The sequence below is a fragment of the Rhizobium sp. BK098 genome, assembly GCF_014193155.1.
In the GTDB taxonomy this organism is placed as follows: Bacteria; Pseudomonadota; Alphaproteobacteria; order Rhizobiales; family Rhizobiaceae; genus Rhizobium.
The window spans coordinates 171218-228315 of the sequence record NZ_JACHYY010000003.1 but is presented as its reverse complement, the minus strand read 5'-3'; the positions used below and the strand labels follow the sequence as shown (position 1 = coordinate 228315).

The following is a 57098-nucleotide window of genomic DNA, read 5'->3' as shown; positions in this document are numbered from 1 at the left end:
TCACCGCAGGAATTCGTGCGGCGGGGGGCGGTATTTCTCCTCCTTCTTGCCCTCGTCATCATCTTCAGTTTTGCCCAGCCGGCCTTCATCAACATCAACAATCTGATGAGCATCCTGCAGGCGGTTTCGGTTGTTGCCATCATCGGTGCCGGGGTCACGGTGACGCTCGCCATCGGCGGCTTCGATCTTTCCGTTGGCGCGGTGGCTGCCTCCAGTGTCATGGCCGCGAGCTATGCGATGATCGTATGGGGTCTCAATGCTTATGAAACCGTGCCGCTGGTGCTTGCCTTCGGCGCGATCGTCGGGCTTGCCAATGCTCTGCTGATCGTCAGGCTGAAGGTACCGGATCTGCTGGCCACGTTGGCCACCATGTTTCTCCTGACGGGGCTACAGCTGATTCCGACGGCGGGGCGCTCGATCTCGGTCGGCTTGATCCTTCCCGACGGGACGACGGCGTCAGGCAGGGTCGACTCCGCCTTTTTAACGATCGGACGTTCAAGCCTGTTCGGCATCATTCCCTTTCCCGTCATCCTCATGCTGATCGTCGCGCTCGCGCTCTATGTGCTGACCGAGCGTACGCGTCTTGGTCGCCTTCTCTACGCCACCGGCGGCAATGAAGCGGCGACACGGTTGGCCGGCGCCAATGTCGCCCGCCTGAAGACCTTTGCCTATGTGCTTTCGGGTACTCTCGCCTCGCTTGGCGGCATCATCGTCGCTGCCCGTGTCGGTCGAGGAGACGTTTCCTCCGGTGCCTCGCTGCTGATGGATTCCGTCGCAGCCTCGCTCATCGGCTTTGCCGTGCTGGGACTGCGCCGTCCGAACGTTCTCGGCACGACAATCGGCGCCGTCTTCGTCGGCGTGCTTCTGAACGGCTTGACGATGCTGAACGCGCCCTATTACACGCAGGATTTCATCAAAGGCGCCGTTCTCGTCGGTGCGCTCGCACTTACCTATGGGATCAGCCGCGGCAGAGCGTGACCCCGCCATCCTATCCGCAGACTTTTCCGCCCGTCGGAAATGAGCCACGGCTGTCGGGGCAGCACATATCGATATCGCTGCCATATTCCCGGCGTCCTAACGCAGCTTAGGCCAAAATGCATTCGGACAATCCCAAAGGCACTCCTGATAGACGTTAGAGCAGCTTTTCCAATGTGATCGGCAAGTCGCGAACGCGCTTGCCGGTGGCATGGAATACGGCGTTGGCAATCGCCGGCGCCACGCCGACGATACCGACCTCGCCGACCCCCTTGCCGCCAAGTGCCGAGGCATTGAAATCCGGCACGCCGACGGAGATTACCTGGATATCCGGAATGTCGGAATTCGTCGGCACGAGGTAGTCGCCGACATTGTTGTTGACGGTTCGCCCGTTACGTTGATCGATCAGGCCCTCCTCCAGAAGCGCTTGGCCGATACCCATGATGATGCCGCCACGCCACTGGCTTTCGACCAATCTCGGATTGTAGAGACGGCCGCAATCGAAGGCGGAGACCATGCGGGAGACGCGTACCGTACCGAAATCCTCGTCGACCCGCACTTCAGCGAAATGGGCGCACCAGCTGTGCATGGAATAATCGCCCATGGTCGGCCCCTGAACCTTAGCCATAGTGGTCCAGGCCTGAAGCTGTTCCTGTGCGTTCGCACCGTCGGGCAGAGTATTGCGCCGAACTTCGATCTCCTCGCGCTTGAGCGCCGACATCAATTCGGCGAGCGTCAGGGACGGCGTCTCGCCGCGCGGCGCCGCGATGCGCCCCTCGGCGAAATTCAGCGTGTTTGCGCCTGTCTCGCGGAAGGGCGAATTGGCATCGCTGAGCGCAAGGCCGATGAGTTCGTCGCGGGCTGCAACTGCAGCCTTATGCACGGCACCCATGATCGAGCCCGCCAGCATCGAGCCCCCAGCGATCGCCGAGCCCGGCAGGCGTGAATCGCCGAGATGGACTTCGACCTGATCGACCGGAATACCGAAGACTTCCGCGGCACTCTGGGCAAGGATGGTATAGGTCCCCTGCCCCATGTCGATGGCGCCGCTGACGACCTCGACGCGGCCGTTCCCGAGGATGCGGATCATCGCCTCGCTCGGCGCCCGGATGACCGGGAAAGTGCCGCAACCGATGCCCCAGCCGATCAGCGTCTTGCCATCGCGCATCGAGCGCGGCGCGTGGCTGCGCCGCGACCAGCCGAAGGCTTCCGCGCCTTCCGTCAGCGCCTCGCGGAGCCGGCGTGTCGACCACGGTTTGCCGGACTGATAGTCGTGATCAGCATAGTTCTTCAGCCGAAGCTCGAGCGGGTCCATGCCGAGCTTGTAGGCCAGTTCCTCAATCGCGCATTCGATGCCATAGGCGCTGGGATTCTTACCCGGCCCTCGCAAGGCGCCAGGCGTGACGCTATTGACCGGCACGACGCGGTGCTGCGAGGAGAAGTTCTCGACCTTGTAGAGGATTGACGTTGCCGCCCCCGTCTGTTCGGGCCAGTCCGCATCAAGCGAGGTTTCGCTGGCGCCGCGGTGGACGACCGCCTGCAGGATGCCATCCTCCGTCGCGCCAAGCGCGATCTTCTGTCCGGTCGCGGCGCGTCCGCCGTAGCTCGTGAAATTCTGTGGGCGGGTGACCGCGAGTTTCACTGGTCGGCCGAGCTTTCTGGCGGCCGCGATGGCGACTGCGCCATAGGCGAGCGGCTGCCCCTTGGAGCCGAAACCACCGCCGATAAAGGGCGAGACGATCCGGACATTCTCATAGGGCATGTCGAACCATTCGGAATACATGCGCGCCATGCCATGCGACCATTGGCTGGGTTCCCAGATGGTCAACTGGTCGCCATCCCATTTCGCCGTCAGCCCGTGCGGCTCCATCGCTACGTGATATTCGCGCGGAGTGGAATATTCGGCTTCGATCCGCACCGGGGAAGCGGCAAGTGCAGCCTCGGCATTACCCCAGGCAACCGAGAGCGGCTCCATGAGCTTGCCCTCGCCGGCATTCGGATCGTTGAGATCGGCGACGTGCTTGCTCTCTTCATAGCTGATGCGCACCAGCCTGGCGGCTTCCGTCGCCAATTCCCGGCTTTCGGCGATCACGGCGGCAATCGACTGGCCGTTAAACTGCACCTCCCGCGGCAGCGGATAATACGGGCCGTCGGCAGGTTTGTTGCCGCCCCAATCAGCCGAAAGCTTGAGACCGAGATCGTCTTCCGGCGTCAGCACCAGCAGCACGCCCGGCATCGCAAGTGCTGCCGAAGCATCGACCTTGACAACGCGGCCAGCCGGAATCGTGCTCTGGATGAGGACGGCATAAGCGAGGTTTTCGACCGGATATTCCAGGGCATAGGTCGCCGTACCCGTCACCTTCATCCTGCCTTCGAAGCGCGACTGACGACCGCCGACCGTGCCGTCGGAAGCATCGCCATGTTTACGGGGTTCCATCATGGTCATGCGAGACCTCCCACTTTGAAAATGGCGCGGGCAATGACGCGCGGCGCAAGTTCGATCTTGTAACGATTGCCGCCATGATCGACGGCCCCCTCCATGGCCAACCGGCTGGCTTTTTCGACGGCTTCCGAGGTGAGAGCCTTACCAATCAGCGCTTGCTCCACATTGCGCGCCCGCCAGGGCTTGGTGGCGACCCCGCCGATGGCCACGCGAATATCGCGGACCGTCCTGCCGTCGGCTTCAAGCTCCAGGCCGACTGCCGCACTCGCGGCAGCAAATTCATAGGACTGCCGATCGCGAACCTTGAGGTAGGTGGAGTTCCGGGCGGCGGCGGAGGCAGGAATAGTAATGGCGGTGATGATCTCGCCACGCTGCAGGACGGTTTCCTTGTTCGGCGTCTCATCGGGAACGAGGAAGAAATCGTCGATGCCAACTTTGCGGCTATCCGTCTCGATTACGGCGTCAAATGCAACAAGGGCTACCGCCAGGTCGCCCGGATAGGAGGCGATACAGGCCTCGCTCGTTCCAAGTACGGCGTGATTGCGCGTGATACCGCCGATCGCCGAACAGCCGGAACCGGGATTGCGTTTGTTGCAGGCGGGAAAGGCGCCGGGATCGCGGAAATAGGAACAGCGCGTGCGTTGCAGGAGATTGCCGCCGATCGTCGCCATGTTGCGGAGCTGGGCGGAGGCGGCCAGGGACAGCGATTCGGAAACTGCCGGGAAGGCAGCGCGGATATCCTTGTGGTCGGCGACTTCGCTCATCCTGGCAAGCGCGCCGATCGTTGCACCATCGGCGTTAACAGTGATGCCGCTCATGCCGGAGAGATGAGTAATGTCTATGACGGTATCGGGCTCGCCGACACCGCACTTGGCGAGATCGAGCAGCGTCGTTCCGCCGGCAAGCAGCAGGGCGCCGGCCTGTTGCGCCGCCTGGGCAGCCTCCGCTGTCGATGTGGCGCGCAGATAGGAGAAGTTTCGCATCATGCCATCTCCGCGGCCTGGCGCACCGCCGCAACGATGCTGTTATAGGCCCCGCACCGACAGAGGTTGCCGGACATATATTCGCGGATTTCCGCATCCGATCCGGCATGCCCTTCGCGAATGCAGGCGACCGCTGACATGATCTGGCCCGGGGTGCAATAACCGCACTGGAAGGCATCCTGCTCGATGAAAGCCGCCTGCACCGGATGCAGATCGCCGGCTTCGTCGGTGAGCCCCTCGATCGTCGTGATCTCGCGACCTTCGGCCTGCGCGGCGAGCGTCAGACAGGATAGCACGCGCTTACCGTCGACATGGCAGGTGCAGGCGCCGCACTGTCCCTGATCGCAGCCCTTCTTGGTGCCGGTGAGGGAAAGATGCTCACGCAGCGCATCGAGCAGCGTCACACGTGGCTCGATATCGAGCTCGTGGCGCTGCCCGTTAATGTCGAGCGCGATATGGATGATTCGTGTCATGATAAGCTCCTGCCATCGTCACGAAGATGAGACCTACGAAATCTAGTAGAAACTCTTCGTCGGTCTACCGGTTGCTATGGGTTTCTTTCAGGAAGACGGAGCCGATGGAATTGTGGTGTCACGGTCGGTTCTCATCTGAATAAGGAAGCAAAGGGCGCCATCAATAAACGGAGGCGCCTCCGTTTAAATTAATGCCTGGCTTGTTTTCGTCAAGCCCCCGGCAGGCGGGCAAATCTTGAACCGAGATGAGAAAGAGCCCCTGCTGTTTGTCCTACGTCGCCCACCACTGCATGCCGGCGGAATCAGGGAACTGATCAATGCCCATTCTCGGTCCGTAAAATCACTTGAAAAATGAAGCCCACGTCGGTTATGCTCAAATCGAGCAATAGTAGAGCACATCATCGAAAACGCCGTTTTGTTTCAGCACTACAAGGAATCACAACCCACTGTTATCGCTCAACTATTTTTAAATCTGGCTCGCGGGAACATGCTCGGCCTGTTCTGAATTCACCCAAGGAGGATTTTTCATGATCCATGAAATGCGCATCTATACTTGCTTGCCCGGCAAGCTGCCAGCGCTGCAGGAGCGCTTCGAAACGGCGACACTGGCGATCTGGAGCCGGCTCGGCATCCGCCCCCTCGGTTTCTGGACGACGATGGTCGGGCCCTCCAGCAACGACCTCATCTATTTCCTTGAATGGCAATCGCTGGAGGAGCGCCAGCGGAAATGGGCGGAATTCGTGGCGGATCCGGCCTGGAGGGAGGCTCTGGCTAGGAGCGAGACGGCAGGCCCGATCATTGCCAATATCGCCAGTTCGATCCTGCAGCCGACTGGATTCTTTCGCCCCTTTATCTCCGTCGAGGCCGATGGCTGAAAACCGATGGAAGATTGATAAGCCTGAGGTAAAAGCCGGGACATGCCCGGCTTTCAAAATCTTTTCGACGCGCTCGCCTGCTGCTTTCCAGTCAACCGTTCTGATCGCTGCTATTGTCGGCAGCCGGCTCCTGCTCTTTTTCCTTCAGCACGTCCGTCAGCTTGTTGACGCCTTCAAAGCCGGCGACGGCGGCGGCGGCCTTCGTCAGGAAACCGGCATTCGGGTCGACAGCCTCAACGGCCTCGTCGGCGGCCACGGCACCTGCAACTTCTTCAATCAGCTTTCCGATACCCATTTCAAGCTCCTGATCGTTTTTTGTCTGCCGCAAATTGCGGCGATCGAGCGTTGCGAACGCCTCGCAGTGGATGTTTGGAAGGTCACTGCAGGTGACCTTTTCCTCCCTGGGGCGAGGCATGGTTTTCCCCGGCTCCTGCCATTTAGGCAACCAAACTGAAAGCGGCCTTAGCCCATGATGAATCGAAGCTGATATCACGCAATCTCTACGGCACGCACCTGCCCGCATTTGACACTTGCCGCCGTCAAGCCGTCACATCAGCCTAATAGGTCTGTGCTAAGCCCTCCGGAATTTCGGGCAATGCCAAACCGTTTGAACCTGGGAAATTTCCTGCCATGACATTCTCGTGTCGCATTACGGCTCTTGCCGCATCTTTCCTCCCCCTCCTTTTCGCGCCGGCCTTCGCCGACTCTGACGTGCTCTGGAAGATCGTTCATGACAAGTGCGTCGTACAAACTGCACCCTGCCTTTCGGTAAATACGAACGAGCACTATGCGATGCTGAAGGATCTTCGCGGCGTTGCGCAGGTTCTGCTGATTCCGACCGATAAGATCACAGGCATGGAGAGCGCGGCACTCCTCGATCCTGCAACACATAACTATTTTGCCGATGCATGGGCGGAGCGGGGTGACGTCGAGGCCCGCTTGCCGCATGCGCTCCCGCGCGACGGCCTCAGCTTGGCCGTCAACGCACAGCAGGCACGCTCGCAGAACCAGCTGCATATCCACGTCGATTGCTTGAGCGCCGATGCTCGAGCTGCCCTCAAGGCCGATGCCGACAAGATCGGTACCGACTGGGCACCTCTTCCCGATACCATCGCCGGGCATAAGTTCACGGCGCTCCGTGTCAAGGGCGAGACACTGGGCGACTTCAATCCGTTCCTGGCGCTTGCCAGGATATTGAAGAACCCGACGAAGGAAATGGGCGATCACAATCTCGTGGTTGTCGGCGCCAATTTCGCCGACGGCCCCGGTTTCATTGTCCTCACCGATGTCGCAGTGCCCGGCATGGGCGGCGAGGACGTGCAGGATCATAGTTGCTCAATAACGCATTGAGATCAGTAAGTTACGGCGTAGATCGAAGACCGTATCGTCTCCCCATCGGCTAGGGAGGACCTTGCTTCGGCGGTCAAAATGGGCTTGGAAGCCAATTTATGAATCTGGCTTCTAACGTCTATCGAGATTCACCCACTAATCTTTTTGATGCAGGCGGTTCAGTGTTATAGTCCGGGTTGTGAGCCTGAGCTATGCGTCCGTTCGTTGAGCATCCAGATCATCGAACTGCGTTGGCATTGAAGGTTCGCGATCGAAAGCCTCAGGAGGCGCCTCATGAATCTTCAAATCAATAACCAATCCTGCCAAGTCGATTCGGAGGGAGATACCCCGCTCCTCTGGATCATCCGTGACGAGCTTGGCATGACCGGCACGAAATATGGCTGCGGGTTGGCACAATGCGGTGCCTGTTCCGTTCTTGTCGATGGCGAAGTGGTGCGCTCCTGCGTAACTCCGCTCGACAGCGTCGCCGGCCGCCAGATTACGACGATCGAAGCGATCGAGGCGGACCCGGTTGGAAAGCGTGTTGTCGCCGCCTGGGTCAAGCATCAGGTCCCGCAATGCGGTTACTGTCAATCGGGGCAGGTCGTTGCAGCGACTGCGCTCCTCAAGCAAACGCCCAATCCCTCCGATGACGAGATCGCCGCGGCGATGATCAACCTCTGTCGATGCGGGACTTACAATGCGATCAAGGAAGCGGTCAAAGACCTCTCCTCCAAGCAAGGAGAGACGCTATGACCGAAACCAGCCGCAATCTCGTTCCGGAGGATGAATTCCCCACCGGATCGCCGGTCAATATCTCGCGCCGGCACTTTCTCCTGACGTCTGCCGGCGCTGCAGCAGGCGCCTTCGTCCTCGGCTTCGGCGTCCCGGTCGGCCGCGCGCGCGCTCAGCAGGCGGCAAGCCCAATGCCTCCAGGCACCCGCGTTCCGGCATTCCTCGAAATCCGCCCGGACAGCAGCATCCGTTTCATGAGCCCCTTCGTCGAAGGCGGACAAGGCGTCTTCACTGCGATGGCCCAGATCGTCGGCGAGGAACTCGATGCCGACCCGAAAACCTTCGTCGTCGAAAACGCGCCCACGGGCAGCGACTATCTGGTCGTACATGGCCAGATGCGCATCACCGGCGGCAGCATGTCGGTGCGCACCAGCTATGAGACCATGCGCCGGCTCGGCGCGCTCGCCCGCAACATGATCCTGCAAGCCGCCGCCAAGCGCCTGGATGCGCCGATTACCGAACTGACGACGGAACCCGGCCGGGTCATTCATGCCGCATCGGGCCGCAGCCTCGCCTATGGCGACGTTGCGAGCGAAGCACTGGATCTGCCGGTTCCCGCTCCTGAGAGCGTGACGCTTCGGGACCCAAGCAAATTCCGCTGGATCGGCAAACCGGTTGAGCGGCTCGATATCCACGACAAGTCGACAGGCAAGGCAGTCTACGCCATTGATTGCAAGGTTGACGGCATGTTGCATGCCGCCGTGCAGCACGCGCCGCGCCTCGGCCTGACCATCGGCAAGATCCGCAACGAAGAGCAGCTCAAGGCAATGCCGGGTGTTCATTCCGTCCACAGCCTGCCCGGCGCTGTTGCAGTCGTCGCCGAGCGCTGGTGGAACGCCAAGCGGGCAGCCGAGGCCGCCCAGGTCGATTGGCGCGAGCCCGGCCCGGACGCCGATCCCGCCTTCCGTTACATGCCCGCCGATTTCTCGACCGCAGCCTTTAACGACAGGCTCGCCAACGAGCCGGGCAATGGCAAGGAAGCGGAGAATGTCGGCGATATCGCCAAGGCGTTCGACGGCGCCAAGACAGTCGTTTCCGCCACCTACAGGAGCCAGTATCTGCATCATGCGCAGCTGGAGCCTCCGTCCACGCTGGCCCGCTTCAACCCGGACGGCAGTCTCGAACTCTGGATGCCCAACCAGGCGCCCGAGCAATTCCAGGCCGACATAGCCAAGCTGACCGGCCTCGATCCATCGAAGGTGATAATCCACAGCCCCATCCTGGGCGGCTTCTTCGGACGGCATTTCCTGTATCCGTCGGCCAATCCTTATCCGCAGGCCATCCAGCTCGCAAAAGAGGTCGGGCGGCCGGTCAAGCTCATCTGGAGCCGCGAGGAGGAGTTTCTGCGCGACCCGATGCGTCCGATGGCGGCAGTGCGCTTCCGCGGCGCACTCGACGCCAGCGGCATGCCGGTGGCACTCGAGGCCATCAGCGCCTGCGAGGGCCCGACGGAAGGCGTCTACGGTCATAAGGAGGATTCACTCGATCCGACGGCCCTGGAGGGCCTTGCCGGCAAATCTTATGGAATCCCGAACTACCGCATCGCGCAGATCTACGTCAAAAACCCGACGACGCTCGCCTATTGGCGCTCTGTCGGCAATTCCATGAACGACTTCTTCTATGAGACCTTCCTCGACGAGCTCGCCGACAAGGGCGGGCAGGACCCCTATGAGCTGCGGCTCAAGCTGCTGCAAAAGAATGAGCGGCTGAGTAATCTCCTGAAAGCGGCTGGCGATCTCTCAGGCGGCTGGAAGCGGGGTCCCTTCACGACAGACGACGGTTCGCGGCGCGCGCGCGGCGTGGCGATGGCCTCCCCCTTCGGCAGCCATACGGCTGCGATCGCCGAAGTGTCGATCCGCAACGGCCAAGTCGTCGTCCATGACGTCTGGGAAGCGATCGACCCCGGCAGCATCGTCAATCCGGCAATCATCGAAGCTCAGGTCAATTCGGCGACCGCGCTCGGCATGTCGCAGGTGCTGATGGAGGAGGCCGTCTACAAGAACGGCGAGCCGGTGGCGCGCAATTACGACCTCTATCCGATCCTGCCGCCGGATCGCATGGCGCGCGTTCACGTCCGCATCGTCGAAAGCGGGGCGGAAATGGGCGGCATCGGCGAGCCGGGCCTGCCAGCCATCCCGCCGGCGGTCGCCAATGCGGTTTCCACACTGACTGGCAAGCGGATACGCAGCATGCCTCTCTCCAACTACGCCTTTGAAAGCTGAGGCGCAGCACTCGCTGCGCCAAGCACACATCCGGCTCTCGGCTCATTTCTGGTCCGAGAGCCGGCTCGGTTGGCTCTAGCCGCGTAAAAAATCCCGAAGCAAAGACATGAGGGCACACCTTTGAAGAAACTTCTTCTGGTTCTTCTCCTGATTATCGTGCTTGTGGCCGGCAGCGTCGCATGGTTCGTAACCCGCACGCCGGCATCTCCCTTCGACAATGTCGCCGCGATACAGGCGCCCTCGGAGGACCTGCTGCAGCACGGCGAATATGTCGCGCGCCTCGGCGACTGCGTCGCCTGTCACAGCACGCCAAAGAGCGCCCCCTTTGCCGGCGGGCTGGAGATGGGGACGCCGCTCGGCTCCATCTTCGCGACCAACATCACTCCGGACAAGGAAGCCGGGATCGGCAACTATACGCTCGCCGATTTCGATCGCGCTGTGCGCCAGGGTGTTGCCCGCGATGGGCATCGCCTCTATCCGGCCATGCCTTATCCTTCCTATGTGAAGATGAGCGACGACGACATTCGTGCGCTCTATGCCTATTTCATGAATAGGGTCGAGCCTGTGAAGCAGGCGGACAAACCTTCCGACATCAAATGGCCGATGAACATGCGCTGGCCGCTGGCGCTCTGGAACGCGGTCTTCACCGAAGGCGGCACCTATCAGCCGAAAACGGCCGGCGATGACCAGTGGAACCGTGGCGCCTATCTCGTTCAAGGGCCAGGCCATTGCGGCAGCTGCCATACGCCCCGCGCCATCACCATGGCTGAAAAGGCGCTGGATGAGAGCAGCCCGCTCTATCTTTCCGGCGCTCTTCTCGACGGCTGGTATGCGCCGAGCCTGCGTGGCGACCCCAATACCGGCCTTGGCCGCTGGAGCGAGGACGACATTTTCGCCTTCCTCAAGAGCGGCAGGAACGGTCATGCCGTCGTCTTCGGCTCGATGGCGGATGCCTTCAACAATTCGACACAGTTCATGAATGATGACGATCTGAAGGCAATAAGCCATTACCTGAAATCCCTGCCCGGCGATCCCGCCCGCGACGGCACCCCCTGGCAATATGACGAAGGTACCGCCCAGACCGTATCGCTTTCCAACCGCGAGAAGATCCCGGGTGCCCAGACATTCGTCGCCAAATGTAGCTTCTGCCACGGCGTCGACGGACGCGGAAAGCAGCAATGGATTCCGCCGCTCGCCGGCTCTGCCGCTTCACTTGCGAAGGAAAACGCTTCCCAGATCAATGTAACGCTGAACGGCTCCAGCCGGGTCGTGGCGAGCGGCATTCCGGATGCCTATCGCATGCCGCCGTTCCGCCAGCAGCTTTCGGACCAACAGATCGCCGATGTCCTGACATTCGTGCGCTCATCTTGGGGAAATCATGGCGGAGCGGTTGCGGCAAACGATGTGAAGGCGTTGCGGGAGCATACGGATCCGGCCAGCAGCAGCCCGATCATATTGCAGATGCGGTAGCCTTCTACCGCATCTGGCTATTGCCGGCGCAAAGCAGTTGTCGCGAAGTGCTTTATGCGGCCCCCGCCGGGCAGCAGGGACCGTGTATCGTTCAATTGAATGCGACGGTTCGTATTCTACGGAGCGAGAACGCAATCAACAGGCCAGCCATCGCAGCGATAGCGCCCGCCAGGAAGACGCTGCCATAGCCGGCCCGGTCGGCCAAAAGGCCGGCGAATGGCCCGGTCAGCCCGTAGGCGAGGTCCTGAAAGGCCGAGAAGCCGCCAAGCGCCGTGCCGCGCAGATGCGGCTCCACCCGCCGGACGACCTCGCGGCCCATGGAAGGATAGATCAGCGAGCATCCGAGACCGGTCAAAAAGGCACCGGCGAGCGCGAGCACGGGATCGGTGGCACTCCAGATCAACAATTGGCCTACCGCTTCGACGGCCAGTGACCCGAGGGCGACCGGCAAGCCACCGATACGATCAGGCAGATGGCCGAAGAACACGCGCACCAGAACGAAGCCGACGCCGAAGGCGGTCAAGCCCAGCCCAGCGTAGTTCCAGCCCTGGTCGAGGAAATAGAGCGTGAAGAAGGCGCCAATGACGGCAAAGCCTATGCCCTGAAGGCACACGATCGCCCCATACAGCCAGATCCTGCTGACGACATTCCAAAATGGCGGGCGCTGCTCACCGGGATGCGGCGCAACGCCGGGAACTCTCCAGATCGCCACCAGCCCGAGGAACGGCAGGACGGCGCTGATCGCCATCGTCCCGGCAAAGCCGAACCGGCTGAACAACATCAACCCGATCGGCCCGCCCACCGCAAGCGCTCCATAGATGGCAGCGCCGACCAGTGCCAGGACCCGACCCGAACGCGCCGGGCCGACGAAACCAATGCCCCAGGCGATGACGCCAACGGCGACCAGACTTTCACCCAGCCCCAGAGCCAAGCGTCCCAGAAGGAGGAGCAGGAAGGATGACAATGGCATGTGCGCCAGCAGGCCGGCGACCAGCGCCGTCAAAGCGCCGGCGACATAGAATGCAAGTCCTTGTGCCACCGCGACCTTGGCGCCGCGATGGTCCGAGAGCCCACCGGCATAGCCGCGCGTGAGGATCGTCGCCAGAAAGGCGATGCCGACGCCGAGCCCCGCCCAGACATTGCCGAGCTGCAGTTGTCCGCTCACGTAAAGCGGTACGATCGGAAACGAAATGCCGACGCAAAGATAGGAAATGAAGAGAATGGCGCTGAGCAGCATCAGCCGGCTCCGCGCCGGATCAGGTGTCGATTGAAAAGCCATGATAATCTCCAGGCTTTTCCTCGGTCGGCGAAGGCATAAAAAAACGCACTCCGACCGACGAGGATCGTTGAGTGCGTTGCTTGACGTCAAACGCTTACGGCCAGCAAGGCTGGCTGCATCTGCAATATGCGCTTGCTGAATCAGAGTCAATCCGAGCTCGCCAAGCTGAGCGGTCGGCCAACGAAGCTTCAGGCTTGCGAGATCGGTTCAGACTTATTCGGCGACCGGGCCGCACCAGCCGGGCAGGTAATCGGCATCCTTGTGCTTGGCAAGATCATGCGCCTTTTCCAGCGCGGCCTTGAAATTCTTCTCTAGATCTTTGCGCTTGATGCGGCGGCGCAAGAAATCAGCCCAGAGAAATTCGCTGAACGGGGTCGTGTCCTTGGCATAGCCGCCGACATGCCGCAGCTCGCCAGCCAAAGAGCGATAGGGATCGTCGATCAGATCCTTGATGCTCTTCGGGATGTCTTCATAGCCACGGCGTTTCCCCTCTTCGTCAAAGGGATGCATCCAGTCATGACAGTCCATGACGAACCAGAAGGATTCCCGGTCAAGTCGCGAAAGATCGGCAACCGTCGTGACGAGAACATTCTTCACCCCTTCCTCATAAAGCGCGAGCGAAAGATGGTGATGATCGATGACATAGTATTGGCCGCGCGGTCCCCGAATGGTCGGCACCATGTGATTTCCGAGGAACTCACCGGCCTTGTCTCCCGCGGCTTCCGCCTTGAGGCGCCAGGCCTTGCGCTTGGCCTTGACCTCCCGCATGCCGACGGTGATCTGGGTGGGTCTCAATTCTTCGATGGGAACTGGATGCAGGATCGGTTCGCGCAGCGTAACCATTTGAAAGCTCTCCGCAAAGGCAGGACCATCTGAGCCTAGCATAACCGGCCGATCCGGCAAGATCGGCACTATATGCTCGTCGGCAAGCTGTATCGACTGAAGGCGAACCTGCCGTGAGAAGCACAGCTCATGTTCGGAGATCAACTGCCTGTCATGCGGCTTTCTTGATCACCGTAAACTGCGAACGCCTGTAGAAGGCCAGCATTTCCCGCTCGAAACTCTCGACGGCAAGTAGGACCCACGGCTCGTAATGGTCTTTGCGGGACCGCATCCTGCGTCGGCCATCCATCTCGAGCATTCCCCGCAACGCCCAATCTACCAACCCCATCCCATCACTCTCACCCTGACCAGGTCCTTTCGCCGTCCGCCTTACCGGCCTTGATCGCGTCCGGCGGCATGGCGAACGCTAAATAGGTAAACGCTGATCGAAGGAAAGGTGAAGAAACGTTGTGTTAAGGTTTGTAACATCCGTTTGCTTGGAACTGTCGCATTGCGGAGACACCCTAGGATAGGGTCATCTGAACATAAGGCGCGTGACGTAGCGATCGATCGCCCGCGAATTCGCGCCGATCCAGCGCCAGATCATGGCCATGGCGAACATGGTCAAAAGCCACCCAAGCATGACATCCGACAGGAAATGAGCACCGAAGATCACGCGGTTGAATGCCACGAACAGCGAGCATGGCACCATGATCGCGGCGGCAATCCATCTGCGCCGTGCAGGCACGAGAATCAACAGGGACAACGCCGCCGCAGCCGCGGCGGCTTCGCCGGAGGGAAAGGAACAATTGCGGCTGCACGCCCCAGAAAACTGCCATACCGGCGTAAAGTCCGCCGTGCCCCCGAATTCGATCAGGTCACGGGGCCGTACACGTCCGATTGCGACCTTCAGCGTCTGCACGATCAATAGCGGCCCGGCGGCAAAGCTCAGAAGCACGAACAATGGCTTGTGGGGAGGGCAGAACCGCAGTCGCCGCGGCAGGAAGACATGGAGAACCACGGTGACAGCCATGGCGCCGACAATATAGGGCTGGCTTTGGCGAGCGATGTCCCTCACCGCTTTCAGCCAGGGATTCTCCACCAGCCAGAAAGCATGCCCATGGGCAAACAGGCGCGCGACCGCCAGATCGAGCTTCGGAAAAACCACAAAGACGAAGCTGGTCCAGACGATCAGCATGCCGATAACAGCCAATTCGCTATCCGCAGTTGCCTGCAGCTGACGCGGCCGCATTTGACCGGAGCCGGCGCTCCAAGAATTTGATGCAAATTTCCACATGCCATGTCTCCAGAGGCGGAACGGCGTCAAGCTGAAGCCCGATTGTCAAGAAATGGCGAAGATCGCATGAAGGCTCTGTTCAGAATCGGCCATCGGACGATCGGAAAACTGTTTGGAAATTGCGGAAGCGGGCTTAGTCCGCAATAGTAAGGTTCGGGCGACAAAGTCGAACGGGAAAACGGAAGAAGCACAGGGCGCTAGGGGTGGATAACAGTCTCGTTCTTATTGTCGAGGATGAACCGGCGATCGCGCAGATACTCGAGGGCTATCTGACGCGGGACGGCTTTCGCACGGTTCGCGCCGGCGACGGCGAAACCGCGCTGCAGCACCATGCGCTTTTGAAGCCGGATCTCGTGCTGCTGGATGTTCGCCTGCCGAAACTGGACGGCTTCGGCGTGCTCGGTCGCCTGCGCCAGGCCGGCTCAACGCCGGTCATCATGGTTACGGCCGTTGCTGATGACATCGACCGCCTGAGCGGGTTGCGCCTCGGTGCCGACGACTACATCGTCAAGCCGTTCAACCCGCAGGAAGTTGTCGCCCGCGTCAGAGCGGTCTTGCGCCGGACGCAGGGCGAGCGAGCAGAAGCCATCAAGCGCTTCGGCGCGCTGGAGGTCGACTTCGGCAGCTATACCGTCTTCATCAACAAGGACGAGCGCCGTATTGCATTGCCGCTGACGCTCAGCGAATTCCGCATCCTCGCCTATATGATCCGCCATCCGACTCAGGCTTTCGCGCGTGCCGATATTCTCGATGCCTGCCTGCCGGAAAGCGATGCTCTGGTGCGTACCGTCGACACGCACATTTCCAATCTCAGGCGCAAACTGGAGGAAATGGGGCAGATCGGCTTCTTTCCTGCCGTGCGCGGCATCGGCTATCGCTTTTCGGACCCGAGATGAAGAAACCGAGATTTCCTAGCGCGCCGCTTGCCACGCTCACGGCCGTCGTCATCACGATCATGCTGCTGCTCAGCGTCGGCCTGACCTATCTGGGGGTCAACTGGTACGCGACCTATCTGGAGCAGGGTATCAGCGATGCCCTGCCGCCGCGAGCCGCAACAGCCTACAGGATGTTGAGTGAAAACAAGATCCCTGATGGGGATTCGTTGAAGCTGCTTGTCGAACATCTTAATTCGCTGACGGAGCCGACAGATCTCAAGGTGCAGCTTTCCGTGCTCGTCTTCGGCCTCATGTCAGCGCTCCTCTGCGCCGTGATCGGCGTCTTCCTGGCGCGTCGGCTCACACATCCGCTCGAAGAGCTCACCTCTGCCGCCGAGGGCCTTAAATCAGGCGACTTCTCCGTCCGCGTCCCCGCCTCCTATCGAAGCGCCCGCGAAGTCGCGAGCCTTGTCGAAACCTTCAACGCTCTTGCGACCAGCCTGGAGACGATGGAGGAACGATTGCGTTTCAACAACATGGCGGTTGCACACGAACTGCGCACGCCGTTGACCATCCTGCAAGGATCACTGCAAAGTATGCTCGACGGCGTATTTCCGATGGACCGGAAAATCATTTCCGATCTCCTGCTACAGGTCGAAGGCCTGGGGCGGGTTGTCGAAGACCTGCGCACCCTGTCGCTCGCCATCGGCCAGAAGCTGGTGATGGAGCGGCAACGCATCGACGCATCGCGATTGGTCGAGACTGTCATCGCCGTGGCAAAGCCCATGCTGGAAGCCAGCAGGCTGCAGGTGGAAACGGAGCTGAAACCCGCCTGGATTTCAGCCGACTCTCCCCGTATCCGCCAGGCTGTATTGGCGCTTTTCGAAAATGCATGCCGCTACGCTGCAGAGGGCGGCTCGCTGCGATGCGAAACCGAGCAGGTGGCGGACGATAGCGTCATCATCCGCGTTCTCGATCGCGGCCCCGGATTTCCGCTTGATATGGATGCCGTCGCCGTTAACCCGTTCTGGCGTGGCGACCCCTCGCGTTCGCGCGCGACCGGCGGCACCGGACTGGGGCTATCCGTGGTGCAGGCAATCGCGCTTGCCCACGGCGGGCACCTGGAATTCGCAAACCGGCCGGAAGGCGGCGCGATGGTGTCAATCCATTTGACGGACAGCACGCCAGGAGAAACACATGGTTTCGATGAGCAGGAAACAGCCTCCCGCCAATGCGGGCTTTGTTGAGCAAAACCGCTTCGCACTTTTGCTGGAACTGCTCTCGCGCAAAATCGGTCTCACGCCGGGTCTTCCCGGTGAAGATCGTGGATGGCGACCGCATCATCCGTGAAGGGCGGCAACAGCCAGTCGGTGTGGCGCAGCGTCCGCTTCGTATCCTCGAGGCCCATATCCCAGTGCTCTCGCATCGAGGTGCCAGAGAACTCGTAATCCTTGGCGTGACCTTCATAGTTCTTGTGCTGATAGATCAGGTGCACAATGTTGACGACACCGGCATCGGAATAATCGGCGATCAGTTCTTCCTCTTCCGCGGTTAGCTGATCCCTAGGGACACGCTTCAGCGCACCCAGAAGCTTCATCTTCAGTCCATGGATGCGCTTGAAATTATCGGTGTTCTGCCGCGTGCGGCTCGAATACATGATGTCCTTATGGCGCGAAAGGACATCCGGCATGCTGCGCGGCAGGACGCCGCGGGCGCTGAACAGATCGACCTGGAAGACGAGCGAACTGCGGTCTTCTTCCTGATCGAGCAGATATTGCAGCGGCGTGTTGGAGACGATGCCGCCGTCCCAGTAATATTCACCCTCGATGCGGATGGACGGGAGCGCCGGCGGCAGGGCGCCGCTCGCCATGATGTGCTCGGGGCCGATACGGATGTTGTCGGTGTCGAAGTAGACGAAGTTGCCGGTGCGCACATTCACCGCGCCGACGCTGAAGCGCTTCTTGCCATCGTTCAGCACGTCGAAATCGATCAGCATTTCCAGCGTCTTCTTGAGGTCTGCCGAGTCATAGAAGCTGGTGGCACCTTCTGCGCCCGGCAGCTCCAGCCAGGGATTGGGAAAGCGCGGCTTGAAGAAGCCGGGCTGGCCCATGGTCATCGTCATCCACGAGCTGGTGCGGTTGCGGATATCGCGAAAGAAATCGCCTGCGGGCGTATAGGCCCAGATCTTGCGGCCGGAGATGATCTGCCAGAATTGCTCCAGACGTTGCAGCCGCCGACCAGGCTCGTTGCCGGCGATGATCGCGGCATTGACCGCGCCGATCGAGACGCCGGAAAGCCAGGTCGGCTCGCATCCCGCTTCGGCAAGCGCCTCGTAGACGCCGGCCTGATAGGCGCCGAGCGCGCCGCCCCCCTGGAAAACCAGGGCGACGCGATCATATTGAGCGGCAATTTCGGGGATAGTCGGGGCTGCGGCCTTGGTGTTTCGTTCAAGCACGGTCCGTCTCCAGCATGGAATAGCAATGAGGTTTGGTTATCTGCGCTCTGCGAGATAGTCGTGAACGACTTCGCCGAGGCCGAGCGTCAGATCGGCGGTGAAATGAACCGCGGAAACCACTTCCAGCACAGGCAGCCGCGCAACGTCCGCCATGACATGCGGCCTGAGATCGAGGGCGGCTGGCGAGGTCCAGGCTTCCTTGATGGTGATATCGGTTAAGTAGTAGCGCACAAGCTCGCAGATGCGCGGGGTGGCATCGACATGCGGCACGATCTTGATCAGGAAGTTGGGTTCCGAGAGAGCGGACAGAAGCGGTCCCTGGTCGATCGGCTTGTGCTTGTAACCCATCGTTCCCGTGGCGCAAAGGACACTGCCATAATGCAGCGTGCCGACGATGACCTCGCCCTCGTTGACGATCTTCGGACTGGCTAGTTTTTTCGGGAAGCCCCAGATCTCGCGGCCGCCGGTGATCGGCGCATCGTCATCCAGATACATGGAGTGGACATAGCCGCCCTTTTGCCCGCGATAGGTCACCGGGATGACCTGTCCGGTCTCGGTATAATCGCCGAAGCCGGTGGAATCGGGCATGCGGATGAATTCGTATTTCACCAGCGGCTCGTCGATTTCGAGCGGGGCCGGCACGACGGCCTCAAGCGCCTCGCGCGAGGTCCGGTAGGTGATGATGATGTATTCGCGGTCGAAGAACCGATAGGGCCCTGGAGGATAGGAGGGATTGGTCAGCGGCATCGCATAGGCATGCTTGAGAATGTCTTCGACCTTCATTGTATTTTCCGTCGTTGGAGGAAACAGCCGGGCGCCGGCGGCAAATTTGCACGGTTGCATGACAGTGAAGTGTCAGGTGCCGAAGGGTTGCGGCGAGAGGCGACACCGCACTGTTATCAAAGCGACATATCCGGCTGGCAGTGTGCACCCATCTTGAGCATTTCCCTTTACCCAACCACGTCATTACGATTGCAGGAGTTGCATTATGGGTTCGTTGACTTCGAAGAATGCGCTGGTCACCGGTTCGACGAGCGGTATCGGGCTTGCGATTGCGCGCGCCTTTGCCGCTGAAGGCGCGAATGTCACGATCAACGGCCTTGGCGATGCCGATGCGATCGAAAAGGAACGCGCTGCCATCGAGGCCGATTTCGGCGTGAAGTGCCGCTACTCCGGCGCCAACATGATGAATGGCGAGGAAGTGACATCCATGGTGCGCGAAGCCGAGGAAGCCTTCGGCAGCCTCGATATTCTCGTCAACAATGCCGGCATCCAGTTCGTTGCCCCGATCGAGGAATTTCCTGACGACAAGTGGGAAGCGATCATCCGCATCAACCTACTTGCTGCCTTCTACGCCATCAAGGCTGCCATCCCCGGCATGAAGGCGCGCAAATGGGGCCGCATCATCAACACCTCCTCGGCGCATGCGCTGGTCGCCTCACCTTTCAAGTCTGCCTATGTTTCGGCCAAGCACGGGATTACCGGTCTCACCAAGACGATCGCACTGGAAGCCGCTCAGAACGGCGTGACCGTCAACTCCATCGCGCCCGGCTATGTCTGGACGCCGCTCGTCGAGAAGCAGATCCCCGAGACGATGAAGGCGCGCAATATGACGGAAGAGCAGGTCAAGCATGATGTGCTGCTCGCCGCCCAGCCGACGAAGGAATTCGTGACTGTGGATGAAGTCGCAGCCATCGCCGTCTTCCTCTGCGGCGATGCCGCCAAGCAGATTACCGGCACGACGCTTTCCGTCGACGGCGGCTGGACCGCCGAATAATACCGAAACCCATAGCCGGTATTTGTTCGAGGACCATACCGGCTTTCCGCGGCCGCAGGCCGCGGCACCAACATGAAAACAGAGCAGGAAGCGCACAATGACACAAGAAAACCAGGACCCGCTCAGCCGTATCAAGGATGAGATCGTCGACAGTTTCGACGAAGAGCTGGAGATGCAGCTCGAAGAGGACCGTATCGACGAGCTGGTTGCCGAAGGCCTTGTCAGCGAAGGCGAGGCAACCCTCGACCGCAGGGTCTATTTCCGCGAACTGTTCCGTCTTCAGCATGAGCTCGTGCGCCTGCAGGATTGGGTGCAGTACAAGAAGCTCAAGGTCGTTGTGCTGTTCGAAGGCCGCGATTCCGCCGGCAAGGGCGGCGCCATCAAGCGCGTTACGCAGCGCCTCAATCCGCGCGTTTGCCGCGTGGTCGCACTGCCGGCTCCGACCGAGCGCGAGCGGCACCAGTGGTATTTCCAGCGCTATGCCACTCATCTGCCGACGGCGGGCGAAATGGTCCTGTTCGACCGTAGCTGGTATAATCGTGCGGGCGTGGAACGCGTCATGGGGTTCTGCACACCGGAGGAGCTGGAGGAATTCTTCCGTTCCGTGCCGGATTTCGAACGCATGCTGGTACGCTCCGGCATCATTCTTCTCAAATACTGGTTCTCGATCACCGACGAAGAGCAGGAATTCCGCTTCAGCATGCGTATTCAGGACCCGCTGAAGCAGTGGAAGCTCTCGCCGATGGATCTGCAGAGCCGCGTGCATTGGGAAGAGTACACCAAGGCCAAGGAAGAGATGCTGGAGCGCACCCATATTCCGGAAGCGCCGTGGTGGGTCGTCCACGCCGTCGACAAGAAGAAGGCGCGCCTCAACTGCATCGCCCATCTGCTGAGCCAGATTCCCTACGAGAGCGTGCCCAAGCCGGAAATTGTGCTGCCGGAACGCATGCGCAATGCAGACTATCACCGTACGCCGGTACCGCCGGAAATGTACGTGCCCGAAATCTACTGATCACGCCGACGAGGGGCCTGCCCGAGGCGGGCCCCTCTGAGGATTGCTTGAAAAACGAAATCACTAACTCCGCCACCGGCAAGCAAGGCCGGTTCAAGATCAGGCCGAGCGATAGGCCCATTCGGATATGGCGCCCAAGCCCAGCCGCCGCAAGAGCTCATAGGCGACCCTCCGGTTGATGGGATCATGCAGCCTGAGGACTTTCGAGCCAAGAAAATCCATCTCCGCATGCTCGAACGGCAGAAGATGTCGTGCCCTGCCAAGTGCGGCCCGATAGAACTCATGAAAATCCCGGCGGCAGACGTAGGTCTTATACTTCGTCATGCAGAAGGCGGCAAATGTATCGCTGTTCCTGCGCAGAAAATCCGAGACGCCGACCGTCACCTCCGGCCAAGCCGGATTGAACGTGTCGTCGAAGGCGATGATGCCGTGATCGGCCAGTACGCACTTCGCCAACCGGCTGTCGGCAACGATGTGGCGAAGCAAATGTCCTCCATCGATGCTGAAAAAACGAACCTGCCCAACCCTGTCGATGATGGCCTGCGGATCGAGCCTGGTGCTATCACCTGTTATGACGAGGTCCTCATCAACGGGAATGCCCAGTGATCTTCCGTTGTCGAGAAAGCGTTGATATTGCGCACCGTCCGCTTCTATGTCGAAAAGATCGATCGCAAGCACATTGTCGTCGGGGGCACTGATCTTGCGCAGCAAAAAATAGGACCGCCCGTAATAAACGCCGATTTCGGCGAGACCGCCGTAAAGTTTCTCCTGTCTTTGCTTTTCGATCAACGACAGGAAGACAAGTGCATCCGGCGGGTCGATGTAACCATCGATTTTCTGAAGATCGCGAAATACAAATTTTCGAACGCCCGATTTCAAATGTAAACCTCATTGGTTCTCTTCATGCATTTCACCTCCGAGCCTGCTCATCGGTTAGGACCGGTCGATCAAGAAACGCCCCATTTCTACAGGACCGCGACAGCGAAGCCGGAAGCTCTCGAAAATTGGGGTGGTACGGCGTCAAGGCGAGCGCCACTCATGGATATAGCGACCTTTCTGTCGTATTCCGGATAGTCATGCGCTGATTGGATAGTTCCGCCTCATATCGGGTTCAGAGCCAACGCAGCATCGTAGATGATGACGAATAGCGAGCCGGCGTCCTAAGTGATGTATAATGTGAGTCTAAAATTCACATCATCGGCCGAGGAGACCGTCATGACTGCGCCGCATCCGTCCAAAACGCATATCGGCAACCACCCCCTCCACCCCGAAACACAGATGCTGAATTACGGCTATGATCCTGAGCTCTCCGAGGGCGCGGTCAAGCCACCGGTTTTCCTGACCTCCACCTTCGTCTTCAAATCGGCCGAGGACGGGCGTGATTTCTTCAACTATATCTCCGGCCGCACCGAGCCGCCGGCGGGCACGGGCGTCGGCCTCGTCTATTCGCGCTTCAATCACCCGAACAGCGAAATCGTCGAGGATCGTCTTGCCGTCTATGAAAAGGCGGAAAGCGGCGCTCTGTTTTCCTCCGGCATGTCGGCGATCGCGACGGCCCTTCTCACCTTTACACGCCCGGGCGATGCGATCCTGCATTCGCAGCCGCTCTATGGTGGCACGGAAACGCTGGTCGCCAAGACATTCCTCAATCTCGGTGTCGCGGCCGTCGGCTTTGCCGACGGTGTCAACGAAAGCTCGGTGATGGCAGCTGCCGAGGAGGCCATGGCCAAAGGCCGTGTCTCGGTCATTCTCGTGGAAACGCCTGCTAACCCCACAAACAGCCTCGTCGATATCGCGATGATCCGCCGCATTGCCGATGCGATCGGCAGAAAGCAAGGACACACGCCGATCATCGCCTGCGACAATACCCTGCTCGGCCCTGTCTTCCAGCGGCCGATCGAACATGGCGCGGATATTTCCCTCTACTCGCTGACCAAATATGTCGGCGGCCATTCCGATCTGATCGCCGGCGCCGCACTCGGCTCCAGAGCCATCATCAAACAGGTGAAGGCATTGCGTGGAGCGATCGGCACCCAGCTCGATCCGCATTCCTGCTGGATGCTCGGCCGATCGCTGGAAACGCTACAGCTCCGCATGGAGCGGGCAAACAGCAACGCACGGGCGGTTGCCGATTTCCTGCGCGACCATCCGAAGGTCGAGCAAATCCACTATCTGCCCTACATCGATCCCTCTTCGGCGACCGGCCGCACATTCGCCGCCCAGTGCACCGGCGCGGGCTCCACCTTCTCCTTCGACATCAAGGGCGGCCAGCCGGCATCGTTCAAATTCCTGAACGCACTGCAGATCTTCAAGCTCGCCGTCAGCCTCGGTGGCACGGAATCGCTGGCCTCCCATCCTGCCACAACGACACATTCGGGCGTACCTGTGGATGTGCGCCACCGCATCGGCGTGCTGGAATCGACGATCCGCCTGTCGATCGGGATTGAGCATCCCGACGATCTGATTGCCGATCTTGCGGCTGCTCTCGACGCCGCTTGACGAGACACGCAGATCAATCGGGGCGATCAGAAGATCGCCCCGCAAGCGAGGCGACGAAACTCTTGCGCCGGAGCGCCTGGAACGCGCTATCGCGATTTGAGCTGGGCAATCGAGAGCATGAGGTCCGCGCTCATGCCGATCCCGGCACCCCGAGTGAGAATGGCGGAGGCTGCCGAGGCGGTGCTCCCACCATTTGCCGCATCGAAAACGGCCGAGAAGCGCTTGAGCAGCTTGTCGACCTTCCCAGCATCGTGCAGATCCTTGACGGGGAATAGTTTTTCCAGCATCGCCGCCTGGCGGGTCACATCCATGTTCGACATGGATGCGGGCAGCGAATAGGTCGTCTTGATCACATTGTAGAGCGCAGGATCCGACATGATATCGTAGACGGAATTGACCTGCGGCGCCTTGCGCTGGAAATAGAGGGCGAGGCGGACGCCCTCGTTGGAGTCTCCCTGCTGCGATTCCAAGGTCTGATGAAGATAGAGATCGTTGGTTGCCAGACGCGCGCCCTTGTTCTGTCCCGCCTCGATCTTGGCCGTCGTCAGATTTCCCTTGGCGTCGAAGTTGAAGACGTTCACCATCGCCTTGAAGCGCTGGCCTGCCTGCGTATTCAAAAAGCCTTTGGCATCCTCGGGATCCGCCGTGAAGGCCTTCTTCAAGGTAGCCTTGTCGACTGACTTGGGATCGATATTGTTCGCAACGAGGATAAACTCCGTCAGCTTCTTGTCGGCCAGGAGATCATCGACGGTCTTGATCTTGACGATCGACTTGTTGAATTCAGTCGCCGCGTCCTTGGCATCCTTGACCGCCTTGTCCCGCACCTCGCCGGCCAGTCCGAAGGTCTTCGACTTGGAATAGGCTGAGATCAAGCTGTTGATCGAAGTCTGCGACAGCGCCGTGACAGGCGCCCGCAGATTGCCTTTGCTGTCAAAATTGTATGCCTTGGCAAGCTCGACGAACCTGCTGTCTTTCAGCGAGTTGACATAGCTCTTGCTGTCATAGGGATCGCTTTCCAGGATCTTGCGCAGCTGATCTCTGGAGACCTCATTCTTGCCGATGCCAAAGGCGCGAAGCGCCATATCTTCCACGGTGGGAAGACCCTTGCTCTTTATGTCGTTGGCGGCAAAGAAGTCCGCGATCGTCTTTATCTCACCAACCGCGGTCTTGTAGTGTTTCTCGGCATCGGTGAACAGAGCCTGTTTCGCGCCCTTGGCCTGCTTCAAATATTTGATCGAGATATCGTCGATGGCCTGCGGCGTCTGTGCCGGCTGACCGGCCGGCAACGTTCCGTCGGATGCAAACTGGAAATGCGCGACCATATCCGTCATTCCGGTCAATGCGGCATAGTCGGAATTCGTGAAGACTAGGTTGAACTGGACCGGGGTGAGCTTGGGATCGAGGTTGAATGCCGTCTTGATATAGGAAAACAGCCTGTTATCGCCAGTGATCTCGCTGAGCGACTGAACTTTCGTGATTGCCTGGCGATAATAGTCGTCATTGCTGGTGGCCGCAGCCGGTGTCAGAAGGTTCGGGACCATGCTGTCATAGCGCGAGATCATGGCGTCCTTTTGCTGCGCTGTCTGGGCAGTCGCGCCGGAAAGCGTTCCATCCGCATTGAAGCCGAACTGCGACGCAATCAGCTTATATGTCGCCTGAACCGATGCGGAGGACTGGGCTGATGCGGAGGAGAAGTTGCTCGCCGTGTTAACGAAGCTGTTGGGGTCGTTGACATCGCTGGTCAGAACCGACTTCAGGAACGTTTTCGATATATTGTCGGGGCTCAAGCCGTGCGCGCGCAGAATATAGTCCGTCATCCTGCTGCTGTTGACGATGTCGTCGACATTCGACACCTTGTCGATCCAGGTATCGTAGAACTTACTTTCCTTCTTGGCCAAGGTGGTTTCATTGGCGAAGGATTGCTCGTAGAGCCCGATCGTATCGGTTTTCTGAGAATCGCTTTGGGCGGATTGATTTTTCGACGCGCCGCCAAAATTGAAAGCGGCAGCAAATTGCCGATAGCGGCTGTCCGTCAGCTTGTTGGCAAAGCTGCTCGCGTTGCTGAGATCGCTCGTCAGAACCTTTTTCATGAAGGCTTTGGCGTAGGCCATATCCTCCAGGCCATAGGCTTTCATCGCATAGCTGCACAGCTTGTAGTCGTTCAGAAATTCGTCGACATTCTTAACCTTGCCGATATGCGCATCATAATACTGCTGATCGCTTTTGACCGTCGCCTGTTTGGCGATGCCCGCCAGCGTCGATGCCATGTCCTTTGTCGCGGACACATAGCCGAGATACGTCGAAATCATAGATCGCCCCCACAGCGCAGTTCACCAGTAGTCAACCCCGCATCGATTATCGCAACCAGACCTTGCGCGAAGCTATATGGGCAATCAAAACGCCACATAAGCCTACGGGAAAAGAGCGGCCAGCGGACGCCCTTTTGACCGCTGCCGTCAGGCGCGCAGCGCCGTAGCGGGACTGGAGCGCAAGGCACTGACCGCCGGGACGACGGAGATGATCGCCGCAACGGCCGCGAAACCTCCGACAAGCCATAGATCGTCGAAGACGAAGCCAACCGGCAAATGCACCGCCGTCGCAGCCGCGAGTCTCGCGGAGATCGTCAGCGCTGCGAGATAACCAAACGCGATGCCGAGCGCGATGCCGGCGGCAAACAGAATGAAGAGCTCGCCCCAGACAAGCATGACGATCGAGCGGAGCGGCGTTCCGAGCGCCCGCAAGGCACCGATCTGCCGCCGCCTGGATCCGACATGCATGATGGTGACAAGCACGATGGCGGCAATGACGATCGCTTGCGTCCCAAGCGCGATCGCCAGAAGCAGACTGCGGGCATCGCCGAGCGTCGCATAGAGCCGGGTCAACACCTCCGCTGGAAAGACGCCAAGGGTCGTGCCGGTGCGGTATTCCTGCCTGAGGCGATAGGCATCGGCAATCGTCTTCGGCTTGACGAGAACGGCGGGCACGCCCGGTGTCTGCGCGTCGAAATGCTCATCCAGCGGCGCATCAGCGTCGATATGCCCGTGTTCGTGGCCTTCATGACGATCTTGTTCAGGATTGGCCGCGCCGTGCGCATCTGCTTCATCGCCATCATGGTCGTGATATTCCCCGCCATGCATGCCGTGCAACTGCCAGACCGCCCGGATCGGCACGAGGATCGCGCGGTCCCAAGCGGTTCCCGTCGGCGCCATGCGGCCCGTGATCTTGTAGGCGATGGCCGTATGGGTTTCGCCACCGGCCTCGGGCGTGCCGTGCATTGGCTTGACTTCCGCACCGGTCGACAGGGCGACATCGGAGCCGACAACCGCTTCGCCGAGGTGTGCAAACATCGCACCTTGCGAGAGCGTTGGCGAAAGGGACGAGATCAGGCCTGTGGTTGTGCCGACGATCGGATGCCCGTAGGCAGAATCGCCGAAGCCGACGGGTGCGGCCAATTCGACACGCGGATCGTTGGCAAGGCGGGAAAGGACGGCGCCGTCCATCAGCGGCAGCGGCGCGGGCTGCAGAAAGACGGCGGAAAGCGCCAGCTGCGTCTCGCTACCCGCGGCTCCGACAAGCAGATCGAATTTCTCGGCGGCGCGAGCGCTACCGAGACGGACGGCCCGCTCCTGCAGCGTCACCGTCACGCTCAGCGCGACCGACAGGGCAATCAGCACGACAACAGCCAGCGCCCCACTCCAGAAACGCCTGAGGTCGGCAAGGATGAAGGTGATCATTGCGCGGCCACCTCTTGGCTGTCTTCCTCGATGCGCCCGCTTGCCAGATTGATGCGGCGACCAAGACGCGCGGCGAGCGCTGTGTCATGCGTGACCACGATGAGCGTCGTCCCTTCTTCTGCCGACAATTGCAGCAGCAGCTCTGCAACCTCGTTGCCTGCCTGGCGATCCAGGCTGGCGGTCGGCTCGTCGGCGACGATGACGCCCGGACGCGACAGCAGTGCGCGGGCAACGGCAACGCGCTGCATCTCGCCGCGCGACAGGGTTTCGATCTTTTGCTGCGGTCGGGCGATACCGGTCACCGTCAGCAGATAAAGCGCTCGTTCCCGTTCGCTGGCCGCAAGGCGCCGTGTCAGCTTGATCGGTAACACGACGTTCTCGAAGGCGGACAGGCCGGGAAACAGATGAAAATCCTGCATGACAAGGCCGATATTGCGGGCGCGAAAGGCGTCGCGCCGGCCTGCAGAGAGGCGCGTGATTTCCGTTCCGCTCCAGGACACGCTGCCATCCCTGACGTCTTCCAGCCCGGTAATCGCATTGACGAAGGTACTCTTGCCTGAGCCGGACGCACCCGTGATCGCAAGCCGACCGCCCGGTGGCAGATGGAAGCGGTCGATGGAGAGAACCGGTGCGGCAAGGCCGGGGAACTGCATCCTCAGGCCGGAAACATCGAGAGCGAGCATGAGGATCAAACAGTCCTGAACGAGGCGTCCCTGAGACGCAGCTGGCTGATAAAGCCGGTTTCGGGATCGGTCCACGAGCCGAACTCCAGCACGCCGCGCGCCATGATCGGCGCGTTGTACTGCACGAATGTCTGCTTGGACGAGAGATAGACGACCACGATATTATCTGGCCAGTCGGCATCGGAAGAGCAGAAGGGGCAAAGCGACATCGGGATTTCCGTGAGCACGAAGAAGGCCGCCTCCGCCTTCAAGGGCGGCGCCATGAAGCCGTTGATGGCGACGTCCTTGCCGCTCGACTGCTTGACCTTGTCGGAAAATTCGAGCCCGAGCGGACCGAAACTCTTGTAGAGCTCGCCGAAGCCTAGTTTCTCGGAGGCATTGGCACGTACCGCAATGCCCATGACAGGCAAGGCTGCGGCGGCGGCCAGAAAGTCTCGACGATTGATGGTGGCGATCTGATGCTTCGACATCGCGTACCCTCATAAAAATGGAGAAAACAGGCGGTTTCGACACCGCCTGCCCTATTCACATGGCCTGTCAGGACTTACATCTTTTCGGTGCCGAGCGCGAAAGTATCGGCCAGCACCCGGTAGACATCGCTCTGTTCCATGTAACCACGGAAGCCTTCGGCACCTGGACCTGCCGCCTGGAGCACGACATCATCGACGGCGTGGACACCGCTGTCCTCGTCCTTCGGAAGGTTGCCTTGCACGAAGACGGCGCCGGGCACATCCTTGTAGGCTTCATTTGCGACATATTCCTTCTTCTCGTTCTGGATCGCCGGAACGAAAGGACCATCGAGCTTCGGACGGAAGGTCTCGTAGTGATCAGGGCCGTTGTTGGCGGCGATAAACAGGCGGCGCGAAACGTCGACGCGGTCCGGATAGCCGTCGCCATCCTTGTCCTCATAGTTCGGGAAGCCGGCAGCCGCATAGGTGCCGACCTTCTCACGCATTTCTGTGCCCGGCTTGTTATCGTCGACAGTGCCGATGATCGAGACGCCATGCGTGTGGTCGCCGGTGACGACAACAAGCGTATCCGGGTTCTTGGCTTGGAACTCGCGGGCGACGGCAACGGCCTTGTCGAACTCGATCGTATCGACCAGAGCGCGCTCCCAATCGAGCGGATGGCTCATCTTGTCGATGGACGCACCCTCGACCATCAGGAAGAAGCCATCCGGATTCTTGGAAAGCTTGTCGAGCGCGATCTTGGTCATATCTACGAGGCCAGGCTGGTTCGGGAACTTGTCGACAGTGCCCTTCTTGAGGAATTCGCGGTCGAGCGTGACGTCGAGATTGCCGGTATGGAAAAGGCCGAGCAGCCTGTCCTGGTTCGAGCCGGCGGCAGCCGCCAGTTCGTTCTTGTCGGTCGCAACGGCATAGCCGGCATCCTTGAAGAGCGCGATATAATCCTTATCGTCCTTGCGCTTGGAACCGGGCACGCTTTTCGCCAGGAAATAGGCCGAGCCGCCGCCGAGCAGGACATCCGGCTTGACGTCATACATCATGCCGACGATATCGGCCTTGTCGCCACGCTTGCGGGTATGGGAAACGAGCGCTGCCGGCGTCGCATCCTCGACTTCGGCCGTGGTGACGATGCCAAGCGACTTCTTGCCGGTGCGGCGCAGGGCCTCGCCGATGGTTTCGACCTTGGGATCATCGAGGCTTGCTGGCGTGCGGTCGGCATAGACGCCGAGGGCGTTCACGGCCGACTTGTGGCCGGTCATGTAAGCCGACATGGTATTGGCACTGTCGGTGGCAATCGCCGAGGTCGAGGACGTGCCGATGAAGGCAACCGGCGGGATGTCGTCCATGGCGAGGCGGCCATTGGCCTTGCCTTCGGTCATGCCCTTGGACATGAGGCGGGCGCCGGTGCGATGCGCAACCGAGAGACCATCGCCGAGCAGGAAGATGATGTTCTTGGCTTTCGGCGTCGCCGAAGTGCCATAAACATCCCAGTTGACGGATTTCTTCTCGTCGCCGGCCGAAACCTCGACCTTGTACTGGCCGGGCTTTGCGAGCTTGACGCCACGCAGGATCAGGGCAGATCCGAGAACTTTGTCCTCAGCACCCTTTTCTTCGCCGACGAAATCAGCCGCCTTGCCGAAAACCGCGTCGTAGCTTTCGCCGTTAACCGTGACCTTCACGTCTTCCGGCTTCACGACCTGGCTGAATTCCACCTTGAAATCGAACGGAGAGCCGGCGAGTACCGTTGCCCGGTCCAACGGATAGACTGTCGCTGCATGGGCTGCGCCGGACATTATGGTCGCAGACATCATGGCGAGAAGAAGTTTACGCATTTACACCCCCTGCGTTTGGTTGCTTCCCGCTCCCCACATATAAAAGCCAGATGACAATCATGTAAAAATGGGTCAACTTTCCACAACCACTAATTCCAAAACAGAAACCGATAAGCAATCCTGATTGTATGTGCCGCATCTAAAATGCTGCGTACACATGCAAACGGTCCCGTCAATTCGTCGTCATCCGCAATCCATTATCATGCAAGCTATACCGATCACCGTGAGTGAAAACTTGCTATCTTAACCGAAGGGGAAAATATTACGCACGTTTCGTGAGGACTTTGAGGATTTTTCGCAATGGAAGAACAGCTCGATAAACTGGATCTACGCCTGCTGGAGGAGCTTCAGAAAGACGGCAGACTGACGAACAACGAGCTGGGTGAACGCATCGCGCTATCGCCTTCGCAATGCTCGCGCCGCCGCACGCGACTGGAGGCGGAGGGCTATATTCGCAGCTACCAGGCCAATCTCGACCGGCAGAGGCTGGGGCTGGACATGCTCGTGGTCATTTCTGTGACGCTTGCCACTCACAACAGGGACAACGCCCGCCGGTTTTCGCAGCTCATCAACGGTCTGCCCGAGGTGCTGGAAGCCTATGCGTTGACGGGCGAAATGGACTATCACCTGAAGGTCGCCACCCGCGGGCTCACCGATCTCTCCCGCTTCGTCAACGACGTGCTGCTTCCGCATGAATCGGTCCAGCATGTGAAGACGGCGATCGTCCTCGATACCCTCAAGACCTTCGAGGGATTTCCGGTTCATTTGCCGCACGGCTGATATGGCGAAGGCGCTTGGCGGTCACCGCCACGCGGCCGTGCCCTGTTGAGCGTCAAGGGCAAGTTTTGAGGGGTTGCTTTCTGCGCATACAGCCCTTCCAATCATACCAAAGACAATCTCCTTGGCGAGGATCGGCTTGCATGACCACGGATGTACAGACGCGGCATTTCGAAGAATTTGCCGAAGTCCTGCTCAGATGCAATCATCTGTATCATCCCAGCAACGATTCCATCGCCTTGCGCAATGCCGTCGAAAGCAGGCGTCAGATAGAGATATTCGACTATAGCCGCGCCGCCGATGCCTTTATGCGTGCATTCGGGATGCGGAACTCACTAAAATGCCTGCAGGCGCTCACCAGCCTTCGTGCAACTGTTCACAAGTATAGAAGAGTATGTGACCTCGGCTGCGGCTCCGGCGCTTTCAGCCTTGCCTTTGCCTATCTCGCCGGCAATCCCGAGCTTCAGCTTCACGGTCTAGACATATCCGAACATCAGCTTTCTCTCGCCCGGGAACTGATATCGGCTGCCGGACTGCCTGGGCGTTTCCAGTTCGAGCAACGAAACCTGCCGGCACCGATCGGCTATCTTCCCGACCTGACGATCTCCTCCTACTGGTTTTGCGAAAATGAGCACGTTATCGCCGACGCGGAGCTTTTCAGCCTCATGGCGGGACGGGAGATGCTTGTTGTCGATTATGAAAAGATAATCGACCGCATCGCGACCTGTCTTCCAAAAGGATTCCACATCCTCGGGCGGCACAGCGGTCACGTCGAAATTCCCCCTGCCCTGGCGGATTTCGTCGCACAGGAGAGGGCAAGCGTTTACGGCGTTCACATCGGTCGGGCGACGGGTGAGACGGGCAAATGATGTTGCTGCTCTGCTGCAAAATGCGCGCAAGCCTCTTGAAAGGCTAACAGTCGCTTCCCAGCTATTGGCCAACCCGCTGGTCCGGGCCCCTCTGGTGAGAGCCGTCGGCGCTCTTGCGATGTCGGACCGTTTCCGACATTGCGCCGACAGGGGTTTTCTCTCATGGAAACGTCTTTTCTCTTCGTCGAGTGGCTGGGAAAGCCGCTCTGGATGTGGATGAGCTTCCTGGCGCTCGTCATCGCCATCCTCTCTTTCGATCTTGGCGTCCTGCATAAGGAAAACAAGGAGATCGGCGTCGGCGAGAGCATCAAGCTCTCTGTCCTCTATATCACCCTTGGCCTCGCCTTCGGCGGCTGGGTATGGTGGTATCTCGGCGCCGATTCCGGCCTTGCCTATATGACGGGCTTCGTCGTCGAAAAAACGCTGGCTCTCGACAACGTCTTCGTCATTGCCCTCATCTTCGCCTTCTTCGCCGTGCCCCGTCTCTATCAGCACCGCGTGCTCTTCTGGGGCATTCTCGGCGTCATCGTGCTGCGCGCCATCATGATCGGCGTCGGCGCGACATTGGTGGCCGAGTTCTCATCGCTGCTCTATGTTTTCGCCGCCTTCCTCATCATCACCGGCATCAAGATGCTGGTCGTGAAGGATACCGAGCCGGATGTGTCGAAGAACCCGCTCGTGCGCTTCATGCGCAGCCGCTTCAACGTCACCGACCATCATCATGGCGAGCGCTTCTTCATCAAGCAGCCGAATCCGCAGACCGGTAAGATGGTCTGGTTCATCACGCCGCTTTTCATGGCGCTCGTGCTGATCGAAGTGGCAGACGTGATCTTCGCCGTGGATTCGGTTCCCGCAATCTTCGCGATCACCACCGATCCGTTCATCGTCTATACGTCGAATATCTTCGCGATCCTCGGCCTGCGTGCCCTCTATTTTGCGCTCGCCGCCATGATCCACCGCTTCCAATATCTGAAGCCGGCGCTGGCCATCGTGCTCGTCTTCATCGGTTCGAAGATCTTCGTCGCCGACATGCTGGATCTGGAAAAATTCCCCGCCGCCCTCTCGCTCGGCATCACCTTCGCCATCATTGCAAGCGGCGTCGGCTGGAGCCTGCTGAAGACACGCAACAAAACCGAAACCGAAAGCGCCTGATGCCGTGAGGTGCCCCCTTCCGGGGCACGTCCCTCCCCGCTTCAAACAGACCTCCGACAAGGTACAGACATGATCTCCAATCTCCTCGCAGCCCTTTTTGCAACTTTCGCCCTCGGTCCTCTGCAAGCCGAGATCGAGCGGCATGCCGTTGCCGCCGGTCAGCCGGCCGAGACCGTCAGGCAATCGCAAGCATGTCTTTCGTCCGAGGTCCCGGCGCTGGCGCGGCGCGCCTCCGAAGACACCTTCTGGACGATTTCCACCGTCATCGGCCTCTCGACCGGCTGGAGCAGCCCTGCCAATCTGCTCGACAAAAGCAATCCGGACTGTGCGCCCATCATCAAGCTTATACAAGGAAGCGGCGAAGGTGCCGATGAAGCTTGATGCTTTGTGTAAGCAAGAAATTCCGGTGACCTCATCTGGTGATGTCCGATGACAGAACAGGCTGCCGGCACGACTGAGCATGATGACCGGGCATCCACTCGCCTGCACCAGCTCGCCAGGTTCGCCCATGAACAGGGCGGCATCTCTATCGGCGAGGCGCTCTGTGGCCTCGGGCACCCGAGCTTGGCCTTTATCATTCTCTTTCTCTCGCTGCCGGCACTGATCCCGATACCGGGACCGTTCGGCGTCGTATTCGGCAGTGCGCTTGCCCTGGTGGCGGCGCAGATTGCAATCGGTCGCCGGACCATATGGCTGCCGGCCTTCCTCAGCCGACGCAGGCTTTCGCCATCAATCGTGGAACTCACCGTGCGTTACAGCGCGCCGATCCTCGCCAGGATCGAGGCGGTCGTTCGTCCCGGACGGCTGGCCCTTTTTACGGGCGCAACCATGCAATGGCTGCTCTCATTTCCGATATTCCTGCTGGCGATCGCCATTGCCCTTCCGATCCCGCTCGGCAACTATCTGCCGGTCGCTGCCCTCGTGGCGATCGCGGTCGCCCTGATGGCACGGGATGGCGTGCTGATCCTGGCGGCACTGTTCGTCTCCGCTCTGGCTTTCGTCGCCACGGCAGGTCTTATTCGGATGACCGTCACAGGTCTGAACGCAATCGGATCATAGACGCGCATCCCCAATATTTCGGGTCTTGCCAATGGCGGCGGGCCTGCCATTTATGCCAGCGACATTTTAGTCAGCCATAAGGCCTCGGCCGTAAAATCAAATCCGCCGGAGGATTTCAGCGCATGCCATCAAAGCCCCCGTCATTCGTCCGTATGATCACTCTCGGCAGTTCCCTCGCTGTTGCCCTTGGCGCGCAGACGGCGATCGCGCAGGAGATGGCAGCTATTTCTCCGTGGCCCGACACGCCGACCTCGCGTCTGGAAGCGCTGGCAATCCTGCAGACACTGAATGCCGATCTCCTCAGCAATGCCAGCGCCACGCTGACGCTCGATCGCTGGTGCGCTGCGCATAAGCTTGCCCCGGAAGGCTCGAAAATCGTTGCGCAGCGCGTGCGCGGTCAGGACAAGACTGCCGACACTGAAATCCGGAAACTGCTGGCGGTCGGAGCTGACGAGCCTATCGCCTATCGCCGCGTGCGCCTCGCATGCGGCGATCGCGTGCTGTCGGAGGCGGATAACTGGTATGTGCCGGCAAAGCTTACGGCAGATATGAACAAGGCCCTTGAAACGAGCGACGTCGCCTTCGGTCGGGCCGTTCAGGCCCTTAATTTCTCCCGCACGAATCTGTCGGCAAAGTTGCTTTGGTCGCCTCTCCCGCAAGGATGGGATAGCGGTGCCGATCTGCCACCCTCCGCTGGCGCAGCTCTCGCCCTACCTCCGTTTCTTCTCGAACATCACGCCGTATTGAAGCTGCCCGACGGCACGCCGTTCAGTGCGCTGATCGAAAGCTATACCAGCCGCGTGCTGGACTTTCCTGCCCCGCATCTGCCCGCGCAATAGGCACGCCCTGCACCCTAACAGCCCCGAAATTCAAAGCTCCGCCGCAAGCCGATTATCGAAGCGGAAAACTTTTCTCGACTTTGCAACACAGGAAAAAGCCAGTTTCACACAAGTCACCCTCGCTATCGTGGCGGCATCAGCAACGTGCGAGGAACCAATGAGCATCTTTGGTAGCATGAAAACGTCCGTTTCAGGCATGAACGCGCAAGCAAATAAGCTTAGCACCGTGTCGGACAACATCGCGAACGTCAACACAACGGCCTACAAGTCGGCAACAGCCAGCTTTTCGTCGTTGATTCTGCCATCGGGCGGCGGCAACTACAATTCCGGTAGCGTCGAGACGAACGTCAGCTATTCGGTCTCGCAGCAAGGCGATGCCATATCCACCTCGTCGGGCACCGACCTGTCGATCCGCGGCGCCGGCTTCTTTGTCGTGCAGGGCGCCGACGGCAAGACGGTTCTGACGCGCGCGGGTGACTTCACCCCCGATGCCAATGGCAACCTCGTCAATTCCGCCGGCTACACCCTGATGGGTTATTCCTACGCCTCCGGCGCGCCCGCCGTCGTCGTCAACGGCTTCGATGGCCTCGTCCCGATCAACGTCAACCAAAGCGGCCTTGCCAACTCTCCCTCGACCTCCGGCAGCTTTACAGGCAACCTGAATTCGGGTGCCACAGTTGCGACCGGCGCATTGCCAAGCACCGCCTACACGGGAACGGGTGGTACGGGTGCGGCGGCTACGACTGATACCCAGAAAAGCTCGGTGGTCGGCTATGACAAGCTCGGCAACACCGTCATGTATGACATCTATTATACCAAGACGGCGGATGCCAAGCCTGCCGATCCCACCACTACTCCGCCGACCCCAGCGACATCAGGCACATGGGAAGTCGCCGTCTACCGCAATGCCGATGCGAACACGTCGGGCAGCGGATCATCCTTCCCCTACTCATCTGCCCCTGTTGCGACAAGCACGCTGACTTTCGATACAAGCGGCAACATGCTAAGTGGTGGCAGCTTTACGATCAACGATCCGAAGACTGCCGGCTCGATCGCGATGGACCTGAGCAAGATGACCCAGAAAGCCTCGGCTTTCGCTTCCACCGGGTCCACCAACGGGCAAGCAGCGGCGCCCGTCACCGGCGTGACGATCGACAAAAACGGCGTCGTCTACGCCAACTATGCGAAAGGCGATCCGAAGGCGATCTATCAGATCCCGCTGGCAACCGTTGCAAGCCCGGACAAGCTGACGCTCATGAGCGGCAACGTCTATCAGGCCAATGCCGACTCCGGTGTCACCGTCACCAGCTTCGCCAACAGCAACGGCCTCGGCTACATCCAGTCGAACTCGCTGGAAGCATCGAACGTCGACCTGGCCGGCCAGCTCACCGACATGATCCAGGCACAGAAGAGCTACACAGCCAATTCCAAGGTGTTCCAGACGGGCGCCGACCTGCTGGACGTGCTGGTCAACCTCCAGCGCTAAGCTTCGCGCCGATCGATCACAAAGGGCCCTTCGGGGCCCTTTTCTATTTCGCCTTGATGCGGCGGCCATGAGCTGGTGCACCCCTAGCAATATGCATGGTTTTCTCCGCATCACAGGTTGAGCAGTTTAATCTTCATTCCGTTGGATAATGATCCAAACTCCACGGAGTTGAGAAGTAAGAGTTCCTTTGGGCATGCGTAATAGTCTCCTACGCAGCACGGGGGGTGTGATGGTAGTCCTGGACGATGGTTTCTTCTCAAGCTTCGACTGTAGCCATCGCATGGCTGCGATATTCCTCAGCAGTTTTCTGTTGCAGACAGCCATCGTCTCCAGTTTTGCCGCATTAGTTCGCAGGCCGAATCGTTATGGACCTGCGATCGAAATGCTCGACCAGGGTCCATTCTTCACGCGCAGGCGTTTGATCATATGGGCAGTCTGGGGTGTGATCTTCGCGATAGTTTCGGGGATATCAGCCTCTCTGCGAACGGTGACTGCGGTTCTGCTTGATTCGACGACGATTGTCGAAACAAGCTGTATCGGACCGTTTGCAAGTACGTACCGGCTCGATCGCGCGCAGCTGAACATAACATTCGGTCATGATTCCGAGTGGCTCACGAAGCGGCCATTAGAAAGCGCCTATCTAACGTTTAATCAAACCAGCAAGCCGCGACCAATATTTATCCACCTCAAGGGGCGGCCGGCCTCGAAGGAGCTGCAGGATTTGGCACCGGAGGCAATGGCCGATTATGGCCGATATCGATCGAGCCATGGTGCCCGCTAGTATCCTCCACTCTCAATTTGACACGGCGGCTTCGAAAGAAGAAGTAGGATCCCGGACGTGGGATATTCAACCCAAGGGCTGCATGACGCCTGCCATATTTGCGCCGCGATCGCTGAAGAATGCTGACGCAAACCAGCAGAAAAATGAATCGCAGGCACAGAATTTTCCTAGTCAGCAGAGATTCCCGCGCCTGTTAGGGTCTCGTTCAGCAAAGCAGCGAACAAATATGATTTCTGGATTCGAGCGCATGACAGCCGGGCTTGTGGGGCAGGCTCCTGTCAAAATCGCTTTGGCCGGCTGTGCCGGGTGTGGATCCAGGATATTTGATAGGAGAACCATTTCCGTGCGGTTGAGATATGCCCTTCGAAGCGTCGCCCAGATGCTCAGCCTTTGCTCCCTCGCCCTTGTCATCCCCGCCACATCGCAATCACTGGCAGCGACCCGGCAGCCGGATATTCCGGCATGGCTCGGCGCCTATGTCGGCGCCGGTGACGGGCAGATTGCCCTGCCGGTCCTGCAGAGAGCTCGTGCGCTCTACATGCGGAAAGTGAGCGAAGGCACGGTCAAAAATCCCTGCTACTTCGCCATGGACGCCACCCGTCCGAACACGCCCAATGACGGCAAGTCGGCAGGCCGCTTCTATATCGTCTGCGAGGCGGCCCAGACCTTTCGTATCGTCTCATCGGGCCACGGCAGCGGTCGCGATCTCAAAGGTGTTGCCGATTTCGGTAATGGCCGCATGTGTGCGAAGAACTTCGGCAACGCGATGGATTCCAACCTGACGACGGGTGGCTCCTATCTGACGGAAGAGACGAAGACGACCTTCAAGGGTTACTACAAGCTCTCGCAGGCGAAGGAGGTCGCCTATCTTCGCACCTTCCTCCAGTTTGACGGCGAGGGCGAAACCGCCAATGCGCGGCAGCGGGCCATCGGCGGACATGCGGCGGCTAAGGTCGCCGGCATTTGCATGAAGAAAGACCCACAGAGCCCCTATGCCAACCGGGACGGATATGTTCCGCTCGGGAAGCTGGTCGAATATGCCGGCGGCCGCAGCGACGGCTGCACAAGCTGGTCGGCCTCAGACGCCAATCAGATCATCTCCATGGTGAAGGACAATCCGACGACGCTTTACATCTATCCCGAATCCTCGGATATCAAGGCGATTGCCAAGGCCGTTGCGGCCGGACATTCCCCTGCCCAATCCGGATTGTACTGGAACGAATCCTGCCTGAAAGAAATCGGCACGCCCAAGTTCTGGCCCAAGGAGACCCTCGAGCCGATCATCGTCCAGTATAAGAAGGACCATCCCGCACCGCCTGCCCGGCCGATCCCGATCTGCGATCAGCAGTGAGTCTCGTGAAGGCCAGGTCCGGAAATTCGACAAGCGACGGCCGGATTGATCGGCATCGCTCAGAACGACATATTCAAGGTTCTGACCATCGTGTCGATCGCGGGCATTCCGCCAGCCCTTATTGCCGGCATCTACGGCATGAACTTCAAGAACATACCCGAATATGATTGGGCTTGGGGATATCAATATGGTTGGGCGGTCATCATATTGAGCACCGTCATCCCACTGGTTTGGTTCAAGATGAAGGGCTGGTTTTGACGCAGCATGTCTCGAGCAAGGTGGTCTTTCTGCATGAGGGTGTCATAGAAGAAGAGGGCAAGCCGACCGAGATGTTCACATCACCCAGATCGCTTCGGTTCCGCCAATTTCTCGCTCAAGAACGCGGCTGACTAAGTGCCGTAAAAGTCGCGACGGTATATCCGAAATACCTTTCAATAGAATATCGACGGCTTGTTCGGCTTAGGTGGTCCAAGGGGGATACGCCTCAAGGGTCATTGCCAATAGAGCGATGACAGCGGATGTCCATCACTCTCGGACTGTTGTGAACTGCCTTACCAGCCATAGCTGAAGGTGGCGCCAATACCGTTATCCCCATCCTGTACCACGTTGGTTTCCGTATTTCGCCCGTATTGGAAAATGCCATAGGCATTGTTATTGCCATTCTGCTGCAAGGTCGCGGAATGGCCATTGCCCCGTTGCTGGATGAAACCGATGTTACCGCGGCCAGCCTGAGCGATGCCGGCCGCATTCCCCCGTCCCAGCTGCCGGATGTCGGCACCCTTCAGATCGCGGTAGAGCGAATAGACCCGCAATCCGGTGGAGAAAATATTGGCATCCTCGGCATTATCCGGCGCGAGGTTGAACGAGATCCGGCCGCCGGCATAGGCTGGTGCGTCCAATGCCCCCTGCCCCAGGGCCCCGGCAAGAAGGGTGACGGTAAGGATCTTAAACACGCTGCGGGTCATCCTGATCTCCATGTGTCGGCTGCCTTGGCCGATGATCAACTCTCGCATTTCGCGGCTGAACCAATTCGGAATTACCCGTTCAGTTCTCGTTCAGTCATTTCAGGCTGATGAAAGACAAAAGGGCGCCGGAAGTCGGCGCCCTTTTAGGGAATTTGCGGGGTCTTGTAGGCCGATCAGTCGTCGCCGCTTCGCTTTATGCAGCTGAAACTCTTGTTTCCGATCACGACATCCAGCGTCGCCTTGTATTCCGTTCCTTTGGAGTCGAGCGAAACGGAGCTGAGGATTGCTGCCTGTCCCGCCTTGGCGTCGAAATCGCCACTTTGATTGGTCGCGGAGCTGCCACCGTTTCCGACTTTTTCGACATGGAAAGTGTAGGTCCCGCCGACATGCTTGTCGGCGTGGACGAGCGCATCCAGTCTCACCATACCTGCTCCAGGCGTTGCCTTGATTTCGCAAAGCTGCGCCCCGTCGGATTGATTGGCCGCAGTCATGGCCGCTACCGTGCCGACGGGAAGCAGGACCAGCGCTAGAATCGCCATCAGGTGGCGCGGATATTTGACGTTACTTGCCATGGGTCATCCTCCTAACGGCCTGCAGTTGGTATCCTGGTGTCTTTGTCGTTGCGCAGTCGTGTCCGTGCCTTAAGGGCATGTCTGGACGAAGGCCGCGACATTGCCGTTACCGCCCTGGCTGACATTGGCGCTGCAACCATGACCGACCTGTACGCCGGCCGCGATATTGCCATTCCCGTCCTGGGTAAGGATGGTTGTATGGTTGGAGCCGAACTGACCGATGCCGGCTACGTTGCGGTCGCCGTTCTGATAGGTGGCGCCATAGTTGTCATGGCCCTCCTGCCCGACCGCCGAAAGATTGTGACGACCATATTGATGGCCGATGATCCGGTTATAACCGCCGTTCTGATAGGTTCTGATCCGATTTCCGTATCCTTCCTGAGCGCCGCCTGCGGAGTTCGACCAGCCATATTGTTCGATACGCACATCATTGGCCATGGCGGGGGCTGCGGCGGTGATGCCGACGAGTGCGACGAGTGCGGTTGCAATGATAGACGTGCGGATCATGACTAAGTCTCCTCAGGCGGATAGGACCGCGGTTGAACGTCTCCCTTCTATAATTTGTCCTTGGAACGGAAGCTGAAGGCACTATTCAGACAGCGTTCATTCGCAGAGATCCGCACCCGCGCCGTCGAGGAGCGAGCGCCCCATGCTATGGCGACGCCGCTCCAACGCTCGCATTCGGGCACGTAAAACCTCTTCAATGAGCCGGAGGCAGATCAGGCACCGTTGCGATGCCTGATCTGGTCGTTCTCTTTGCGATCGTGCCTTAGATCTGGGCGTGACCGCCGTCGACGAAGAGTTCGATGCCGTTTATGAAGGAAGCGTCGTCGGAGGCCAGGAATAGGACGGCCTTGGCGATCTCTTCCGGTTGCCCGACGCGGCCGGCAGGGATGAGGCTCGCAAGGTAATTCTTCGTGTTCTCCGCGCTCTCACCATTGCCGAAGAGTTCGTTGAGGCCGGCTGTCTCCGTCACGCCAGGACTAATTGCATTGACGCGAATATGGCGATCCTTGAGATCGAGGATCCAGTTGCGGGCGAAGTTGCGCACGGCGGCCTTGGTTGCAGAGTAGACGCTGAAGGCAGGTGTGCCGGAAATGCTCGTCGTCGACGAGGTGAGGACAATCGAACCGCCGTCGCGCAGGAGCGGCAACGCCTTCTGCACGGTGAAGAGTGTGCCCTTCACGTTGGTGTCGAATGTCTTCTGATAGTGTTCTTCGGTAATCGCGCCGAGAGGCACCATCTCGCCGCCGCCGGCATTCGCAAAAACCACATCGATGTGCGAATGCTCCTGCTGAACAGCATCATACAGGCGGTCGATATCGACAAGCTTGCTCATATCGGCTTGCACACCTTTGACACGGCCGCCGATCTGCCGAATGGCAGCATCGAGCGCTTCCCTGCGCCGGCCCGTGATGAAGACCGCAGCTCCTTCCTGGGAGAAAGCTTTTGCGGTGGCAAGGCCAATGCCGCTCGTGCCGCCGGTTACAATCACGACCTTGTTTTCGAATTTCCTGCTCACTGTCATGCTCCTTGTTGCGGCTCGTTGCCGTTGAAAAGAACATGCCATCAGAACGATGCTGCAAACAGCAGGCAAACTTGATACTCATCGTTCCAAATGGAGAACGATAATGCGATCTGACCTCAACGATCTATTCTATTTTGCCGAGGTGGTCGCCCATGGCGGGTTCGCCGCCGCGGGACGAGCTTTACGCGAGCCGAAATCGAAGCTGAGCCGGAGGATTGCGGGGCTGGAAGAACGGCTCGGAGTGCGACTGATCGAAAGATCGAGCCGCCGCTTTCGGGTGACCGATATCGGCCAATCCTTCTATGAGCGCTGCAAGGCGATGCTGGCGGAAGCCGAGCGCGCCGAAGCCCTGGTGGCCGAAGCTCAATCGGAACCACATGGCCTGATCCGTATGAGCTGTCCGACAGGACTGGTCGAACCGATCTCAGCGCTTGTGATGCAATTCCTGACACGGCATCCGAAGGTGCGCCTGCAACTCGTCGCAATCGATCGCCCGGTCAACCTCATCGAGGAACGGATCGATGTCGCGCTCCGGGTCCGAACATCGCTCGATGGCGATGCGTCGCTGACCATGAGGTCGCTCGGAAATTCGGTCCGGATTCTCGTCGCAAACCCACAGGTCGCCGCCCGCATCCACAGCCTCAATGACCTGTCGACCCAACCGACGCTTTCGACGACGGATGACCAGAGTGAGGTCAATTGGTTTCTCGAGACGGAGCAGGGCCAGACGCACGTGTTCCGCCATGAACCGAGAATGGGCTGCGCCGACTTTACTGCCGTGAGGGCAGCCGCTCTTGCAGGGCTGGGCGTCGCATTGTTGCCCGATCACACTTGCCGACAAGCGCTCGATCAGGGCGAACTTGTGCGCGTATTGCCAACCTGGCGCGGAGTGAAGGGATTGGTCCATATTGTGTTCACGACGCGCCGCGGTCTTCCGCCAGCGGTCCGCAATTTCATCGATAGCCTCGCCGCCGGTTTTCCCAAGGATGCACTGGTGCGCTAAGGCAATTCTCAGCCTTGTGCCAAGTCGAACGCACCCTTAAATTTGCACACTGTTTGTGCAAATTTTTCTATTGCTTAATTTTCCACCAGAATCGTGACGCCCTCTTGGCAACAAAATCAATAGGTTACGATCTGGCACACCGCTTGCTTCGTATTTTGCTGAGTTGGTGGCTAGGGTTCCGGCGCTCCGTTGAGAGCGTGGCTGGTCCGAGAGCCACCACCGGCTGGGGGAGAAATCCCACCGGATGCACGGCGGGATAAAAGCCCGGGAGACCTCGTAAGCCAAGGGATTGGCGGCGCGATGGTCTTTGCCGATCCCTTTTTGACAAAAGCAAAAGGGGAATTTCAATGCAGACTTTTTCGAAAATCCTTTCCGTTACAGCCCTGTCCGTTTCGCTGGCCCTCGGGCTCGGTTCCGCCGCCAGTGCTGCGCCGAAGACCAGCTTCAAGGTCGCCTGGTCGATCTATGTCGGCTGGATGCCCTGGGGCTATGCAAGCGACCACGGCATCGTCAAGAAATGGGCCGACAAATATGGAATCAATATCGAGGTCACCCAGTTCAACGACTACGTCGAGTCGATGAACCAGTATACGGCCGGCGCCTTCGACGCGGTGACGCTGACCAACATGGATGGCCTGTCGATTCCCGCTGCCGGCGGCGTCGACACGACGGCCGTCATCGTCGGCGACTTCTCGAACGGCAATGACGCCGTCATCCTCAAGGACAAGACGAGCCTTGCCGACATCAAGGGCCAGAACGTCAACCTCGTCGAATATTCCGTTTCGCACTATCTGCTTGCCCGCGCCCTCGACAGCATCAAGTTCAGCGAACGCGACGTGAAGGTGGTCAACACCTCGGATGCCGATATGGTCGCGGCCTACAAGACGCCTGACGTCTCGGCTGTTGTCACCTGGAACCCGCTGGTTTCGACCATTCTCGAGGACCCGACGGCCAAGAAAGTCTTCGACAGTTCGCAGGTGCCAGGCGAAATCATCGACCTGATGGTCGCCAACAGCAATGTGCTCAAGGACAACCCGAATTTCGGCAAGGCACTCGCCGGTATCTGGTATGAAACGGCCGCGCTTATGAAGGCTGACACGCCGGAGGGCAAGGCCGCCCGCGAGGCCATGGGTAAGGCATCGGGCACCGACCTCAAGGGCTTCGAGGCGCAGCTCGCCGCAACCCGGCTTTTCGACAAGCCCGCCGACGCACTTTCCTTCACCACCTCGCCGAACCTGCCGAAGACCATGGATCTGGTGCGCAACTTCCTCTTCCAGAAGGGGCTTCTGGGCAATGGCGCGCCTTCCGCCGATGTCATCGGCATCGAAATGCCCGACGGCAAGGTCCTCGGCGACGGCAACAACGTCAAGCTTCGCTTCACCGAAGCCTACATGAAGTCGGCCACCGACGGGTCGCTCTAAGCCTCCTTGAACGGCGGCGCGCCAGCGCCGCCAGCCTTTCCGCGGAGCCTTTCATGCGCTGGATCAATACCAAGCCAAGTCCCGGTGCGCAGCTTGCCTTGACGCTTTTGCCGTTTGCGCTGCTCATCATTGCCTATGCGATCGGCTCTGCCTCAAGGCTTGCCGAAAACGCCAATGACAAGCTGCTTCCGAATTTCGCCGGCTTTGCCGACGCCATCAACCGCATGGCCTTCATCGCCGATCCGCGCACGGGAGATTACCTTCTGTGGTCCGATACCGGGGCAAGCCTCGTCCGGCTGCTCTCCGGCCTTGGCATTTCCACGGCGATCGCGCTTTGCCTGGGCATGCTGATCGGCATGCTGCCCTATTTGAGAGCGCTTCTTTCGCCTTTCGTCGCCGTCATTTCCATGGTCCCGCCGCTGGCATTGCTGCCCATCCTCTTCATCGTCATGGGCCTTGGGGAAACCTCCAAAATCGCCCTGATCGTCATCGGTGTCGCACCGACGATGGTCCGGGATCTGGCCCTGAAGGCGCTAGAACTGCCGCGCGAACAGATCGTCAAGGCCGAGACGCTTGGCGGCTCATCCTGGCAGATCGCCCTTCGTGTCGTACTGCCGCAGATCCTGCCGCGGCTTATCACCTGCCTCAGGCTGCAGCTCGGCCCGGCCTGGCTGTTCCTGATCGCCGCCGAAGCGATCTCGTCCGATTCCGGCCTCGGCTACCGCATCTTCCTCGTTCGCCGCTACCTCTCGATGGACGTGATCTTTCCCTATGTTGTCTGGATCACGCTGCTTGCCGTGCTCATGAACTACCTGCTCGATCGCATCCGCATCGCCGTCTTCCCCTGGTCCGAACTGGAGAAGCAGGCATGAGCGAACTCAAAATCGAAAAGGTCTGGAAGGAATATGGCGATCAGATCGTGCTTGAGGATGTCTCGCTGACGGTCGACTCGCGTGCATTTGTCGCGCTCGTCGGGGCCTCCGGCTGCGGCAAGTCCACCTTCCTGCGCATGCTTTTGGGGCAAGAGCAGCCGACACGCGGCACGATCCTGCTTGATGGCGCGGCCCTGCCTGCGGAACCCGGCGCCGATCGCGGCGTGGTCTTCCAGCGCTATTCGGTCTTTCCGCATCTGACGGCGCTCGGCAACGTGCTGCTCGGCAAGGAGCTCGCCGCCTCGCGCTACAAGGCAAGGCTCTTCGGTTCAGCGCGCCGGAACGCCATAGAGGAGGCACGCCAGCTTCTTGCGGAAGTCGGCCTTGCCGGCGCGGAGAACAAGTATCCGGCCCAGCTTTCGGGCGGCATGCAGCAGCGTCTGGCGCTTGCCCAGGCGCTCATCATGCGGCCGAAAGTGCTGCTGCTCGACGAACCCTTCGGTGCGCTCGATCCGGGCATCCGCGCCGAAATCCATACGCTGATGAAGCGCCTCTGGCACGAGACGCAGATGACCGTGGTCATGGTGACCCATGACATGCGCGAGGCCTTCACGCTTGCGACCCGCGTCGTCGCCTTCGAGCGCCGCCGCGACCGGCCGGAGGAGAAGGAGCGCTACGGCGCGACCATTACCAAGGACATTTCCATCTGGCCGCCGCGCATCGCCGGCACAGCCTCGATCTTTGGCCCCGACCGGGACGGCCCGGTCTCTTCCCTGGGGCGCCGCCGGGACGACCTGGCACCATCGGGAGACATTTAGCCATGCAGCACGTCAGACGTTCACCGGAAGAAATCGCCGCCAATCGCGCGCGGTATGAAGACCATCAAAGGAAGGGGCTGGAATTCGCGCCCAAAGCGTTGCCGGCGCCAAGTCCGCTTCCCGCTCGGCCGATCGACCTCGCCCTGGTCCTCCACCACGAGACGCTGCCCGGCGGCTGGTACTGGTCGACACGTGTCAAGACGGGTGAGACGCTGCGCATCGCGCAGGAGCATGCCTTTTCCGCCGTATCGCTGATCGCCTGGAACGCAGCGGATCCCAGCGAGCGGCTGAACCTTGTCGATACGGTCAAGGTGCAATGGACGACGGCGCTGTCGAAGGGCCGCGTGATCTTTTCCGACATGGGCCGCGTCATGTTCTCGGTGACGGAAGATTCGTCCGGCGCCCATGATTGCCTGATGGGAGGCTCCACCGCCGCCTCCAACGAGGCAAAATATGGCCAAGGCCTGCGCAACAGCCGCGACAACTTCATCCTGCTCGCAACGAAAGCAGGCTTGGATCGGCGCGATATTCCCGCCGCCCTCACGCTTTTCGCGCCCGTCCGGGTCGATGCGGACGGCAAGTTCGTGTGGAAGCCGGAACTACTGCACGATGGCGACTATATCCATCTTCGCGCCGAAATGGACATGATCGTCGGCTTTTCCAACTGCCCTCACCCGCTCGATCCAAACCCGCATTACGCACCGAAACCGGTGACCGTGACCCGCATTGCCGCTCAGCCTATCGCTGAAGACGATCTGTGTCGCACGGCCACCGCCGAAGCCGTGCGTGGCTTTGAAAACAACGCCTTCGCCAATCTTTGAGCCGGGAGAACGATCATGAGCGATTTCATTCAGACCGCGCCGTCCCGCACGCTCGACAAGGCGGTGCAGGATCATTTCATCGCCGCCGAGGCTCCCTTCTCGACCATCGTGCGCAAGGGCCAGACGCTGCGCATCGAGGATAGCTACGGCCAGCAGGCAATCGACACGCTGTTCTACAATGCCGAGGATTATTCCGAGCGCTATTCCAACCAGGATACGATGCGCGAACAGGGTGCCGCCTATATCACCACAGGCACCCGGATCATCTCCAACGAGGGGCGCGTCATGCTGACGATGACCGCCGACAGCTGCGGCCGTCATGACACATCGGCGGGCGCCTGCTCCTGCGAGAGCAACACGGTGCGTTTCGGCCACGGCACGAAATATCTTCACGCCTGCCGGGACAATTTCGTGCTGGAAGTTTCAAAGCACGGCATGGGCAAGCGCGACGTCGTTCCCAACATCAATTTCTTCATGAATGTGCCGATCGAACCGTCAGGTGAAATGACGATCGTCGACGGCATCTCCGCTCCTGGCGACTATGTCGAGCTCAAGGCCGAAATGGACGTGCTCCTCGTCATTTCCAATTGCCCGCAGATCAACAATCCCTGTAACGGCTTCGACCCGACGCCGATCCGTGTCCTCGTATGGGACGGTGAGGCCTGAGATGTTCAAGAAAATATTGATCGCCAATCGCGGCGAGATCGCCGTCCGGATCATCGGGACGCTGCGGCGCATGGGCATTGCCTCCGTCGCCGTCTATTCCGATGCGGACCGTTTCTCAAAGGCACCCCTGATGGCCGACGAAACCGTCAGGCTCGGCCCGGCGCCGGCCTTGGAAAGCTATCTCAATATCGACGCCGTCATTGCCGCCTGCAAGGCAACCGGCGCCGAGGCGGTGCATCCCGGCTACGGCTTCTTGTCGGAAAACATTGGCTTTGCCGAACGGCTGGCAAAGGAAGGCATCGTCTTCATCGGGCCGACGCCGGACAATATCGCCGCCTTCGGGCTCAAGCACACGGCGCGCGAATTGGCGCGCACAAGCGGGGTGCCGCTGCTGCCGGGTAGCGACCTCGTCGAAACCAGCGAAGCCGCGCTCGCTGCCGCGGCGGAGATTGGCTATCCGGTTATGCTGAAGTCTACGGCCGGCGGCGGCGGCATCGGCATGCAGCTCTGCGAGGATGCTGCCAGCCTGAAGGCCGCCTTCGACAGCGTGCAACGCACGGCAAAAGCAAGCTTTGGAGATGCCCGTGTCTATCTGGAGCGCTTCGTTTCCAAGGCTCGGCATGTCGAGGTACAGATCTTCGGCGACGGCAAAGGCGGTGTGATCGCGCTTGGCGAGCGCGATTGCTCGTTGCAGCGCCGGAATCAGAAGGTGATCGAAGAGACGCCCGCGCCCGATCTTTCGCCTTCGGTGCGCAAAAGTCTCCATGCAGCGGCGGTGGCACTCGGCACCTCCGCCCACTATCAGTCCGCCGGCACGGTCGAATTCATTTACGACCCCGCACGCGAGGAATTCTACTTCCTCGAGGTCAATACGAGGCTTCAGGTCGAACATCCGGTCACCGAGGCCGTTTATGGCATTGATCTCGTCGAGTGGATGATCCGCCAGGCGGCCGGCGAAGAGGTGATCACAGGCAACGATCGACTTGTTCCGAAGGGTGCGGCGATCGAGGCGCGCATCTATGCCGAGATGCCGCATGCGGGCTTCAGGCCAAGCGCCGGCCTTTTGACCGAAGTTACTTTTCCGGAGGGCACGCGCGTCGACGGCTGGATCGAGACGGGTACGGAGGTCACTCCCTATTACGATCCCATGCTTGCCAAGGTGATCGTCGCGGCCGAAGACCGGCCGGCCGCGATCGAGAAACTCAAAACCGCACTTTCGCAAAGCTCCATCTCCGGCATCGAGACCAACCTCGACTATCTGAAGGCAATTGCCGGATCGGAACTGCTCGCCAGCGGCAAGGTGGCAACGACGGCGCTGAAGGATTTTCCCTTCGTGCCCGACGTGATCGAGGTGGTGGCGCCCGGCGCGCAATCGAGCATTCAGGAGCTTCCGGGCAGGCTGGGGCTCTGGCATGTCGGCGTGCCACCGAGCGGGCCGATGGACGAGCGCTCGTTCCGCCAGGCCAACAGGCTGGTCGGCAATGCCGATGAGACCGCGGCTCTGGAGCTGACCGTCTCGGGCCCGATGCTCAAGATCTTCTCCAACGTCACGATCGCGCTTGCGGGCGCCCATATGCCGATGAGCCTCGATGGCGTTCCATTACCGCATGGTGAGGCCGTCATCGCAAAAGCAGGGCAGACGCTTGCCATCGGCGCCATAGAAGGCCCGGGCCAGCGCTCCTATCTCGCTGTCTCGGGCGGTTTCGCCGCGCCGCTCATGCTCGGCTCCAGGGCAACCTTCGGCCTCGGCCGATTCGGAGGCCATGCGACCGGTACACTCCAGACCGGCCATGTGCTGCGACTGGCACGAACACGGCAGCCCGAGGCCAAGCCTGCGGACATGCCGGCAGCCCTCACGCGCACCTGGGAGGTCGGCGTTGTCTATGGACCACACGGCGCGCCGGACTTCTTTCTGCACGAAGACATCGAGACGCTGTTTTCGACCGACTATGAAGTGCATTTCAACAGTGCCCGCACCGGCGTGCGCCTGATCGGCCCTGCCCCCAAATGGGCACGTAGCGACGGCGGTGAGGCTGGTCTTCACCCCTCCAATCTTCATGACAATGCCTATGCGATCGGCGCGATCGACTTCACTGGCGACATGCCAATCATTCTTGGTCCCGATGGACCGAGCCTTGGCGGCTTCGTCTGCCCGGCCGTCATTGCGCGCGACGAGCAATGGAAGATGGGCCAGTTCAAGCCGGGCGACAAAATCCGTTTTCACCCGGTGCGGCGCAGTCAGGACGCTATCGTCGGTCCGACAGTTCGCCGTGCACCCGAGGAGACCGGATCGGCGATCGTCGGCCAAAGCCAGGATGGGCCAGTGCCTGTCGTCTATCGCCGGCAGGGTGATGACAACCTGCTTATCGAATACGGGCCGATGACACTTGATATCGCCCTGCGTTTGCGCGTGCATCTGCTGATGCAGGCAGTCGTCGAGGCACGCCTGCCTGGGATCATCGACCTGACGCCCGGCATCCGTTCGCTGCAGATCCATTATGACGGTACGACGCTGACGCGGAAACGCCTCGTTGGCCTTTTGACCGAGATCGAAGCAAAACTGCCGCCGGCGCAAGAGGTCAAAGTCCCAAGTCGGATCGTGCATCTGCCGCTTTCTTGGAACGATCCGCAGGCCGAGCTTGCTATGCGTAAGTATCAGGAGCTCGTGCGCCCGAATGCGCCATGGTGCCCTTCCAACATCGAGTTCATCCGCCGCATCAACGGCCTGCCCGACGAGCAGGCGGTGCGCGATATCGTCTTCGATGCCAGCTACCTCGTGCTCGGTCTTGGCGATGTCTATCTCGGTGCACCGGTCGCCACACCGATCGATCCACGCCATCGGCTGGTGACGACGAAATACAATCCGGCGCGCACATGGACACCGGAAAACGCCGTCGGCATTGGCGGTGCCTATATGTGCATCTATGGCATGGAGGGACCGGGCGGCTATCAGCTCTTCGGCCGCACGATCCAGGTCTGGAACAGCTGGCGGCAAACGCCGGTCTTTGCCAAGGACAAGCCATGGCTTCTCAACTTCTTCGACCAGATTCGCTTCTTCCCCGTCACGCATGAGGAACTGAACGAGGCGCGTGCGGCCTTCCCTCACGGCGGCTATCCGATCAGGATCGAGGAGACGGAATTCTCCTACGCTGCCTATGAGGCGGACCTCGCACGCGAGGCTGCGGCGATCGGTGCTTTCAAATCCAGGCAGCAGGCAGCCTTCGAGGCGGAACGGCAACGCTGGAAGGAGCTGGGGCTCGACAGCTTTTCCGTTGACGAAGGAGCGAGCCCTGCCCTGGCCGGAGATATACCGGAAGGTTGCTTCGGCATCGAAAGCGCGGTGCCCGGCAATGTTTGGAAGATACTTGTCGAGGAAGGCCAGCCGGTCGCAGCCGGCGATACTTTGGCCATCATCGAGTCGATGAAAATGGAAATCAACGTCACCGCCCACGCTGCGGGACGCGTCCGCGATCTGCGCGCAGCACCTGGGCGCAACGTCAAGGCCGGCGACGTGCTTGTCATTCTGGAGGAAATCTGATGCTGCCTACTATTCTCGACCTAACCTCGTTGAAAGAGGCTTATGGAGCAGGTCTATCGCCGCTCGATCTCGTGGAGGAGATTATCGCCCGATGCGGGGCGTCAGATGATCCGGCAATCTTCATCACGCCGACATCTCCTGAAGCCTTGCGAGTTGCGGCGACGGAATTGCTGACGACGGCACCCGAGCCAAATAGCCTGCCGCTCTGGGGCATACCTTTTGCAGTCAAGGACAATATCGATGTCGCAGGTCTGCCGACAACGGCCGCCTGCCCGGCCTTTGCCTATCATCCTCAAGCGGATGCGACAGTGGTTGCGCGTCTGCGGGCTGCCGGCGCCATCGTCATCGGCAAGACCAATCTCGACCAGTTCGCAACAGGCCTCAACGGCACGCGCTCGCCCCATGGTGCGCCCCGCTCAGTTTTCGATCGCGCCTATGTTTCCGGCGGCTCCAGTTCCGGTTCCGCCGTTGCCGTGGCGGCAGGTCTTGCCAGTTTCTCTCTCGGCACCGATACGGCAGGCTCCGGCCGGGTGCCGGCCGCCTTCAACAATCTCGTCGGCATCAAGCCGACGCCGGGGCTTGCTCCCAATGTTGGCGTCGTACCGGCTTGCCGCAGCGTCGATGTCGTCACGGTGTTCGCCGCGACGGTTGGTGACGGGGTCGCCATTCGCCGGATCATGGAAGGCTACGACGCCCGTGATCCGTTCTCGCGAGAAGCGGCTCCAGCGAGCCTACCGTCGGCGCGCCCGCGCGTTGGCGTACTGGATGGGGCCGAGCGCGAATTTTATGGCAACAGGCATGTCGAGGCCCTCTACGATGCCGCCATCGACAGGGCGAGATCGCTCGGGGCAGAGATCGTCCCGTTCGACTATGCGCCTTTCCGGCAGGCTGCCGAACTGCTCTACAACGGCCCCTGGGTTGCAGAGCGCCTCGCGGCGGTAAAGGACTTCCTCGCAAGCAATGCCGGCGATTTCGATCCGACGGTCAGAACCATCATCGAGGGCGCGAAAGGCTACGACGCGGTCGCCGCCTTCGAGGGCAAGTACAGGCTGGAAGCATTGCGGCAAAAGACGAAGGCGGAATGGGAGAAGGTCGATTTCCTGATGCTGCCGACATCCCCCACGACCTATACGGTCGAGGAAATGCAGGCCGATCCGATCGTCAGAAACAGCCATTTCGGCCGTTATACCAATTTCGCCAACCTGCTTGATTGCGCGGCGATCGCCATACCCGCAGGCTTCGATGCCGACGGCCATCTGCCGGCCGGTGTGATGCTCGTCGGGCCGGCCTTTACCGACGACGCTTTGGCGCCTTTCGCCGATGCCATGCATCGAGCGGTAAATAGCGGAATGGGTAGGGATCGCATGGCGGCACTGCCGGACAGAAGCCGCGTAACACCCGAAACCGCTGACGTCGTTCCGATCGTCGTTGTCGGCGCGCATCTGACCGGTATGCCGCTCAACCACGAGCTCACCGGAAAAGGCGGATACAGAATGATGACGGGTCGAACGGACGGCAGTTACCGACTTTTCGCCCTGCCGGGGACGATACCACCCAAGCCGGGTTTGGTGCGCGATCCGAACTTTGCCGGCAACGGTATCGAAATCGAGGTATGGGCGTTACCGCCGGCCGCATTTGCCCACTTCGTCCAGAATATTCCCGCCCCGCTGGGGATCGGCAAGATCCGGCTTGAGGACGGCAGCCATGTTTCCGGATTCCTCTGTGAAGCCCATGCCACAGCCGGTGCCAAGGATATCACCGGGTTGGGCGGCTGGCGAAATTTCATTCGCGCCGCGAATGCCACGGCTTAAAGGATACGAGATGAGAAAGATTCTCCTGCAGGCATTGCAAATCGTCCTTCATGGCCTGATCGCGAGAACCCAGGCAATTGGCAGCCCTGAGCTGCCTCGCTCGCAGCAAAGCAGCCTCGGAGACCAATAAAATATTTTGTACGGGGCGGGTTCACCGATGCCGAAGAGAAAACGCCGACGAGTGAGTGCCGTCATACGAGATGATTGCACTCACTCCGGTCACCACATCAGCATCAGAGCAACATCGATGCACCACGGTCGAGATAGGTATCGAGGAATTGCTCAAGACGAGGATTTCTCGGCTTCTTGAACACTTCTTGGGGCGGCCCGCTAAACAGCACCTTGCCGTGATCGAGAAAGATGATCTGCTGGCCGACGGTCGCAGCGAAACCGATTTCGTGCGAAACGACAACCATCGTCATGCCTTCGGCTGCCAGGTCGCGCATGACGTTCAAGACCTCGCCGGTCAGTTCCGGATCGAGCGATGATGTCGGCTCATCAAACAGCATGATCTTCGGCTTCAAAGCGAGGGCGCGGGCGATCGCCACGCGTTGCTGTTGTCCGCCGGAAAGCTGTGACGGATAATGCCCTGCTCTCGCCTCAAGCCCAACCTTGACGAGTTGCACCATGGCCGCATCCTCGGCTTGCTTTCGGCTCATCTTGTGAACCGTCTTCAATGCCTCGCTGACATTGCCGAGCGCCGTCATATGCGGCCAAAGATTGAACTGCTGGAACACCATGCCGATCTGGGCGCGGATCGAGCGATTGGTGGCTGCCGAGATCCGTTCACGGCGCCCTTGAGAATCCTCGGCAAAGCCAAGAACCTCGCCATTGATGGAGATCGTCCCGCGCGTTGCCTCTTCAAGAAAAGCCATGCATCGCAAGAGCGTGCTCTTGCCGGAACCGGATGGACCGATGAGGCAGGAGACCTGCCCCGGCTCGATGGCGAGATCGATGCCATGAAGGACGGTGGTCTCTCCGAACGTCTTGACGAGATTCCTGACTTCTATAGCGGGGACGCTCATGCGTTGAAAAACCTGAATCTGGAAAGTTTCGTTTCGGCAAGGTTGCCAAGCCAGCCGGTGACTTCGACCAGCACCCAGTAGAAGAGCGCCAGGGCCGAAAGCGCCTCGACGAAGGCATATTGCTGCGATCCGATCGCGCTGAGCGTCGCCGTCAATTCCGGCACCGTGATGATGGAGAGGACCGCCGTCTCCTTCATCAAAATGACGGTCATGTTCACACAGGGCGGCAGCACCAGCATCGTCATCTCCGGCAGGAGAATGCGCCTGATGATCTGCCCCCGCGTCAAGCCGACGCATTCGCCAGCCTCGATATGACCTTTCGGCACGGCCCGAAATCCGGAACGGAAGATTTCGCTGAAATAAGCCGCTCCATAGATCGAAATGCCGATCAGTCCGGCAGGCACTGGATCGAGCTCGAGACCGACGAAAGGGCCGCCATAATAGACGAGGAAGATCTGGATAAGAAACGGCGTGCCGCGCAGCACCGCCACGATGGCACCCAGCACCTTATCGACCACCACGCCGCCATATTGCCGGGCAACCGCCATCAGGAAACCGATAACGGCCGCGGCAATGGTGCCTATAATCCATATCATGATCGTTACGCCGGCGCCGCTGAGGATGGCGGGCCACTGCCCGATCAGGACGTTGATGTCGAAGGTCATCGCGGTACTCCGGGCAATCTGCTTTCGATCAAGCCGCCGGCAAGCGCCACCACCCAGTTGATCACGAGATAGATAAGGCCGGCCGAGGCGAAGATCTGCAGCGGCAGAAAGGTGCTGCCGGCAAGATCCTGGGCCATACGGGTCAGTTCTACGATGCCGACAACAGAGACCAGCGACGATGCCTTCAGAATGAGGATCGCCTCGTTAACAAGAGCCGGAAAGGTTAGCCGCAGCGCGATCGGAACCTTGATGCGGCGAAAGATCTGGCGCGGCGTCAGGCCAACCATCTCCGCCGACTCCACAAGGCCCAACGGCACGCTGGCAAAGCCGCCGCGCAGATTCTCTGCCTGGTAGGCAGCTGTGCAGAGCGACAGGCCGATGACGGCGGCCACGATGCTTGGCACGTTGAGGCCGACAGCCGGGAGCAGATTGTAAATCAGCAGCAACTGCACCAGCAGCGGCACGCCGCGAAAAAAGCTGATGAAAAACTGGGCAGGTCGCACGAAAAGGCTACGCCCAGTCAGCAACATTCCCGAAATCAGGATCGCAATTGCAAAACCGATAAAGATCGACACAAAGCTGATCGTCACCGTGTAGATGGATGCCTGTACAAGCAATCCAAAGAGCTCGATGGACATTGTTGAGTGTTCGCCCGCGTGGTGACCAGGAAGCTGGGATCTCGGTCGTCAGCCGTACCCGACAAAAAGCGGGCACGGCCGGTTTCCGAGGACTGATCAGAATGCCGGGTCCTTGACAGCGTCAGGCGTGTCGAAGCTTGCGCCGAACCATTTCTTCTGCAGCGTCGCCATGCGGCCGTCGGCCTTGATCTTCAGCATGGCGGCATCGATGGCGTCCATCAGCGGCGCGTGATCGGCATCCTTCAAGCCGATGAAGCCGAAATAGGACTTCTTGCCGAAGGGCGGCAGCACGACTTCGAACGTGCCTTCACGCTGTTTGGCGACGAACGCAATATTCGGCAGCGAATTGGCAACGCCGGCGATACGGCCGGCTGCCAGGTCGGCGTAGGATTCCGTAAAGGCCGGATATTCGCGGATATCGGCTTTCGTCGGCAGGGTGTCAGAAAATTCCTTGAGCTGATCGAGCTGCGCCGTCGCCTTACCGACGCCGATCTTCTTGCCGGCGATGTCTTCCGGTTTGCTGATCGTCTTGTCACCCGCCTTCTTCAGGATCGCAATGGTCGCTTCGGCCAACGGCGGCGTGAAGCGATAGCGCTCCATGCGCTTCTTGGTGATCGTTGCCGGACCGGCAACGACGTCGAACTTTCCAGCTTCAAGCGCCGGGAACACGCCGTCCCATGGGAGCGTGACCCATTCGATCTTCACGCCCAACTCCTTGCCGATCTCGTCGAAGAGGTCAACGTTCAAGCCAACGTGCTTGCCTGCATCGATGAAATCGAACGGGGCGAAGGCCGTCTCGGTGCCGACCTTCAGGGTGCCGGCGGCCTTGACCGCGGCAAGCGTGTCAGCCGCATGGGCCGAAATCGTTGCGCCAAATAAAAGTGCGGCGCCAACCAACCCCTTCAGAAGCGAATTCTTCGTCATGTCTTTCTCTCCAGTTTTGTACCCTTCCCTTGGAAGGTTCAGGTTCCCCAAGCATTGTCCCGTCAGGCCGATTTCTATGACCTTTTTTGTCTATACAAATAGATACAGCCTCGCCTACACTGTCAAATACAAAACATAACGAACGCAAGAATTATGCCGCATGATGCCCGATGGATCTGGCAGAAGCGGTTTTCACGGACATTGAGTTCATTGCCGGAGCAAGGCGAGCGTTGGTCCCAATTCATCAGAAAATTCTGAAGGATATCGAAAGCAGGATCGTGAGCGGCATCTGGCCGCCGGGGTACCGAATACCTGTCGAACACGAGCTGCTGAAAGAATATCAATGCTCTCGGATGACCGTGAACAAGGCGCTCTCGACCCTGGCTGAGCGTGGCATGATCATACGTCGTCGCAAGCTCGGCTCCTTTGTCGCTTCGCGGCAAATCGATCGCACGGTCATGGACATCCAGGATATTTCCACAGAAGCGGAGTTGGCGGGACACGAACATAGCCACACGATGCTGATGCGGAAAGTCGAAAGGCTCGATTCTGCCACCGCGATGCGGCTTGGCGAAACCATGGGGGCGGAAATCCTGCGGCTCCATTGCCTGCATGCGGTCGATGGCAAAGCGAATGCGCTGGAGCGGCGCATCATCATGCTGGACCTGGTGCCTTCAGCAAGAACCGAGAGTTTCGCTTCGGTACCACCAGGCAAATGGTTGCTGGACAGGGTGCCCTGGTCGAAGGCCCGGCATGTCATTCGAGCCGTCTCGGCCGATGCTGCGACGGCTCGCTTGCTTGAGACCGAACGCGGTGAAGCCTGCCTGACGCTCATCCGTCAGACATGGCAGAGCAGTCGCACGGTCACCTATGTCGAATTCATCCATCCCGGCGATCGTTTCCAGTTCGCCGGCGACTTTCATCCCAATGAAAGAGGCGTCATCGATCAACCACCGCAAGGAAGCACTTCTTGAACGACAAACGGATTAACAGGGCAGTTCCGCTTAAGGGCTTGCAAGCCTTTGAAGCCGTCGGCCGTTGCGGCAGCGTGAGCGCCGCAGCCTTGGAGCTGAAGGTTTCGCCCGGGGCGGTCAGTCAGCAGATTCGGAAGATCGAAAGCTTTCTCGGCGTCACCTTGCTTGAGCGCAATGGTCGAACGGTGGAGCTCACCCAATGGGGGCGACTCTATCATCAGGAAATATCGAAAGGTTTCGAACAAT

The 57098-nt window shown here is 59.8% G+C and carries 53 protein-coding genes, 2 pseudogenes and 1 riboswitch (2 of these 56 running past the window's edge); of the genes and pseudogenes, 31 read left to right on the top strand and 24 right to left on the bottom strand.

Going from position 1 to position 57098, the window contains the following annotated elements:
- A protein-coding gene (locus FHT73_RS10395) for an ABC transporter permease (RefSeq protein ID WP_183711415.1) crosses the window boundary here: on the top strand, positions 1 to 978 show its 3' portion. The gene continues 57 nt to the left of window position 1, outside the view; the window shows 978 of its 1035 coding nt (coding positions 58-1035); the start codon falls outside the window, past its left edge; its stop codon occupies positions 976 to 978.
- A 154-nt stretch (positions 979 to 1132) separates the two neighbouring features.
- On the opposite strand, the gene FHT73_RS10390 is transcribed toward FHT73_RS10395, so the two are convergent.
- From FHT73_RS10390 to FHT73_RS29455, 4 genes and pseudogenes are all read right to left on the bottom strand, one after another.
- The gene (locus FHT73_RS10390) at positions 1133 to 3421 is read right to left on the bottom strand and encodes a xanthine dehydrogenase family protein molybdopterin-binding subunit (protein ID WP_183711413.1); all 2289 of its coding nucleotides are present in this window, start codon (positions 3419 to 3421) and stop codon (positions 1133 to 1135) included.
- Positions 3418 to 4401: a xanthine dehydrogenase family protein subunit M gene (locus FHT73_RS10385; RefSeq protein ID WP_183711816.1), complete on the bottom strand. Its 984-nt coding sequence runs from the start codon at positions 4399 to 4401 to the stop codon at positions 3418 to 3420. The genes FHT73_RS10390 and FHT73_RS10385 overlap by 4 nt, the downstream gene beginning before the upstream one ends.
- Positions 4401 to 4874, bottom strand: a complete 474-nt coding sequence (locus FHT73_RS10380) for a (2Fe-2S)-binding protein (RefSeq protein WP_183711411.1) — start codon at positions 4872 to 4874, stop codon at positions 4401 to 4403. Before FHT73_RS10380 ends, FHT73_RS10385 begins: the two co-directional genes overlap by 1 nt.
- 261 nt (positions 4875 to 5135) lie before the next feature.
- A pseudogene (locus tag FHT73_RS29455) lies at positions 5136 to 5276 on the bottom strand (IS5/IS1182 family transposase); the annotation flags it as partial.
- A gap of 125 nt (positions 5277 to 5401) precedes the next feature.
- Here FHT73_RS29455 and FHT73_RS10375 point away from each other — a divergent pair.
- Positions 5402 to 5749, top strand: a complete 348-nt coding sequence (locus FHT73_RS10375) for an NIPSNAP family protein (RefSeq protein WP_112608627.1) — start codon at positions 5402 to 5404, stop codon at positions 5747 to 5749.
- 91 nt (positions 5750 to 5840) lie between these two features.
- Here the strand turns inward: FHT73_RS10375 and FHT73_RS10370 are convergent, their stop codons facing one another.
- Positions 5841 to 6044, bottom strand: coding sequence for a hypothetical protein (locus FHT73_RS10370; RefSeq protein ID WP_112336114.1), 204 nt, complete (start codon positions 6042 to 6044; stop codon positions 5841 to 5843).
- Positions 6045 to 6379: 335 nt separating this feature from the next.
- Between FHT73_RS10370 and FHT73_RS10365 the strand changes: the two genes are divergently transcribed.
- The 4 genes from FHT73_RS10365 (at position 6380) to FHT73_RS10350 (ending at position 11565) form a co-directional block, all read left to right on the top strand.
- Positions 6380 to 7099, top strand: coding sequence for a CDP-diacylglycerol diphosphatase (locus FHT73_RS10365; RefSeq protein WP_183711409.1), 720 nt, complete (start codon positions 6380 to 6382; stop codon positions 7097 to 7099).
- Positions 7100 to 7372: 273 nt separating this feature from the next.
- Positions 7373 to 7834, top strand: coding sequence for a (2Fe-2S)-binding protein (locus FHT73_RS10360; protein ID WP_183711407.1), 462 nt, complete (start codon positions 7373 to 7375; stop codon positions 7832 to 7834).
- Complete coding sequence (locus FHT73_RS10355; protein ID WP_183711405.1) at positions 7831 to 10095, top strand: xanthine dehydrogenase family protein molybdopterin-binding subunit; 2265 nt, start codon at positions 7831 to 7833, stop codon at positions 10093 to 10095. Before FHT73_RS10360 ends, FHT73_RS10355 begins: the two co-directional genes overlap by 4 nt.
- Positions 10096 to 10215: 120 nt before the next feature.
- On the top strand, positions 10216 to 11565 hold the full coding sequence (locus tag FHT73_RS10350; RefSeq protein ID WP_183711403.1) for a cytochrome c: 1350 nt from the start codon (positions 10216 to 10218) through the stop codon (positions 11563 to 11565).
- A 91-nt stretch (positions 11566 to 11656) separates the two neighbouring features.
- Here the strand turns inward: FHT73_RS10350 and FHT73_RS10345 are convergent, their stop codons facing one another.
- The 3 genes from FHT73_RS10345 to FHT73_RS10335 form a co-directional block, all read right to left on the bottom strand.
- Complete coding sequence (locus FHT73_RS10345) at positions 11657 to 12844, bottom strand: arabinose transporter (protein WP_183711401.1); 1188 nt, start codon at positions 12842 to 12844, stop codon at positions 11657 to 11659.
- A gap of 213 nt (positions 12845 to 13057) precedes the next feature.
- Positions 13058 to 13687: a ParB-like protein gene (locus FHT73_RS10340; RefSeq protein ID WP_112336116.1), complete on the bottom strand. Its 630-nt coding sequence runs from the start codon at positions 13685 to 13687 to the stop codon at positions 13058 to 13060.
- Positions 13688 to 14201: 514 nt separating this feature from the next.
- Positions 14202 to 14963, bottom strand: coding sequence for a phosphatase PAP2 family protein (locus FHT73_RS10335; protein WP_112608621.1), 762 nt, complete (start codon positions 14961 to 14963; stop codon positions 14202 to 14204).
- A gap of 203 nt (positions 14964 to 15166) precedes the next feature.
- Here FHT73_RS10335 and FHT73_RS10330 point away from each other — a divergent pair, with 203 nt between their 5' ends.
- Both FHT73_RS10330 and FHT73_RS10325 read left to right on the top strand, forming a co-directional pair.
- Positions 15167 to 15859 (top strand): response regulator, encoded by a 693-nt coding sequence (locus FHT73_RS10330; RefSeq protein WP_015343517.1) that lies wholly within the window; start codon positions 15167 to 15169, stop codon positions 15857 to 15859.
- The gene (locus FHT73_RS10325) at positions 15856 to 17085 is read left to right on the top strand and encodes an ATP-binding protein (RefSeq protein ID WP_183711399.1); all 1230 of its coding nucleotides are present in this window, start codon (positions 15856 to 15858) and stop codon (positions 17083 to 17085) included. The genes FHT73_RS10330 and FHT73_RS10325 overlap by 4 nt, the downstream gene beginning before the upstream one ends.
- A gap of 50 nt (positions 17086 to 17135) precedes the next feature.
- Here the strand turns inward: FHT73_RS10325 and FHT73_RS10320 are convergent, their stop codons facing one another.
- The gene (locus FHT73_RS10320; protein WP_183711397.1) at positions 17136 to 18293 is read right to left on the bottom strand and encodes a patatin-like phospholipase family protein; all 1158 of its coding nucleotides are present in this window, start codon (positions 18291 to 18293) and stop codon (positions 17136 to 17138) included.
- 36 nt (positions 18294 to 18329) lie between these two features.
- A complete protein-coding gene (locus FHT73_RS10315; protein WP_015343520.1) occupies positions 18330 to 19076 on the bottom strand; it encodes an acetoacetate decarboxylase in 747 nt (248 codons plus the stop codon).
- Positions 19077 to 19281: 205 nt separating this feature from the next.
- Here FHT73_RS10315 and FHT73_RS10310 point away from each other — a divergent pair, with 205 nt between their 5' ends.
- Entirely contained in the window at positions 19282 to 20070 is a 789-nt protein-coding gene (locus FHT73_RS10310) for a 3-hydroxybutyrate dehydrogenase (RefSeq protein WP_015343521.1), read from the top strand.
- A 97-nt stretch (positions 20071 to 20167) separates the two neighbouring features.
- Positions 20168 to 21082 carry a polyphosphate kinase 2 gene (gene ppk2 / locus FHT73_RS10305; protein WP_183711395.1) on the top strand — a complete coding sequence of 305 codons (915 nt, stop codon included), beginning with the start codon at positions 20168 to 20170 and terminating at the stop codon, positions 21080 to 21082.
- Positions 21083 to 21181: 99 nt separating this feature from the next.
- Here ppk2 and FHT73_RS10300 read toward each other — a convergent pair whose 3' ends face one another.
- Complete coding sequence (locus FHT73_RS10300; protein WP_183711394.1) at positions 21182 to 21961, bottom strand: class I SAM-dependent methyltransferase; 780 nt, start codon at positions 21959 to 21961, stop codon at positions 21182 to 21184.
- A 336-nt stretch (positions 21962 to 22297) separates the two neighbouring features.
- On the opposite strand from FHT73_RS10300, the gene FHT73_RS10295 reads away from it, so the two are divergent.
- Entirely contained in the window at positions 22298 to 23581 is a 1284-nt protein-coding gene (locus FHT73_RS10295; RefSeq protein WP_183711392.1) for a cystathionine gamma-synthase family protein, read from the top strand.
- A gap of 86 nt (positions 23582 to 23667) precedes the next feature.
- On the opposite strand, the gene FHT73_RS10290 is transcribed toward FHT73_RS10295, so the two are convergent.
- The 5 genes from FHT73_RS10290 to FHT73_RS10270 all read right to left on the bottom strand — a co-directional run bounded on the left by FHT73_RS10290 (position 23668) and on the right by FHT73_RS10270 (position 30297).
- Positions 23668 to 25890: a DUF1217 domain-containing protein gene (locus FHT73_RS10290; RefSeq protein ID WP_183711390.1), complete on the bottom strand. Its 2223-nt coding sequence runs from the start codon at positions 25888 to 25890 to the stop codon at positions 23668 to 23670.
- Between the two features lie 147 nt (positions 25891 to 26037).
- Positions 26038 to 27315 (bottom strand): ABC transporter permease, encoded by a 1278-nt coding sequence (locus tag FHT73_RS10285; protein WP_112608605.1) that lies wholly within the window; start codon positions 27313 to 27315, stop codon positions 26038 to 26040.
- Positions 27312 to 27998: an ATP-binding cassette domain-containing protein gene (locus FHT73_RS10280; RefSeq protein ID WP_183711388.1), complete on the bottom strand. Its 687-nt coding sequence runs from the start codon at positions 27996 to 27998 to the stop codon at positions 27312 to 27314. Before FHT73_RS10280 ends, FHT73_RS10285 begins: the two co-directional genes overlap by 4 nt.
- 5 nt (positions 27999 to 28003) lie before the next feature.
- Complete coding sequence (locus FHT73_RS10275; RefSeq protein ID WP_112608603.1) at positions 28004 to 28468, bottom strand: hypothetical protein; 465 nt, start codon at positions 28466 to 28468, stop codon at positions 28004 to 28006.
- A 74-nt stretch (positions 28469 to 28542) separates the two neighbouring features.
- A complete protein-coding gene (locus FHT73_RS10270; RefSeq protein WP_112608601.1) occupies positions 28543 to 30297 on the bottom strand; it encodes an alkaline phosphatase in 1755 nt (584 codons plus the stop codon).
- A 300-nt stretch (positions 30298 to 30597) separates the two neighbouring features.
- On the opposite strand from FHT73_RS10270, the gene FHT73_RS10265 reads away from it, so the two are divergent.
- The 10 genes and pseudogenes from FHT73_RS10265 to FHT73_RS10220 all read left to right on the top strand — a co-directional run.
- On the top strand, positions 30598 to 31077 hold the full coding sequence (locus FHT73_RS10265; protein ID WP_015343530.1) for an Lrp/AsnC family transcriptional regulator: 480 nt from the start codon (positions 30598 to 30600) through the stop codon (positions 31075 to 31077).
- Positions 31078 to 31091: 14 nt separating this feature from the next.
- Complete coding sequence (locus FHT73_RS10260; RefSeq protein ID WP_246712088.1) at positions 31092 to 31943, top strand: class I SAM-dependent methyltransferase; 852 nt, start codon at positions 31092 to 31094, stop codon at positions 31941 to 31943.
- Between the two features lie 162 nt (positions 31944 to 32105).
- Positions 32106 to 33095, top strand: coding sequence for a TerC family protein (locus tag FHT73_RS10255; RefSeq protein ID WP_183711380.1), 990 nt, complete (start codon positions 32106 to 32108; stop codon positions 33093 to 33095).
- Between the two features lie 69 nt (positions 33096 to 33164).
- Positions 33165 to 33476 carry a hypothetical protein gene (locus tag FHT73_RS10250; protein WP_183711378.1) on the top strand — a complete coding sequence of 104 codons (312 nt, stop codon included), beginning with the start codon at positions 33165 to 33167 and terminating at the stop codon, positions 33474 to 33476.
- 48 nt (positions 33477 to 33524) lie between these two features.
- Positions 33525 to 34154, top strand: a complete 630-nt coding sequence (locus tag FHT73_RS10245) for an exopolysaccharide biosynthesis protein (RefSeq protein ID WP_183711376.1) — start codon at positions 33525 to 33527, stop codon at positions 34152 to 34154.
- A gap of 122 nt (positions 34155 to 34276) precedes the next feature.
- Positions 34277 to 34993 carry a hypothetical protein gene (locus FHT73_RS10240; protein WP_183711374.1) on the top strand — a complete coding sequence of 239 codons (717 nt, stop codon included), beginning with the start codon at positions 34277 to 34279 and terminating at the stop codon, positions 34991 to 34993.
- A gap of 157 nt (positions 34994 to 35150) precedes the next feature.
- Entirely contained in the window at positions 35151 to 36479 is a 1329-nt protein-coding gene (locus tag FHT73_RS10235) for a flagellar hook protein FlgE (protein ID WP_112608589.1), read from the top strand.
- Between the two features lie 229 nt (positions 36480 to 36708).
- The gene (locus tag FHT73_RS10230) at positions 36709 to 37260 is read left to right on the top strand and encodes a hypothetical protein (RefSeq protein ID WP_183711372.1); all 552 of its coding nucleotides are present in this window, start codon (positions 36709 to 36711) and stop codon (positions 37258 to 37260) included.
- 343 nt (positions 37261 to 37603) lie between these two features.
- Positions 37604 to 38611 (top strand): hypothetical protein, encoded by a 1008-nt coding sequence (locus tag FHT73_RS10225; protein ID WP_183711370.1) that lies wholly within the window; start codon positions 37604 to 37606, stop codon positions 38609 to 38611.
- A gap of 33 nt (positions 38612 to 38644) precedes the next feature.
- Positions 38645 to 38869, top strand: a pseudogene (locus FHT73_RS10220) (CorA family divalent cation transporter); the annotation flags it as partial.
- Between the two features lie 293 nt (positions 38870 to 39162).
- Here the strand turns inward: FHT73_RS10220 and FHT73_RS10215 are convergent.
- The 4 genes from FHT73_RS10215 to FHT73_RS10200 all read right to left on the bottom strand — a co-directional run bounded on the left by FHT73_RS10215 (position 39163) and on the right by FHT73_RS10200 (position 41670).
- Positions 39163 to 39576, bottom strand: coding sequence for a curlin (locus tag FHT73_RS10215; protein ID WP_183711368.1), 414 nt, complete (start codon positions 39574 to 39576; stop codon positions 39163 to 39165).
- A 173-nt stretch (positions 39577 to 39749) separates the two neighbouring features.
- Positions 39750 to 40148: a curli-like amyloid fiber formation chaperone CsgH gene (gene csgH / locus FHT73_RS10210; protein ID WP_183711366.1), complete on the bottom strand. Its 399-nt coding sequence runs from the start codon at positions 40146 to 40148 to the stop codon at positions 39750 to 39752.
- Between the two features lie 69 nt (positions 40149 to 40217).
- Positions 40218 to 40655, bottom strand: coding sequence for a curlin (locus tag FHT73_RS10205; protein WP_183711364.1), 438 nt, complete (start codon positions 40653 to 40655; stop codon positions 40218 to 40220).
- A gap of 262 nt (positions 40656 to 40917) precedes the next feature.
- A complete protein-coding gene (locus tag FHT73_RS10200; RefSeq protein ID WP_112410304.1) occupies positions 40918 to 41670 on the bottom strand; it encodes a glucose 1-dehydrogenase in 753 nt (250 codons plus the stop codon).
- Positions 41671 to 41779: 109 nt separating this feature from the next.
- Between FHT73_RS10200 and FHT73_RS10195 the strand changes: the two genes are divergently transcribed.
- The 8 genes from FHT73_RS10195 to atzF all read left to right on the top strand — a co-directional run bounded on the left by FHT73_RS10195 (position 41780) and on the right by atzF (position 52626).
- Entirely contained in the window at positions 41780 to 42679 is a 900-nt protein-coding gene (locus tag FHT73_RS10195) for a LysR substrate-binding domain-containing protein (protein ID WP_183711363.1), read from the top strand.
- 159 nt (positions 42680 to 42838) lie between these two features.
- Positions 42839 to 42952: riboswitch (guanidine-I (ykkC/yxkD leader) on the top strand.
- Between the two features lie 74 nt (positions 42953 to 43026).
- A complete protein-coding gene (locus FHT73_RS10190; protein WP_112398894.1) occupies positions 43027 to 44100 on the top strand; it encodes a putative urea ABC transporter substrate-binding protein in 1074 nt (357 codons plus the stop codon).
- Between the two features lie 53 nt (positions 44101 to 44153).
- Entirely contained in the window at positions 44154 to 44972 is an 819-nt protein-coding gene (locus FHT73_RS10185; protein ID WP_112608577.1) for an ABC transporter permease, read from the top strand.
- A complete protein-coding gene (locus FHT73_RS10180) occupies positions 44969 to 45790 on the top strand; it encodes an ABC transporter ATP-binding protein (protein WP_183711361.1) in 822 nt (273 codons plus the stop codon). Before FHT73_RS10185 ends, FHT73_RS10180 begins: the two co-directional genes overlap by 4 nt.
- A 2-nt stretch (positions 45791 to 45792) precedes the next feature.
- A complete protein-coding gene (locus FHT73_RS10175) occupies positions 45793 to 46611 on the top strand; it encodes an urea amidolyase associated protein UAAP1 (protein ID WP_183711359.1) in 819 nt (272 codons plus the stop codon).
- 15 nt (positions 46612 to 46626) lie between these two features.
- Positions 46627 to 47277, top strand: coding sequence for an urea amidolyase associated protein UAAP2 (locus FHT73_RS10170; protein WP_112608571.1), 651 nt, complete (start codon positions 46627 to 46629; stop codon positions 47275 to 47277).
- Position 47278: 1 nt separating this feature from the next.
- Positions 47279 to 50815: an urea carboxylase gene (gene uca, locus FHT73_RS10165; protein ID WP_183711357.1), complete on the top strand. Its 3537-nt coding sequence runs from the start codon at positions 47279 to 47281 to the stop codon at positions 50813 to 50815.
- Entirely contained in the window at positions 50815 to 52626 is a 1812-nt protein-coding gene (gene atzF / locus FHT73_RS10160) for an allophanate hydrolase (RefSeq protein WP_183711355.1), read from the top strand. Before uca ends, atzF begins: the two co-directional genes overlap by 1 nt.
- A 233-nt stretch (positions 52627 to 52859) precedes the next feature.
- Here the strand turns inward: atzF and FHT73_RS10155 are convergent, their stop codons facing one another.
- From FHT73_RS10155 to FHT73_RS10140, 4 genes are all read right to left on the bottom strand, one after another.
- On the bottom strand, positions 52860 to 53651 hold the full coding sequence (locus FHT73_RS10155) for an amino acid ABC transporter ATP-binding protein (protein WP_112335937.1): 792 nt from the start codon (positions 53649 to 53651) through the stop codon (positions 52860 to 52862).
- A complete protein-coding gene (locus tag FHT73_RS10150; RefSeq protein ID WP_112608565.1) occupies positions 53648 to 54316 on the bottom strand; it encodes an amino acid ABC transporter permease in 669 nt (222 codons plus the stop codon). Before FHT73_RS10150 ends, FHT73_RS10155 begins: the two co-directional genes overlap by 4 nt.
- Positions 54313 to 54954 (bottom strand): amino acid ABC transporter permease, encoded by a 642-nt coding sequence (locus FHT73_RS10145; protein WP_112398887.1) that lies wholly within the window; start codon positions 54952 to 54954, stop codon positions 54313 to 54315. The genes FHT73_RS10150 and FHT73_RS10145 overlap by 4 nt, the downstream gene beginning before the upstream one ends.
- Before the next feature lie 96 nt (positions 54955 to 55050).
- Positions 55051 to 55878, bottom strand: a complete 828-nt coding sequence (locus tag FHT73_RS10140) for a transporter substrate-binding domain-containing protein (protein ID WP_112335940.1) — start codon at positions 55876 to 55878, stop codon at positions 55051 to 55053.
- 230 nt (positions 55879 to 56108) lie between these two features.
- Between FHT73_RS10140 and FHT73_RS10135 the strand changes: the two genes are divergently transcribed.
- Both FHT73_RS10135 and FHT73_RS10130 read left to right on the top strand, forming a co-directional pair.
- Positions 56109 to 56852, top strand: a complete 744-nt coding sequence (locus FHT73_RS10135; RefSeq protein ID WP_112609127.1) for a UTRA domain-containing protein — start codon at positions 56109 to 56111, stop codon at positions 56850 to 56852.
- Positions 56849 to 57098 carry the 5' portion of a LysR family transcriptional regulator gene (locus tag FHT73_RS10130; RefSeq protein ID WP_112608563.1) on the top strand. It continues 692 nt past the right edge of the window, so the window shows 250 of its 942 coding nt (coding positions 1-250); its start codon is at positions 56849 to 56851; the stop codon falls past the right edge of the window. The genes FHT73_RS10135 and FHT73_RS10130 overlap by 4 nt, the downstream gene beginning before the upstream one ends.

Excerpts from the sequence above, each read along its gene's own strand:
- FHT73_RS10295 (WP_183711392.1), top strand. The coding sequence starts at position 22,298 with ATGACTGCGCCGCATCCGTCCAAAACGCATATCGGCAACCACCCCCTC.
- FHT73_RS10250 (WP_183711378.1), top strand. The coding sequence starts at position 33,165 with ATGATCTCCAATCTCCTCGCAGCCCTTTTTGCAACTTTCGCCCTCGGT.
- FHT73_RS10255 (WP_183711380.1), top strand. The coding sequence starts at position 32,106 with ATGGAAACGTCTTTTCTCTTCGTCGAGTGGCTGGGAAAGCCGCTCTGG.
- FHT73_RS10185 (WP_112608577.1), top strand. The coding sequence starts at position 44,154 with ATGCGCTGGATCAATACCAAGCCAAGTCCCGGTGCGCAGCTTGCCTTG.
- FHT73_RS10215 (WP_183711368.1), bottom strand. The coding sequence starts at position 39,576 with ATGACCCGCAGCGTGTTTAAGATCCTTACCGTCACCCTTCTTGCCGGG.
- FHT73_RS10240 (WP_183711374.1), top strand. The coding sequence starts at position 34,277 with ATGCCATCAAAGCCCCCGTCATTCGTCCGTATGATCACTCTCGGCAGT.
- FHT73_RS10275 (WP_112608603.1), bottom strand. The coding sequence starts at position 28,468 with ATGTCGAAGCATCAGATCGCCACCATCAATCGTCGAGACTTTCTGGCC.
- FHT73_RS10385 (WP_183711816.1), bottom strand. The coding sequence starts at position 4,401 with ATGCGAAACTTCTCCTATCTGCGCGCCACATCGACAGCGGAGGCTGCC.
- FHT73_RS10285 (WP_112608605.1), bottom strand. The coding sequence starts at position 27,315 with ATGATCACCTTCATCCTTGCCGACCTCAGGCGTTTCTGGAGTGGGGCG.
- ppk2 (WP_183711395.1), top strand. The coding sequence starts at position 20,168 with ATGACACAAGAAAACCAGGACCCGCTCAGCCGTATCAAGGATGAGATC.
- FHT73_RS10170 (WP_112608571.1), top strand. The coding sequence starts at position 46,627 with ATGAGCGATTTCATTCAGACCGCGCCGTCCCGCACGCTCGACAAGGCG.
- FHT73_RS10140 (WP_112335940.1), bottom strand. The coding sequence starts at position 55,878 with ATGACGAAGAATTCGCTTCTGAAGGGGTTGGTTGGCGCCGCACTTTTA.
- FHT73_RS10245 (WP_183711376.1), top strand. The coding sequence starts at position 33,525 with ATGACAGAACAGGCTGCCGGCACGACTGAGCATGATGACCGGGCATCC.
- FHT73_RS10355 (WP_183711405.1), top strand. The coding sequence starts at position 7,831 with ATGACCGAAACCAGCCGCAATCTCGTTCCGGAGGATGAATTCCCCACC.
- FHT73_RS10145 (WP_112398887.1), bottom strand. The coding sequence starts at position 54,954 with ATGTCCATCGAGCTCTTTGGATTGCTTGTACAGGCATCCATCTACACG.
- FHT73_RS10230 (WP_183711372.1), top strand. The coding sequence starts at position 36,709 with ATGGTAGTCCTGGACGATGGTTTCTTCTCAAGCTTCGACTGTAGCCAT.
- FHT73_RS10315 (WP_015343520.1), bottom strand. The coding sequence starts at position 19,076 with ATGAAGGTCGAAGACATTCTCAAGCATGCCTATGCGATGCCGCTGACC.
- FHT73_RS10265 (WP_015343530.1), top strand. The coding sequence starts at position 30,598 with ATGGAAGAACAGCTCGATAAACTGGATCTACGCCTGCTGGAGGAGCTT.
- FHT73_RS10340 (WP_112336116.1), bottom strand. The coding sequence starts at position 13,687 with ATGGTTACGCTGCGCGAACCGATCCTGCATCCAGTTCCCATCGAAGAA.
- FHT73_RS10335 (WP_112608621.1), bottom strand. The coding sequence starts at position 14,963 with ATGTGGAAATTTGCATCAAATTCTTGGAGCGCCGGCTCCGGTCAAATG.
- uca (WP_183711357.1), top strand. The coding sequence starts at position 47,279 with ATGTTCAAGAAAATATTGATCGCCAATCGCGGCGAGATCGCCGTCCGG.
- FHT73_RS10370 (WP_112336114.1), bottom strand. The coding sequence starts at position 6,044 with ATGGGTATCGGAAAGCTGATTGAAGAAGTTGCAGGTGCCGTGGCCGCC.
- FHT73_RS10345 (WP_183711401.1), bottom strand. The coding sequence starts at position 12,844 with ATGGCTTTTCAATCGACACCTGATCCGGCGCGGAGCCGGCTGATGCTG.
- FHT73_RS10325 (WP_183711399.1), top strand. The coding sequence starts at position 15,856 with ATGAAGAAACCGAGATTTCCTAGCGCGCCGCTTGCCACGCTCACGGCC.
- FHT73_RS10375 (WP_112608627.1), top strand. The coding sequence starts at position 5,402 with ATGATCCATGAAATGCGCATCTATACTTGCTTGCCCGGCAAGCTGCCA.
- atzF (WP_183711355.1), top strand. The coding sequence starts at position 50,815 with ATGCTGCCTACTATTCTCGACCTAACCTCGTTGAAAGAGGCTTATGGA.
- FHT73_RS10390 (WP_183711413.1), bottom strand. The coding sequence starts at position 3,421 with ATGACCATGATGGAACCCCGTAAACATGGCGATGCTTCCGACGGCACG.
- FHT73_RS10235 (WP_112608589.1), top strand. The coding sequence starts at position 35,151 with ATGAGCATCTTTGGTAGCATGAAAACGTCCGTTTCAGGCATGAACGCG.
- FHT73_RS10175 (WP_183711359.1), top strand. The coding sequence starts at position 45,793 with ATGCAGCACGTCAGACGTTCACCGGAAGAAATCGCCGCCAATCGCGCG.
- FHT73_RS10380 (WP_183711411.1), bottom strand. The coding sequence starts at position 4,874 with ATGACACGAATCATCCATATCGCGCTCGACATTAACGGGCAGCGCCAC.
- FHT73_RS10180 (WP_183711361.1), top strand. The coding sequence starts at position 44,969 with ATGAGCGAACTCAAAATCGAAAAGGTCTGGAAGGAATATGGCGATCAG.
- FHT73_RS10195 (WP_183711363.1), top strand. The coding sequence starts at position 41,780 with ATGCGATCTGACCTCAACGATCTATTCTATTTTGCCGAGGTGGTCGCC.
- FHT73_RS10280 (WP_183711388.1), bottom strand. The coding sequence starts at position 27,998 with ATGCTCGCTCTCGATGTTTCCGGCCTGAGGATGCAGTTCCCCGGCCTT.
- FHT73_RS10205 (WP_183711364.1), bottom strand. The coding sequence starts at position 40,655 with ATGATCCGCACGTCTATCATTGCAACCGCACTCGTCGCACTCGTCGGC.
- FHT73_RS10155 (WP_112335937.1), bottom strand. The coding sequence starts at position 53,651 with ATGAGCGTCCCCGCTATAGAAGTCAGGAATCTCGTCAAGACGTTCGGA.
- FHT73_RS10290 (WP_183711390.1), bottom strand. The coding sequence starts at position 25,890 with ATGATTTCGACGTATCTCGGCTATGTGTCCGCGACAAAGGACATGGCA.
- FHT73_RS10310 (WP_015343521.1), top strand. The coding sequence starts at position 19,282 with ATGGGTTCGTTGACTTCGAAGAATGCGCTGGTCACCGGTTCGACGAGC.
- FHT73_RS10365 (WP_183711409.1), top strand. The coding sequence starts at position 6,380 with ATGACATTCTCGTGTCGCATTACGGCTCTTGCCGCATCTTTCCTCCCC.
- FHT73_RS10360 (WP_183711407.1), top strand. The coding sequence starts at position 7,373 with ATGAATCTTCAAATCAATAACCAATCCTGCCAAGTCGATTCGGAGGGA.
- csgH (WP_183711366.1), bottom strand. The coding sequence starts at position 40,148 with ATGGCAAGTAACGTCAAATATCCGCGCCACCTGATGGCGATTCTAGCG.
- FHT73_RS10270 (WP_112608601.1), bottom strand. The coding sequence starts at position 30,297 with ATGCGTAAACTTCTTCTCGCCATGATGTCTGCGACCATAATGTCCGGC.
- FHT73_RS10190 (WP_112398894.1), top strand. The coding sequence starts at position 43,027 with ATGCAGACTTTTTCGAAAATCCTTTCCGTTACAGCCCTGTCCGTTTCG.
- FHT73_RS10150 (WP_112608565.1), bottom strand. The coding sequence starts at position 54,316 with ATGACCTTCGACATCAACGTCCTGATCGGGCAGTGGCCCGCCATCCTC.